The 57,671-nt window shown below is 41.7% G+C and carries 45 protein-coding genes and 2 pseudogenes (1 of these 47 running past the window's edge); 35 read left to right on the top strand and 12 right to left on the bottom strand.

From position 1 onward, the window contains the following. The 4 genes from PR675_RS15050 to uhpT form a co-directional block, all read left to right on the top strand. Positions 1-314: the final stretch of a hypothetical protein gene (locus PR675_RS15050; RefSeq protein ID WP_060561527.1), read on the top strand. The gene continues 1,822 nt to the left of window position 1, outside the view; only the last 314 of its 2,136 coding nucleotides appear in the window; its start codon lies off the left edge, out of view; its stop codon occupies positions 312-314. After that, positions 311-565 carry an acyl carrier protein gene (locus PR675_RS15045; RefSeq protein ID WP_004926263.1) on the top strand — a complete coding sequence of 85 codons (255 nt, stop codon included), beginning with the start codon at positions 311-313 and terminating at the stop codon, positions 563-565. Before PR675_RS15050 ends, PR675_RS15045 begins: the two co-directional genes overlap by 4 nt. 595 nt (positions 566-1,160) lie before the next feature. Then, positions 1,161-1,949: an inositol monophosphatase family protein gene (locus tag PR675_RS15040; protein WP_060561528.1), complete on the top strand. Its 789-nt coding sequence runs from the start codon at positions 1,161-1,163 to the stop codon at positions 1,947-1,949. Positions 1,950-1,978: 29 nt separating this feature from the next. After that, entirely contained in the window at positions 1,979-3,379 is a 1,401-nt protein-coding gene (gene uhpT, locus PR675_RS15035; RefSeq protein ID WP_004926266.1) for a hexose-6-phosphate:phosphate antiporter, read from the top strand. Between the two features lie 40 nt (positions 3,380-3,419). Here uhpT and PR675_RS15030 read toward each other — a convergent pair whose 3' ends face one another. Beyond that, on the bottom strand, positions 3,420-4,136 hold the full coding sequence (locus PR675_RS15030; RefSeq protein WP_004926269.1) for a FadR/GntR family transcriptional regulator: 717 nt from the start codon (positions 4,134-4,136) through the stop codon (positions 3,420-3,422). Positions 4,137-4,352: 216 nt separating this feature from the next. On the opposite strand from PR675_RS15030, the gene PR675_RS15025 reads away from it, so the two are divergent. Both PR675_RS15025 and uxuA read left to right on the top strand, forming a co-directional pair. Beyond that, positions 4,353-5,663: an MFS transporter gene (locus PR675_RS15025; protein WP_060561529.1), complete on the top strand. Its 1,311-nt coding sequence runs from the start codon at positions 4,353-4,355 to the stop codon at positions 5,661-5,663. A gap of 43 nt (positions 5,664-5,706) precedes the next feature. Beyond that, complete coding sequence (uxuA, locus tag PR675_RS15020) at positions 5,707-6,897, top strand: mannonate dehydratase (protein ID WP_060561530.1); 1,191 nt, start codon at positions 5,707-5,709, stop codon at positions 6,895-6,897. A 54-nt stretch (positions 6,898-6,951) separates the two neighbouring features. Here uxuA and PR675_RS15015 read toward each other — a convergent pair whose 3' ends face one another. The 8 genes from PR675_RS15015 to PR675_RS14980 form a co-directional block, all read right to left on the bottom strand. Further along, positions 6,952-7,761 (bottom strand): hypothetical protein, encoded by an 810-nt coding sequence (locus PR675_RS15015; protein ID WP_230088974.1) that lies wholly within the window; start codon positions 7,759-7,761, stop codon positions 6,952-6,954. A 304-nt stretch (positions 7,762-8,065) separates the two neighbouring features. Next, entirely contained in the window at positions 8,066-9,442 is a 1,377-nt protein-coding gene (locus PR675_RS15010) for an amidohydrolase family protein (RefSeq protein ID WP_060561532.1), read from the bottom strand. Between the two features lie 58 nt (positions 9,443-9,500). Continuing rightward, positions 9,501-10,451, bottom strand: a complete 951-nt coding sequence (locus tag PR675_RS15005) for a carbamate kinase family protein (protein WP_272582781.1) — start codon at positions 10,449-10,451, stop codon at positions 9,501-9,503. Between the two features lie 71 nt (positions 10,452-10,522). Beyond that, complete coding sequence (locus tag PR675_RS15000; protein WP_060561533.1) at positions 10,523-12,085, bottom strand: hypothetical protein; 1,563 nt, start codon at positions 12,083-12,085, stop codon at positions 10,523-10,525. 120 nt (positions 12,086-12,205) lie between these two features. Then, positions 12,206-13,621: a DUF1116 domain-containing protein gene (locus tag PR675_RS14995; RefSeq protein ID WP_060561534.1), complete on the bottom strand. Its 1,416-nt coding sequence runs from the start codon at positions 13,619-13,621 to the stop codon at positions 12,206-12,208. Next, positions 13,621-15,171, bottom strand: coding sequence for an acyl-CoA synthetase FdrA (gene fdrA / locus PR675_RS14990; protein WP_004926280.1), 1,551 nt, complete (start codon positions 15,169-15,171; stop codon positions 13,621-13,623). Before fdrA ends, PR675_RS14995 begins: the two co-directional genes overlap by 1 nt. Continuing rightward, on the bottom strand, positions 15,161-16,090 hold the full coding sequence (locus PR675_RS14985; RefSeq protein WP_060561535.1) for a DUF2877 domain-containing protein: 930 nt from the start codon (positions 16,088-16,090) through the stop codon (positions 15,161-15,163). The genes fdrA and PR675_RS14985 overlap by 11 nt, the downstream gene beginning before the upstream one ends. 18 nt (positions 16,091-16,108) lie before the next feature. Continuing rightward, positions 16,109-16,705 (bottom strand): ankyrin repeat domain-containing protein, encoded by a 597-nt coding sequence (locus PR675_RS14980; RefSeq protein ID WP_004926285.1) that lies wholly within the window; start codon positions 16,703-16,705, stop codon positions 16,109-16,111. Between the two features lie 768 nt (positions 16,706-17,473). Here PR675_RS14980 and PR675_RS14975 point away from each other — a divergent pair. Then, the gene (locus PR675_RS14975; RefSeq protein WP_004926286.1) at positions 17,474-18,406 is read left to right on the top strand and encodes a LysR substrate-binding domain-containing protein; all 933 of its coding nucleotides are present in this window, start codon (positions 17,474-17,476) and stop codon (positions 18,404-18,406) included. Positions 18,407-18,425: 19 nt separating this feature from the next. On the opposite strand, the gene PR675_RS14970 is transcribed toward PR675_RS14975, so the two are convergent. Together PR675_RS14970 and PR675_RS14965 are read right to left on the bottom strand one after the other, a co-directional pair. After that, positions 18,426-19,304: an alpha/beta hydrolase gene (locus PR675_RS14970; RefSeq protein ID WP_004926374.1), complete on the bottom strand. Its 879-nt coding sequence runs from the start codon at positions 19,302-19,304 to the stop codon at positions 18,426-18,428. 118 nt (positions 19,305-19,422) lie between these two features. After that, entirely contained in the window at positions 19,423-21,468 is a 2,046-nt protein-coding gene (locus PR675_RS14965; RefSeq protein WP_004926288.1) for a TonB-dependent receptor domain-containing protein, read from the bottom strand. A gap of 389 nt (positions 21,469-21,857) precedes the next feature. Between PR675_RS14965 and PR675_RS14960 the strand changes: the two genes are divergently transcribed. Continuing rightward, positions 21,858-23,033 (top strand): MFS transporter, encoded by a 1,176-nt coding sequence (locus tag PR675_RS14960; protein ID WP_036942320.1) that lies wholly within the window; start codon positions 21,858-21,860, stop codon positions 23,031-23,033. Positions 23,034-23,083: 50 nt separating this feature from the next. On the opposite strand, the gene hdeA is transcribed toward PR675_RS14960, so the two are convergent. After that, positions 23,084-23,389, bottom strand: a complete 306-nt coding sequence (gene hdeA / locus PR675_RS14955) for an acid-activated periplasmic chaperone HdeA (RefSeq protein ID WP_004926290.1) — start codon at positions 23,387-23,389, stop codon at positions 23,084-23,086. A gap of 483 nt (positions 23,390-23,872) precedes the next feature. On the opposite strand from hdeA, the gene PR675_RS14950 reads away from it, so the two are divergent. The 27 genes and pseudogenes from PR675_RS14950 to PR675_RS14820 all read left to right on the top strand — a co-directional run. Then, positions 23,873-24,583 carry an ROK family protein gene (locus tag PR675_RS14950; protein ID WP_004926291.1) on the top strand — a complete coding sequence of 237 codons (711 nt, stop codon included), beginning with the start codon at positions 23,873-23,875 and terminating at the stop codon, positions 24,581-24,583. Beyond that, positions 24,580-25,632, top strand: coding sequence for a phosphogluconate dehydrogenase (NAD(+)-dependent, decarboxylating) (gene gnd, locus PR675_RS14945; protein WP_004926293.1), 1,053 nt, complete (start codon positions 24,580-24,582; stop codon positions 25,630-25,632). The genes PR675_RS14950 and gnd overlap by 4 nt, the downstream gene beginning before the upstream one ends. Then, complete coding sequence (gene zwf, locus PR675_RS14940; protein WP_004926295.1) at positions 25,629-27,071, top strand: glucose-6-phosphate dehydrogenase; 1,443 nt, start codon at positions 25,629-25,631, stop codon at positions 27,069-27,071. Before gnd ends, zwf begins: the two co-directional genes overlap by 4 nt. After that, positions 27,068-29,377, top strand: a complete 2,310-nt coding sequence (locus tag PR675_RS14935) for a glycoside hydrolase family 15 protein (protein ID WP_060561536.1) — start codon at positions 27,068-27,070, stop codon at positions 29,375-29,377. Before zwf ends, PR675_RS14935 begins: the two co-directional genes overlap by 4 nt. 1,137 nt (positions 29,378-30,514) lie before the next feature. After that, positions 30,515-31,012, top strand: coding sequence for a type VI secretion system contractile sheath small subunit (gene tssB / locus PR675_RS14930; RefSeq protein WP_004926301.1), 498 nt, complete (start codon positions 30,515-30,517; stop codon positions 31,010-31,012). Between the two features lie 20 nt (positions 31,013-31,032). Then, positions 31,033-32,511: pseudogene (tssC, locus tag PR675_RS14925) on the top strand (type VI secretion system contractile sheath large subunit). A 4-nt stretch (positions 32,512-32,515) separates the two neighbouring features. Then, on the top strand, positions 32,516-32,953 hold the full coding sequence (gene tssE / locus PR675_RS14920) for a type VI secretion system baseplate subunit TssE (protein WP_060561537.1): 438 nt from the start codon (positions 32,516-32,518) through the stop codon (positions 32,951-32,953). Between the two features lies 1 nt (position 32,954). After that, on the top strand, positions 32,955-34,736 hold the full coding sequence (tssF, locus tag PR675_RS14915) for a type VI secretion system baseplate subunit TssF (RefSeq protein ID WP_272582780.1): 1,782 nt from the start codon (positions 32,955-32,957) through the stop codon (positions 34,734-34,736). Then, positions 34,700-35,737 (top strand): type VI secretion system baseplate subunit TssG, encoded by a 1,038-nt coding sequence (gene tssG, locus PR675_RS14910; RefSeq protein WP_040132661.1) that lies wholly within the window; start codon positions 34,700-34,702, stop codon positions 35,735-35,737. The genes tssF and tssG overlap by 37 nt, the downstream gene beginning before the upstream one ends. A gap of 5 nt (positions 35,738-35,742) precedes the next feature. After that, positions 35,743-37,014 (top strand): type VI secretion system-associated FHA domain protein TagH, encoded by a 1,272-nt coding sequence (gene tagH / locus PR675_RS14905; protein WP_004926309.1) that lies wholly within the window; start codon positions 35,743-35,745, stop codon positions 37,012-37,014. Between the two features lies 1 nt (position 37,015). Next, positions 37,016-37,570: a type VI secretion system lipoprotein TssJ gene (gene tssJ / locus PR675_RS14900; RefSeq protein WP_004926310.1), complete on the top strand. Its 555-nt coding sequence runs from the start codon at positions 37,016-37,018 to the stop codon at positions 37,568-37,570. Between the two features lies 1 nt (position 37,571). Further along, positions 37,572-38,930, top strand: coding sequence for a type VI secretion system baseplate subunit TssK (tssK, locus tag PR675_RS14895; protein WP_036942310.1), 1,359 nt, complete (start codon positions 37,572-37,574; stop codon positions 38,928-38,930). Then, the gene (icmH, locus tag PR675_RS14890) at positions 38,923-39,678 is read left to right on the top strand and encodes a type IVB secretion system protein IcmH/DotU (RefSeq protein ID WP_004926314.1); all 756 of its coding nucleotides are present in this window, start codon (positions 38,923-38,925) and stop codon (positions 39,676-39,678) included. The genes tssK and icmH overlap by 8 nt, the downstream gene beginning before the upstream one ends. A gap of 8 nt (positions 39,679-39,686) precedes the next feature. Continuing rightward, a complete protein-coding gene (tssH, locus tag PR675_RS14885) occupies positions 39,687-42,302 on the top strand; it encodes a type VI secretion system ATPase TssH (RefSeq protein WP_272582779.1) in 2,616 nt (871 codons plus the stop codon). Next, positions 42,299-43,096 (top strand): hypothetical protein, encoded by a 798-nt coding sequence (locus tag PR675_RS14880; RefSeq protein ID WP_004926317.1) that lies wholly within the window; start codon positions 42,299-42,301, stop codon positions 43,094-43,096. The genes tssH and PR675_RS14880 overlap by 4 nt, the downstream gene beginning before the upstream one ends. Next, positions 43,093-43,737, top strand: coding sequence for a type VI secretion system-associated protein VasI (vasI, locus tag PR675_RS14875; protein WP_004926319.1), 645 nt, complete (start codon positions 43,093-43,095; stop codon positions 43,735-43,737). The genes PR675_RS14880 and vasI overlap by 4 nt, the downstream gene beginning before the upstream one ends. Before the next feature lie 5 nt (positions 43,738-43,742). Then, the gene (tssA, locus tag PR675_RS14870; protein WP_004926321.1) at positions 43,743-45,206 is read left to right on the top strand and encodes a type VI secretion system protein TssA; all 1,464 of its coding nucleotides are present in this window, start codon (positions 43,743-43,745) and stop codon (positions 45,204-45,206) included. Continuing rightward, positions 45,203-48,751, top strand: coding sequence for a type VI secretion system membrane subunit TssM (gene tssM / locus PR675_RS14865; protein ID WP_004926323.1), 3,549 nt, complete (start codon positions 45,203-45,205; stop codon positions 48,749-48,751). The genes tssA and tssM overlap by 4 nt, the downstream gene beginning before the upstream one ends. Before the next feature lie 40 nt (positions 48,752-48,791). Beyond that, the gene (locus PR675_RS14860) at positions 48,792-50,123 is read left to right on the top strand and encodes a VasL domain-containing protein (protein ID WP_014657057.1); all 1,332 of its coding nucleotides are present in this window, start codon (positions 48,792-48,794) and stop codon (positions 50,121-50,123) included. Between the two features lie 12 nt (positions 50,124-50,135). After that, positions 50,136-50,615 carry an Hcp family type VI secretion system effector gene (locus PR675_RS14855; protein WP_004926326.1) on the top strand — a complete coding sequence of 160 codons (480 nt, stop codon included), beginning with the start codon at positions 50,136-50,138 and terminating at the stop codon, positions 50,613-50,615. Positions 50,616-50,634: 19 nt separating this feature from the next. Next, entirely contained in the window at positions 50,635-52,371 is a 1,737-nt protein-coding gene (locus PR675_RS14850) for a type VI secretion system baseplate subunit TssF (RefSeq protein WP_004926329.1), read from the top strand. A gap of 48 nt (positions 52,372-52,419) precedes the next feature. Next, positions 52,420-54,714, top strand: coding sequence for a type VI secretion system Vgr family protein (locus PR675_RS14845; RefSeq protein ID WP_318558462.1), 2,295 nt, complete (start codon positions 52,420-52,422; stop codon positions 54,712-54,714). Between the two features lie 266 nt (positions 54,715-54,980). Further along, entirely contained in the window at positions 54,981-55,355 is a 375-nt protein-coding gene (locus tag PR675_RS14840) for a hypothetical protein (protein ID WP_239686485.1), read from the top strand. Next, positions 55,352-56,278, top strand: a complete 927-nt coding sequence (locus tag PR675_RS14835) for a hypothetical protein (protein ID WP_060561539.1) — start codon at positions 55,352-55,354, stop codon at positions 56,276-56,278. The genes PR675_RS14840 and PR675_RS14835 overlap by 4 nt, the downstream gene beginning before the upstream one ends. Next, entirely contained in the window at positions 56,271-56,540 is a 270-nt protein-coding gene (locus tag PR675_RS14830) for a PAAR domain-containing protein (protein WP_040132670.1), read from the top strand. The genes PR675_RS14835 and PR675_RS14830 overlap by 8 nt, the downstream gene beginning before the upstream one ends. 86 nt (positions 56,541-56,626) lie before the next feature. Further along, complete coding sequence (locus PR675_RS14825; RefSeq protein ID WP_272582778.1) at positions 56,627-57,538, top strand: hypothetical protein; 912 nt, start codon at positions 56,627-56,629, stop codon at positions 57,536-57,538. Next, positions 57,531-57,671: pseudogene (locus PR675_RS14820) on the top strand (PAAR domain-containing protein); the annotation flags it as partial. The gene PR675_RS14825 and the pseudogene PR675_RS14820, both read left to right, overlap by 8 nt.

The raw sequence follows: 57,671 nt of genomic DNA, 5'->3' as shown, positions 1-57,671 counted from the left end.
AAGCAAGTTTTCCGTTGAGCAGCCATGCAAGTGGGATTTATCACGCTAAGGTGGCACAGGTTGTGGAAGAGCAGCCAACGGCAACAGTCGTTATTGAAAAAGAGAGTGCTGAACCGGTTGGAGCACAGCCTATTCATTATACTGAAACCACGGAGAAAAAAGCAGATAGCGATGTGACGAAGAAAAAATATCGTTGGCAGGTGAATACGGATAATCGGGTATATACGACGTCAGGTGGGCAGGCTAGAGATTTGTCACAGAAAAAACGTTATATCGGCGATGATCAGCGATTTAAATTAGGAAATGGGTCATGAGTACAGATAATTTAATTCATCAAACATGGCTGACGGAGCAAATAAAAGCGATCCGTGCCTATTCAGGGATCCATAAACCCATTACGATGGATTCGACCTTAATTTTAGATTTACATATTGATTCATTGGAAATGCTTGAGCTAATCACCGCCATTGAAGATTACACTGGCCAACGATTAAACGATAATATCTGGGTAAAATGGCATCGATTACAGGATATTGTTGATTACCTTTCTCAAACGAAGACCTGAAATTATTTTTACATCATGACCTGATAACAAGGATGTTCAGGTCATATCCGTGGTAATCGTACTTGTTCTATATACAACATCTTTAACAGTAATTCTGTTTACTGCTTAATGTTAAATTCACATAATATTAGACCATCTGTTTATTCTATTAATACAAACGTCTTTGTGTTTATATTGAAAAATAGCCATCGACGAGTATTTTCTCAAAACAACATATCACAAAATAAATCTGATTTAGCCAGTTAAAGATAATCTCATGGCAAATCCAAAAACCAGTGGTACTTAGGCGAGCCATTAACAAAAGGCTCGTTAGCGTTATCGCTTAAAATCGGTATTGAGTCATCATAAAAAGATTTGTTTTTGGGTTAATTATGAAAAATTTGTTTTAAAAAAACAAAAAATAGAAAACGAAAAATAATGGGGTTAATTTGATAATTTTATTTATGTTCTTTTTACAACAATAAGTTATTAACAATAAAATATATTTTATAAAATAAAAATTACATTAAATCATCATCTCATGAAATCGATCACAGAATGTACGATTCGTTAAATATATATTTCGAAACATTAATTTCATTATCTGGAGATGGGGATGAATGCGATTTCAGCGAGATATACATTTATTCAACAAGTCGTTATTGAAGCCGGCAAATTAGCCGTATCTTACTATCATGACCGAAACCAATTAAATATTGAAAAGAAAAAAGAGGATGGGCAGGATTTAGTCACTATTGCGGATAAAAATACGGAACAATTTATTCGTGAGAAAATTCATCAGCAATACCCCCTCGATGCTCTATTTGGTGAAGAAGGGGGTTATACACAAGGCGCATCGCAATATACTTGGGTTGTTGATCCTATTGATGGCACAAGTGCATTTATTTTTGGATTGCCTTCTTGGTGTATTTCGATAGCCCTCTTGGATGAACAACAAAATACACAAATTGCGGTTGTGTATGATCCCGTACAGGAGGAGTTGTTTCATGCAATGGCGGGTCATGGCGCTTATTTAAACCAATCATCTATCCAAGTTAATGCTGTTCAATCCCTGAATGAAGGTTTATTTGGTGTTGGTATTTCAACGCGTCTATCGCCTGAATACATTATTCCTTTTCTCGATAAATTGCTCCACGCAAAAGGAATGTTTATACGCAATGGCTCTGCCGCATTAATGTTGGCTTATGTGGCGGCTGGGAAATTAATTGGTTATTACGAACCTCATTTAAATTCATGGGATTGCCTTGCGGGCTTATTGTTAATTCAAGAAGCTGGCGGTGTCATGAATAACTATAAAGAAAAGGACGATTTCTTGTTAAAAGGGAATTATGTGTTGGCATCTAGCCCTGGGGTATATCAGCAACTCGCCTCATTTAGAGATTAAAATAATAAAATTAGTAAAAGGTCAATAATATGAGTTCTAAATTTTCGTTTTTTGATATTAAAAGGCTACCGGCAGGAAAAATACCCCTCTCTGTACAACGTGATTTATGGTTAAGAAAGTTTATGGAGCCATTCATCGTGATGTGTTTGGCTTATACAGGGATCTATTTTCTTCGCTATAATTTCAAAGCAGCAACCCCATTTATTATTGAACAAACCAGTTTTACATTAAGTGATTTAGGCACAGTTGGCTTTGGGTTCTCTATTACATACAGTCTAGGCCGTGTATTACTCTCGTATTATATTGACGGTAAAAATACCAAGAAAATACTCAGTTTCTTATTAATGCTCTCGTGTGCCTCTTCATTTGCTATCGGGATGTTTTTACTTTCGTCAGGGCATTCTCTCGGGATCTTTATTTTCTTATGGGCGCTAACGGGTCTATTTCAAGCGCCGGGCGGCCCTTGCTCTAATTCAACCATAAACCGTTGGACGCCAAGAAAAAATCGAGGCCGTTTTATCTCTTGGTGGAATGCGTCACATAATATCGGGGCAATTTTAGCAGGGCCGATTGCATTATTTGGTATGGAATATGCCTTTAATGGCAATGTGGCAGGGATGTTTATTTTCCCAATTCTTTTCGCTGGGGTTATTGCTACATTTGGGATGTTCTTCGGTAAAGATGATCCGTCTGAGTTAGGGTGGAATACGCCAGAAGAGATTTTTGATGAACCAATCTCCAAAGATGATACCGCCGCGGAGAGTATGTCAAAATCTGAAATTTTTGTGAAATATGTGCTGAAAAATCCGGCGGTTTGGTTTTTATGTTTTGCCAATCTTTGTGTTTATACCATCCGTATTGGTGTTGATAACTGGAGTGTGGCATATGTCAAAATGGCGCTTGATTGGGATGATATTTCCGCGATAGGTACGATTACGGCATTAGAATTAGGTGGATTTCTAGGATCACTCACTTGGGGTTATGTGTCCGATAAAATGGGCGGTCGCCGCGCATTACTCGGTATGTTATGTATGATTTCAGTGATTTTCCCATTAATCGCTTATCAAAATATGTCCAGCGTATGGGGCATTTATATTGCATTGTTCTTTGAAGGATTCTTTATTTTTGGCCCTGTGATCTTAATCGGCATCTCTATCATTGGCTTTGCACCAAAATGTGCAACCGCGGTAGTGAACTCCATTCCAGGCTTCTTTGGTTATCTGTTTGGCGATGGAATGGCAAAAGTGTTAGTGTCTCGTATCGCTGATCCAACAGGGAAAGGTATCTCAGTGGGGGGCTTCACGTTTCATGGTTGGTCAGATACTTTCTATCTGTTATTTGCCGCAACCGCTGTAGGTATTGTGATGCTAGCGGTAGTCGCCTTCTATGAGGAGCGTAAAATTCGCCGTGACCGTAGTATCGGCCATTAAGTGATGTGTTTTCTACCCCATATACCTATGGGGTAGAGCATCATTCAATATTGAAGAAGCACTCATAGACATGTTGTAAATGGTTATGCATGCATTTGGCGGCTTCTTTAGGGTTTCTATCCAAAATTGCATTCACAATTAATTGATGGTCTTCATTCATGGTTTTGGGTAAATCAATATCCGCATAGTGTGACTCCATGCGAATAAAGCGTGTTGATTGTCGCATATCCCATAAGTGTTCCATCATGCTGTGTAATACTTCGTTGCCTGTCATTTCACTGATTAACAAATGGAAGCGTTTATCCTCGCGCAAAAAGTTTTCATCATTATCTTTTTGTTTGATGAGATCTTTCATAATCTCTTGTAATTCAGCACATTGTTCATCAGTTGCATTGCGGGCAGCAAGTTCTGCAATCATGGTTTCGAAAGATTGCCTCGCCTTCAATAAATCGCGTAAGCTAAATTCTGTTTCATCTTTTTCTGTTGCTGTACTGACCGCCTCTTTTTTGGGCTCAAACTGCGGTAACGGATTTGCCACATAGACCCCATTACCAACCCGAATTTCAATCCAACCCGTCATTTCCAGTGCAATAAAAGCTTCTCGGATGGATGATCGGCTGACTTCCATCTGTTTTGCCAGTTCTCGTTCAGAAGGCAACGGCTCTCCTGCGTTGAAATCGCCACGTTTTATACACTCAATAATAAGGTTTGAGATCTGGCGGTATAATCGTTCAACTTTCAGTGGGGCTAATGCCATGTTAATTCCTCGGTATGCTCATCCATATCGGCACATATCATACGCTTTAATCCTGATTGACTGCTAATCTGAATCACAAAAAAACAGATCTGTGAGCCATATCAAGTTAATTTTTTCTCAATTCAATAACTATAATACCGGCCTGACCACCTGACAATCAAGCCACTAGTCATTCAGGTCACATGACAACTATAATTACTTTTTGAGGATGTAACTATGCAGAGTTCAGCATCTGACATAACACCCGATAATATTGCAAAAACCGCCAGGATTAAGAAAATTCAACAGATCTCGTTACTGCTGCTGTTTCTAGCTGGGATCATTAACTTTCTTGACCGAGGCTCTCTTTCGGTCGCTAACGAAGCTATCCGAGCTGATTTAGGGCTTTCAGCAACTCAATTTGGTGTTTTGTTATCCGCTTTTTCATTATCTTACGGTATCTCACAGCTTCCTTCTGGTTTACTACTCGATAGGTTTGGCCCACGTATTGTGTTAGGAGCAGGATTAATTTTCTGGTCAACGATGCAAGGTATGGCAGGGTTGATCCAAAACTTCTGGCAATTTATTGCGCTGCGTATCGGCCTTGGGGTCGGCGAAGCTCCCTTTATGCCAAGTGGCGTTAAAGTGGTGAATGATTGGTTTAATGCCAAAGAGCGCGGCATTCCTATGGGGATATTCAACTCCTCGACCACAATTGGGCAGGCGTTTGCGCCACCTATCCTTGTGGCTCTCATGTTAGCGTTTGGCTGGCGAATGATGTTTATCATCATTGGTGTGGCTGGAATTTTAATCGGGGTGTGTTGGTATGCTTACTACCGTAACCGTGAATCATTAAAGCTCTCTGAAGAGGATTTGAAATATCTCAACTCAGGTCGTGAGGAGCAGCCAAAACAGAAAGTGACATTGAAAGAGTGGGGTGCTCTGTTTAAGAAACGTACAGTTTGGGGCATGATTTTGGGCTTCAGTGGCGTGAACTATACCGGCTGGTTATACCTTGCATGGTTACCAGGCTATTTACAGGCCGAACGTGGGTTGAGCTTGGCCAATACGGGGTGGGTCGCTGCTATTCCATTTTTATTCGGTTCGCTAGGGATGCTGGTCAATGGCATGGTGGCAGACCGACTGGCGAAAAAAGGTTATTCATTGATGAATAGCCGGAAAATCCTTATCTGCTTAGGGCTGATTTGCTCAGCGGCTTGCACTTTATTGGTCGTGCAATCGACATCTACCGCGATGGCAGTCGCTTTTATTAGCTTGGCGCTATTCTTTGTGCATTTTGCGGGCACTTCTTGCTGGGGACTCGTGCAAGTGGTGACACCAAGCAAAATGGTCGCTTCCGTAAGCAGTATTCAGAACTTTGGTAGCTTTGTTTTCGCATCATTCGCACCGATTGTTACAGGTTGGGTATTAGATACAACCGGTTCATTTAACTGGGCGCTCATTGTTTGCTCAATGGTGACCTTCGCGGGTGCATTAGCTTACTTCTTCATCGTTAAAACTCCGATTGAAGAAACTGTTACACAGTAATTTTTAGGGCACTTGTCTGTGCCCACATATTGAGGTGAGTAATATGGAACAAACATGGCGCTGGTATGGTCCTAACGACCCTGTTTCTTTGAGTGATATTCGCCAAGCAGGGGCGACAGGGGTGGTAACGGCTTTGCACCACATCCCAAATGGGCAAGTATGGACTATCGAAGAGATAGAAAAACACAAGGCGGAAATCGAAGCTAAAGGCCTTGTCTGGTCAGTGGTAGAAAGTATTCCTGTTCATGAAGAGATCAAAACACATCGTGGTGATTATGAACAGCATATCGCTAATTACCAGCAATCGATTCGTAACCTCGCTGCATGCGGTATTGATACGGTGTGTTACAACTTTATGCCCGTACTGGATTGGACACGAACTGATTTGGAATACGAATTACCTGATGGTTCGAAGGCATTACGTTTTGATCAAATAGCATTTGCCGCTTTCGAACTGTATTTGTTACAGCGCGAGGGGGCTGAGCAAGATTACACGGCTGAAGAGCTTATTCAAGCCAAAGCTTATTATGAAGCAATGAGCCAAGCCGATAAGGATAAATTGGTTGGTAATATTATTGCGGGCCTGCCGGGAGCAGAAGAAGGCTATACCCTTGAACAATTCAAAGCACATTTACAAACTTATGCAGGCATTGATAAGGCTAAGTTGCGTGAGAATATGGCCTATTTTTTACGAGCCATTATCCCCGTAGCAGAAGAGGTTGGCGTGAAAATGGCCGTTCATCCTGACGATCCACCGCGGCCTATTTTAGGTTTACCGCGGATTGTTTCAACGATTGAAGATATGCAATGGCTAAAAGAGACGGTGGATAGCCTTCACAACGGTTTCACTATGTGTACAGGCTCTTACGGCGTGAGAAGCGATAATGATTTAGTCAAAATGATTGAGCAATTTGGTGATCGTATTCATTTTACACACTTGCGCTCGACGTGCCGTGAAGATAATCCAAAAACGTTCCATGAAGCAGCGCATTTAGGGGGCGATGTGGATATGTTTGCCGTGGTTAAAGCAATTTTGGCGGAAGAAGATCGTCGCCAAAAAGTCGGTAATATGCGCCGCATACCAATGCGTCCTGATCATGGGCATCAAATGTTGGATGATCTGCAAAAGAAAACAAATCCAGGTTATTCTGCGATTGGGCGTTTAAAAGGATTAGCGGAAGTTCGTGGTGTTGAATTGGCGATTAAACGAGTCTTTTTCCCTGATTTAAAATAATTCTGAGTACTAAGTGAGTTGGGTCTATCTAGGCCCAACTGGGTAATAAAGAGATTAAATTAGCCCTTCTTCCTGTAATGCGAGATGAAAGTGTTGCACTTCTTCCGGAGTGGCTTGAATTCTTTTTAATGATAAATCCAATATATAAGGAATGTTTTTTTGCGGTTCACAAACGGCTAAAGCATATTTTTTGCCATTTTCTTCGAAGACTATAGGGGATGTTTTTTTATTGCCTGAATAGCCAGTCGATATTTTTTTACCATCTAAATTGAATTTATAAGAAACCATCAATAGGCGGTTAGAATTAACAACTTTGGCAGGAACAGCGATAAGTTTTAGTGGCATTTTGCCGCTAGATAATAATACTTTTCTGATCTTATTGTTCGCTATGTAGCGGTAAATAATAAATACAAGGCTAAAAATTAATAATGCGATGATAATAATTGTAGTTACAAAGCGGAGCATCACATTTTCGACAGCCACATCAACCGTTAAGCGTGATAGATCATTGGCATCGGCGATTGGTTGCACGGCAACATTTCGTGAAGTTCCTAGGAAACCAAAGCTATGTGAAACAGTGTGGCCGCGGTATGTCACCTTAACATTACAATGGGTAATAACCATCAAACTTGATCTACAAGAGCCATTTATATTGGCATTAACAGGAACCGCATTTTGACCAATTTTATAGTCATACGCGATACCAGGTAATTGAAAAGCAACAAAAACGGTTAAACCGATAAGAACGAGAACAAGAAAAATTAAGCGTATTATGCCACCATCCCCTTTTAGTGGGGTTAACTGTAATTCTCTTGTAGGAAATGCTTTTATTAATTTTTCAGGTAATTGAATATTATCTTGCATAGTAGTAGTGCTCATTGGAAATTAGAGGTATGAATTATAATAATTAAAAAAAACCTGATAATAGGATTACTACCAAAATAGTATTTTTTTGAGTACAAAAGGGATTGCAGATAGGATGAAATAATTTAGTGACTAGATAAACAAGGGGATTCAATATCTGGTATCAGTTACACTACACATATTTATCGTAGCCGAAAGATAAATAAAAAATAGATTTAAAATAGGGTTAACATAATACAAGAATAAAAAGAGAGCCGCATATACGAAACTCTCTTTTTAAGAGTAAAGATGATAGCATCTTAAATTAGCTTATTTGTTTTTTAATCGCGCCTGACGCTAAGCTCCCTTTGTGGAAACTGGCTTGCCTTGGCGAAATTCGGGCGACCGCCTCTGCGGAGCAGGATGCATCGACGAGTACAAAGCTGGCATCATCCCCAACTAATGGCCACACTTGTTTACCTTTGTCATCTAATGGCAACTTATTACCGGTGGCAATTGCCAGTGAACGTGATAGGGATAGTTCATCGGGGCGGGTATAGAGCTGGGCATATAAATTCGCTTTTTCTAACATATCACCGAGGCCAAATGGCGACCAATGATCAACCACGCTATCGGTTCCAGACATCACAAAGACACCGTTTTCATTGAGTGTTTTTAGTGGCATATGTAAGGTGCCAATAGGCACTGTGGTGGCGATAGTTATGTGTTGTTCGGCGAGTCGTTGTGCGGTTTCTTGTGCCTGCTCAGGTGTCAGTGTTGCAAGAGCAAAAGCATGGCTAATAGTCACTTTACCACGAAGAGTGCGGTTTTTATCGACGGTATCAATCATATAGTCGATAGCTGCGCGACCAGCTGGGCTTGTTTCATGCAAATGAATATCGACCCCTTTATTATAATCTAGCGCTATCTGGAACATGGTATCGAGCGATTTTTCCATTGCGCCATCAACGTTCGTGGGATCAAGTCCACCCACATAGTGCGCCCCTGCCTGCATTGCCTCTCGCATTAATGGCTCTGCTTTGGATAACAATAACCCATGTTGAGGAAAGGCAACAATTTCACAAGTTAGGTCTTGCTGGTGCTGATCAAGAACTTGAGTGAGCGCTTCAAGGTTCTTAAGACCGGAAACGGGTTCAATATTACAATGACTGCGGGCTATCGTTGATCCTTTGGATTGGATCAGCTTGATAAGCGCATGTGCGCGCTCTTGAGTATACGGCTGTAATTCCGGCAACAACTTTTGTTCAAGCGCTATCATATCAAGGATAGTTTTACCTTCTCGTGATTCGGGAGCTTGCCAAGGTCCACCATAAAAGGTTTTATCCAAGTGAATGTGCATATCACGAAAAGCGGGTAGCATGAGTTTACCATCTGCACTATAGGCTGCTAATTGCTTATCAATATGCTGTTTATTCGCGAGAAGTGCTGCAATTTTTCCATTTTTAATTTCAAGGGTGTGTAGGGCCGTTTTGGTGCCAATCACGCTCGCATCACGGTAACGAAAGCCTGTTTCCAGTAACACATCATCAAGATAGTAGTGATCATCTTTAATGGTGGTCGTGCTATTTAATGAGGTGGGGCCATTATCTGCGGCAGCAATACCGGATATCGCTCCAAATAGCGTGCAGGTGGCTGCCAGTTTTGCACTCGTTGAAAGAAACTCTCTTCTGTTGGATGGCATAAAAACTCCTTAATGAGAGGGTTGCAAGTTACTCGGCGTAACCTGCAATCGTGTGGGGCTAACCTTGAACAATGTGCGTGCCAGTTTCACCGCGTAAGGCTTGTGGCAATCTCTCAGGCGTTGTAATGATCACGCGTTTGCCACCATTGGCGAGAAATGACAGGCTGGCTTCAATTTTGGGTAACATACTTCCCGCTGGAAAATGCCCTTCACGCATATATTGCAGCATCTCTGTTGTTGTCGCCTCCCCAAGCGCTTGTTGCTCAGGTTTGCCAAAGTGAATACACACTTTCTCTACGCCAGTGGTGATAATCAAAATATCGGCTTTTAACTCTTTTGCTAGCAATGTGGTTGATAAATCTTTATCAATGACGGCGTCGACACTCTGGAAACCGCCATTCGTATTTTTAATAACAGGGATCCCCCCGCCACCAGCCGCAATAACAACATAGTTATTTTCACTGAGCGTCCGAATAGCCGCTGATTCGATAACACTCTTAGGCGCCGGTGAGGCGACGACACGGCGGTAACCTCGGCCAGAATCTTCAACAAAATGCCAGTCGGGATTGGCTTTTTTTAACTTCTCAGCTTGTTCTAGGCTGAAAAATGCGCCGATAGGCTTGGTCGGTGAGTGGAAATTAGGATCATTTTTATCGACTTCAACTTGAGTCACAATGGTCACCGCTTGGCGGTGATGGCGTTTTGCCAAGGCGTTTGTCAGGGCTTGCTGGATCAAATAGCCAATACCACCTTGTGTATCGGCGACACAGTTTGCTAATGGTGTGAGTGGTAGCCCTTCAACGGTGTGAGCGATTTCGGCACGGCGTAAATCTAATCCCACTTGAGGGCCATTACCGTGAGTCAGAACAATATTGTAATTACCCTCAAGCATATCACAGACATGGGAAGCGACCTCTTGTACCGCTTTTTCTTGAGCTTCAATCGATTGGCCGTTGTTATCTTTGATAATACTGTTGCCCCCGGTGGCAACAACCACGAGTTCTTTCATTGTTATTGTATCCTGATACAGAGTCTATAAGTCGATGTGCTCAGCACATCGACGATCGGAGGTTAATGGCATTACACTGATTTGCTGATTTTCTCAGCGGTTTCAGGTTGTTGCGCTTCTATTGATTTCCCTTTATCTAAGAAGTATTTCATCACAAATAAGCCCGACATCATGAGGTAAGCGTATACAAACATCAAGGCGGGTCCTTGTGCTATCCCTACCATCGGTGAGTGGATAATACCGAAGAATACCAGTAGCGCGCCTACGGCGGCTGTTATAGCCCCACGTAGTGGCTGATTGAGAATGGCAAAGATAGCGATACAGCCCCATAACATACTGGCTAATGGCGCACCATTCCCGAGATGGACTAAACCTTGGTAGTAAACACCTTTACTGAGTAAGACATCTGTGCCGATTTGTGCCGCAGAAGTTCCCGCCGCCCCCATCATGCTGTTCATCATGGTCAGTGCCCAGTTGGCAATCCAAGGGAACAGACAGATAAAGATGACAGGCACTTCCACTTTCGGTGTCTCTCGCACCACTTGGTTAGCAGTGACAACACCAATAAACACTAGGATAGGCACAATAGCCGTCATCGGAATTATGGCTAACATAAAAGCGCCTAGACCGAACAACGGTACGATGAACATGGTAATACCAGAGGCGAGTGTATAGCCGATACTGGCTCCCATAGCTTTCCAACCTGCATGACCCACATAGACAGTGACAGGGAATGGGTTACCCATAAAACAGCCTACAGTAGAGGATAATCCATTAGCTAACATTACCTTACGGGTATTGTATTCATCGCCAGCGGCATGGGCGCTTTCAATATTTTCAAGGTCGAAAATATAGTTTGCTAAGCCTAATGGTACGGCTGAAGCCAAGTAGGGTAAGGCATGTGGTAACCCCTGTAAGAAGCTATCAATATGAATATCGGGCGGGTTAAAGCCAAATGAGGCAACGGAGGCTTTAATGGCTTCAGGACTTTGTAAGCCAGAGACCCACGCCAGCACAGTTCCTGCAATAAGCAGTAATAACCCCGTTGGAATACGCGCAAAGATAGGTTTTTTACCAAACCAGTTGATAAAAATGAGCAGTAATACGATAAATGAAACGGTAGGCGCTTCAAAAGCCTGTAACATCGGGTTCATTGCCAGTAATAGCAAACCTAACCCAGAGAGACAGGAGAGCAATACGGTGCGAGGGATCATTTTACGGATAGTTTCGCCGAGGAATGAGCCACCGACAAGGATCATCGATTCTACAAAACACCAAACCAGTGCGATTTGAATCGCAAACTCGGCATTTTGAGTCGTTTGGTAAACAGGCATGATGACCAAAAAGGTCACGGTAAAGATAGAGGGAGCGCTTGGGCCGGAAGGCAGTGCGGTGACATCATCGCGCCCAGTCTGTTTGGCGAGTTGCTGACCAAAATAGGCATAGCTGATACTCGCTAGCAATACGGCAAAACCAAATGCAGGTGCAATACGTCCATAAACAAGATCTTTAGGGATGCCGACGACAAAGATCAGTAATCCCATCATAGTGAGCAGGTTGGTTAAGTTATTGGTCATCAGCCCGAAGTAGGCCGCCCAGTCACCACGTTTCCACTTTAGTTTCGTTACACTCATGGAATGTATCCTTCAAAGAAGAGACTGCGGGGGCAGTCATGATTAAAAACCCTATTGCTCAGGTGAATCACAGCGTATTATTATTAATTGCCCAACCGAAGTTGGGCTTATTATCGGCGATTAGGCGTATTTTTCGGCGTAAGCCAACATAGCTTTTTCAAAGCAGTCGAACGGGGGATGCACAATACCAGCCCCGATCATACCGATACCTGCGTCTTTGTGGGCGATGGCCGTATTGATGACCGGAAGGATACCGCTGGCGGCAACCTTGGTAATATCAATGGCTGTGGGGATCCCCATAAAACCTAACAGCGGGATCGTGACGTTAGGGTTTTCACCTAATGTGATCTCTCGCATTTGACGTGAGAAATCGATGGCCTCTTCAACGGTTCCTCCGACCAAAGCGACAATGGCAGGAGCGGTTGCCATGGCGAATCCGCCAATGCCATAAGTCTCGGTAATGGCGGAATCACCGATATCGAGGCCTGAATCTTCGGGTTTATAGCCAGCAAACATCGGGCCGATAACTTGCTGTGAAGGGCCTGTAAACCATTGACCCGGTAGCCCACTGATACGTAATCCAAATTCATAACCATTACGCGCCATGGTGGTAACGACGGTGCTGTATTCGATACCATGAGCCGCATCCATCGCCGCTTTACACATCGCCATCCATGTAGGGCCAGAGAAGTAATCGCTGCTTGCGACAAAATCAAAAACGTCTTTTTGTTGAGCAACTGAGAAATCCGTTTGGATGATATAAGGGGTCAGTGCTTGGATAAGCAGCGTGGTGCCTGCGTTATTACGGTTATGGCACTCATCCCCCATATGCAGTGCTTGAGCCAACATCAGACGCAAGTCGATTTCGCCGGCCAGCTTCATAGCATCACGTAGCATTGGGCCTAAAACATCACGCATCCAGTTCAAGCGGTCAATCACACTTTGGTCGTTGGCTCCCATGCGTAAAATTTTTGCCATTTGCTCACTGAGGTTGGTAAATGCGCGGTTACCATAGGTTTTGTTTTCGACAATGTGCATAAACATTGAGGCAGAGGTCACACCCGCCATAGAGCCAACACAGTCGTGTTCATGACAAGGGGAAAAAATAATCTCGCCAGAAGCGGCTACGCGTTCGGCATCTGCTAAATCTTTTGCTAGCCCTTCAAATACCAGTGCGCCAGTCACTGCGCCTTTCATTGCGCCACACATGTTTTTCCATTCAACAGGCGGTCCAGCATGTAAAATGGTGTTTTTAGTCATCCCCGGTACGACGTTAATGGCTTGATCATAGCCAACAAGTACAGGTTGTGACTGAATAATGCGTTCTAAGGCCTGCGCATTGGCAGCGGCAATTTTCTCTTGTAATGCGCTATTACTTTCAATTTTATCTAATGCGTTGATCACGGCAATATTGCCTTGCCCAGGTGGCGTCCAATCTAAGTGCGTGACGGGAACATGCTGCTTTTTAAGGTCATCACTGAACATTTCGACGCCCACGTTAATCACATTTAATGGCTGTTTAAATAATGAAGTCATTACGCATTCTCCCCTTTCCAGACAAATTCGCGGGCTAACAAACCGGTGTTGGTGCTACTACTTGCCCAAATCACACCTGCATCGGTGAGCATTTTCACTTGGGCATCCATGGATGGAGTGTCTTGGTCAGTACCGAGAACATAACCAAGGATTTCCAGCTCTCGACCCTCTTGTTTGGCAATCTCTTTTGCTGCTTTGATGGCATCGATCATCACGCCAACAGGATCTTCATGGGAGCCGTATCCCAGCACAAAATCCATAACGATAACGCCGACTTCTGGGTCACGAGCCTCTTGCAGTAGTCGTTCGATACGGTTGGTCGGATCAATCATTGGATGGGGTTTACCATTGGTGAAGTCATCATCACCAAAATCTAAGAAGGTGTGTGCGATGCTCTGGTTAAGATCGCTTAAGCGATATTCAGGGTTTGGCTGGATATTACTGTAGACATCATCATATTTTTCCAAAGCGGCAAACATCGCTTCATCACATAAGGTGCCACCACAAAATAGACCGCGAATGTATTTTTGCTTTGGTGATAGTTTGGCCCTGACTTCTTCAATGAGAGGCCAATTGAGTGAGTGTAAATTCAGTTGTTCTTTTTTGATACCGGTGAGTAAAACCGCTTTCAATGCTGCCTCTTTGGTGCTTTTAGCAAAGCTTAAGCCAGGCTTATCGTCGGGGATAGGCTGATTACCGAGGAAACAGACCACCACAGGTTTATGGCATTTTTCGGCTTGTGCTAAAACTTTTTTAGCGACGGTGGCGGCTGGTGGCTTAGAAATTAACACAATGACGTGAGTCTCTTCATCAGCATCAAGCATTTTTAGGGCATCAATCATCATGATCCCGCCGATCTTTTCACTCAGATCGCGTCCTCCCGTTCCGATCAGTTGTGAAACGCCCGCGCCAAACTCATGAATACGTACACTCAGTTCTTGGCTGCCTGTACCGGAGGCGCCAACAATACCGATATTGCCGCGACGAACGTTATTCCCAAAACATAAAGCCGCGCCATTGATTATTGCGGTTCCACAGTCTGGCCCCATCATCAATAATCCTTTACGGCTAGCAAGCTGTTTTAAGGCTAGCTCATCATCAATAGAGACATTATCAGAGAACAGCATGACATTAAGGTCATTTTCAAGAGCAATACGGGCTTCACGAGCAGCAAACTGACCATTAACCGAAATGACCGCTAAGTTGCTTTCTGGAATATGGCTATGTGCCGAATGGAGAGTGGCATATTTGGCTTCGTGTTGTGACCCACCTTGGTTTTTCTTATTAAATAGCGCTTCAATGGCAACAAGCGTCGCCTCATTCGCTTCATCGCTGGCGCCTTTAATGACAATCATTAAATCGCCATTTTTTGCCGCTTCTAATTCTGGTGTTAATAACCCTAAATTTTTCAGCACGCCTTTATTCATCTCTGTTGCCATTGCCACAAATGCCTGCTCAACATTGTCGAGTTGATTGGCTTTAGTGGAGATAGACATCAGTGATACGGAATCAAAATACGTATTCTTTTTGATGACAACTTTAGTCGACATACTTTTCTCCAAAGTAGAGGGTCAGGTACAGTGCATCACGAATGCCTAATAACATGTCGCTGCCTGAGCTTGACCCGATATCTAAAATCTTTTGCAACTGCGAATAAGGCTTGGCGTCATTTGTATTTGCAGTCGCTAATATGTGTAGTAGTTGCAGCAAATTTTCTCGATAGTGACGGTTTACTGCTTTTTCTAAGGTAATGGCACTGACTTTAGTGGTTGCCTCTTTAGCATGGCGAATACCCTGTTCAAAAAACGGATGCAGACATTGAGCTGGATGATGTTTAAGTAATAAAAACGCCATTAATCCAACCAAATAATCATCCCCAGATGGGGTCAAACCAATACCTAGGCCAATAAACTGCCTAACCATTTCAGGCAATTTTTGATGGTCTTTTTTCTTTAATAAATTAATCAGTTCAATGCGTAATGAATTTAATTTTTTTGCTGCGGTTAAATAAAATAAATTATCTCCATGATAATGAAATAAAGAGTGTCCTTCTCTGTTTAGCAAAACATCGATTACGCTTATTTGTGTATTTAAAAAGGATAAATAGGTTTTTTTATTGATGTTTTCTGGGATAAAACACACATTATTGGGCTGCCATGGATGGCAAAAGCAAAACGATATAAAATAATATTTACCCAAATACAGTGTTTTATTACAGAAATAAATATATTCCCCTTCTTTTAAATTTAATTTAGATAAGTCATTATTCAATAATCGACAACTGTTAGGGGCATTATCTAATTCAGCACTGAGTAAAGTAAAAAGCGTATTATTAATAGAGATATTAATTGCTTTACGAAAAACTTGCTCTATTTGTCCTGAAAATGTAGGCTGATCGAATAAATTTAAAAATGTCGCATCAGCCGAAAGCCCAAACAGTTGTTGCCTTTGAGTCTTGGTCTTGTTCACAAGCCTCCTTGTGATGCACTATGCGCCCGCTGCGATTAGTAATTCAGCAATTTCGTGATAGCCTTTTTCGCGTGCTAGTTCTAAGGGTGTTTTACCGTATTTATCCGTCATATGTGGGTTGGCGCCGTGGTCGAGTAACAGCTTGACGATCTGTTGCTGCTTTTCGCCGCCATCATTTAATACGATGGCTTCAAGCAGTGGCGTCCAACCGACAAAGTTGGTGTGATTCACATTGATATCTGTTTTTTCGAGTAATTCACGGACGATTTCAACATGGCCTTTTTCGCTGGCGGGGGTGATCCCTACACCACCAAAGCGAGTTAATAAATCAAGATTGGGCTTAGCGGGAAGGACGATACGTAATAGGGTTAAGTCATTATTCAAGCAACTTAACAAAAAGGGGTTGAAGCAAGTTTGGTCTTGCTTATTAATATCCGCACCGGCATTAATGAGGAAAGTGACGCATTCGTAATGTTTATTTAAACTCGCATTTACGATAGCTGTCCGGCCTTGGCGGTTGGTAGTATTGATGTCCACTCCTTTGTCGAGGCAGTGCTTCAATAACGCTAGGTTGCCTTGTTCTGCTGCGGATAAAAACTCTTGCTCTAATGTCATGGTTTTCCCCTTATTTGGTTATCTGCATTTCATTGACGACAACCAAAATAGATAAAGACAATTTTAAATGTAATACCCAATCCGCATTATGTACGAGAAGAATGGGTATTTTTATGATGGATTAAGCATAGCAAGCTGTTGAAATAAATAGAATCCATTTAAAATTCATTCATCAATAGCAGCCTTGATTATTGAATTAAAATCAACAATTTCGTTTTTTTGTGCGCGAAAGCATAATTTTTCATCAATTTCTAAGCTTTTTTGCGTAATAAATGACCGAAATAATCCAATTTCACTGGTCAATCAGATAGGAAATAAAGGATTTAGTCAGTTTTGTGATAAGCATCAAACTAAAGGTTTTGCAACTGTTAAAAATGTGAATTAATTGATCGAGATCAGCGAGATTGTTAAGGGGATGCTCTAGTATTTATTTCAATGTTATTAATTATTTTGATTATAAATTAATGGGCTTTCTTTGCAGTTAATTCATCTAAAAAAGACAGCTCTGATAAATGGCTCAGTATGATAAAAGATTTCTTTTAAACGTAATAAAATGGTTGATAAACAACCAATATCTATAGGTTATTAAATATAATTCACATATATTCTTCTTACTTTAAGCGACAGGGTTGTTGGCGGTATTCACGGATCTGAGTCTCGCAGTGATCGATGTTGCTAGTGACCCCGCTATGTTCTGCCTTTCTGTAGCTCGAATTATTTTGATTATAAATTTTTTAATTTCTTTCTATCCAATTTCGGGTCACCAGTATGAATTCAATATTTACCGAAGAAAATTTACTGACATATACAACGGCTGCAAAATATGCCAGTTTTAGTAAGGCGGCAGAAGAGTTGGGGATCACCACGTCTGCGGTTAGTTACACCATTAAACGTATCGAAACTTATTTAGACGTGGTGCTATTTATTCGTGATACACGGAATATTGAATTAACAGAAGCGGGTTACTACTTTTACCGCAAAGCCACGGATTTATTAAATAACTTTCATCTGATCAAAAAGAGTATTTACTCTATTGAGCAGGGGATTGAAGCTCGGGTGCGTATTTGTATTAATCAGTTGCTATATACGCCTTATCACACTGCAAAATTGCTGCAAATCCTTAAAAAACAATTTCCGACTTGCCAAATAACAGTGACCACTGAGGTGTATAACGGGGTATGGGATGCCATCATCAATAATCTCTCTGATATTGCGATTGGTGCACCAGGTACTTTGATGGATGGCGGAGGCATTGATTATACGGAGATCGGGGCAATTCATTGGCAATTTGCCATTTCAGCAACGCATCCATTAGCGTTGATGCCTGAGCCTATCGCCGAAAGCCAGTTGCGCTTATATCCTAATATCATGGTAGAAGATACAGCACATACCATTAATAAGCGGGTTGGTTGGCTATTGCATGGGCAAGAAGCGATACAAGTTCCTGACTTCAATACCAAATGCCAATGTCAGATTTTAGGTGAGGGGATTGGTTTTTTGCCGGATTATATGGTGAAAGAGCATGTTAAGAATGGCCTGTTGGTCATAAAACAGATCCAAAACCCACGGCAAGACTCGCACATGTTATTAGCAACTCAGCATTCTGCGACGGGCCTCGTGACACAGTGGATCCGTAGGGAATTCACCGCAAATGGGATTCTAACGAAACTCTATAGTGATTTGTTAAAACCCATTAATTAGCCCGTCACATTTTACGTGTTTATTGAACGGTAACATCCAGAGCTTTATTGATAGCGTCAGGGATCACGCTGCCATGGCTTTGATTGGGGTAAAGTGTAAATTCACAATGGCGTCCATGGTCGCTGAGCATGGTGCATAATTGGCGTGAGGTTATCCAACTTGAGCGTGATTGATAATGCTTAATCTGCTCCTCGCTGAGACGCGATAAATCAGGCTTTTCTTCTAACTCTCCTAAGGTGATAAATAAAGGTGACGCATTTTGTTGTTGCGTTAACTGAGCTTTATCTATCATTGTGCCTTTTCCCCACCATAAAGAAGGGCTAGCAGAAACAAAAGATTGAAATGCCGTAGGATGCTTTTGATAAGCCATCAACGTAAATAGCCCACCAAATGAATGCCCAAATAGGGTCTGTTTTTGTTTATCAATAGCAAATTGCTGCTCCACCCAAGGGCGAATTTGGCTTGTCAGAAATTGAGATAGTTCCTCTGATCCACCACCTTGTGCGAAATCATCACCAGCAACGCGGGGCGTATAATCGTAGGTACGCAATTGCTTAGGAAAGGCTTCATGGATTGGATAACCGACCCCAATAATAATAGGCAGTTTATCTTTGGGGAGTTTTTGGATGGCGCGATTGACGACAAGCGGGAATATCCCATTGCCATCAAGCATATACAGCACAGGTCTTGGTGACTGCATCCCATGAGGCACAGCACTAAAAATTCGATAGGTACGGCTTCCCTTTGAGCTATGGGGATTTTCCATATCATGATGCTGAACATCATAAAATTGGCTGACTTGCTTATCCAATGCCGGAGGGGTTTGCGATGGGCGAGCATAGGCGGTCGTCAAAGCCATTGAAAAGAGTAAACTGGAGATAATAAGTTTATTTATCATTTGGTTATTCTGTTTTTTAGTTGTTGACGGTGTCTATGGGGAGGCCTAGCGTCAGCATAGGCAAACAGCGAATATTGGCCGATGACGCCAAATATTCGCTGCCGATGGCTAAGATAACTTAGAAGCTAACATTGACGTTAGCCCAATAGCGGCGTCCGTCTTCAACATCCCAGTTGCCGCCTTTGGTATCAATTTTGGGGCCTTTTTCATTCGCAATATTCAATACTGCCAAATTGAGTTTGGTATTTTTCAGTAGCTGATACGTCATCCCAACATCCATGGTGGTGTAGCCGCTACGGTAGCGTGGTGCGGTATAACCGTTACGCTGAGCGGCCCACACCTGTTTGCCTTCATAATGGGCGCGGGTATAGAGGTTCAAGTCTTCGCTATATTGCCAGTCGAGTTTAGCGTTAGCGGTGTGTTTCGGCGTCTTATCTAGAGGGTAACCTTTCAATGACATGTTATTACTCAACTTTTCATCATCGCTTCGACGTTCAGAATCGACATATGTGTAGTTCATGCTCAGTTTCCAATCTTCTGCAAGAGGGATACCTGTTGCGACTTCAACACCCTTAATATTCGCTTTACCCACGTTATCAAAGGTATAGAGTTTTAGGCCTGTGATAGGGTCTGGCTCACCCGTATAATAGCTGGTGAGTTTATTTTTAAAATCAGTATTAAATAGCGTCAGGCTCGCATTAAAGCCTGATTCGTGGTCATAGGCGATACTGATTTCTTCACTTAGGCTTTTTTCTGGTTTCAGATCACGGTTACCATAGATAATGCCTTCACCCTTTTCGGTTGACGTACCATAGCTTGGGCTGACTTCACGTAAAGTTGGGGCGCGGAAGGCTTGTGATACACCACCTTTGATGGTGATTTCATCGGTTAAGTAATAGATGGCATAACCACGAGGATTCCAGTGGTTACCATAAAATTCGTGGTGATCTAAACGCAAACCACCAGTCAGTATCAAATTATCTGTTGCTGTAAATTCATCTTCTAAGAAGAAAGCATATTGTTCAGCGCGGAGTGTTGTGTCTTCAGTGGTCTTTTTCCCTGTTGCAGAAGTATCTTTTAACCTAGCGTGTTGGAATTGACCACCTACTGTCAGAATATTATCGGGTAAGAACGCTACAACTTTACCATCAACGACAGTATTGGTAATTTCGGGTACGCGTGCCTCATAAACAAAGTGGTAATCGCCAGCGCTGTCTTTAACTTCTGATTTGGTATTTCGTTTCGTTTGCTCTTGGTACACACTCAATTCGGTGTTGAACAGATCCCAATCCCCTTTATAGGTAAGAGCGAAATGGTTTCTATCATTGTGTATCTCAGTTTTGGTATTTTTCTGTTTTGATTCGCCACGCATCGTATATTCAGCGAACGATTTACCCGGCGTTGAGGTGCGCTCTTGCGTTGTTCTACCCGCTTCAAGTAAAAAGGTTTGATTTTCGAGTGGGGTAAAAGTCAGTTTTGCTGTCAGGCTACGATTATCGCGTTTGTTATGGCCCTCAGTAATTTTATCTTCTTGGCGGTAATCGCCACCACCATACAGTTGTAGCCCTAATTTATCGTTGATCAATGGACCGGAGAGGTAGAAATTACCATCAGTAGAATCACCACTATCACGGTTTTCTTGTAAAATACCACCCAATGCTACATTGCCATGCCATTCATTGGTCACCTTTTTCGTGATGATATTGATAACCCCACCCATTGCATCTGAACCATACAAGGAAGACATGGGGCCGCGGATCACTTCGATACGTTCAATCGCTTCAACGGGAGGCATAAAGCCCGCTTCAAATCCACCACTACCATTTGGGCGAGATTCACGGCTATTTTGGCGGCGACCATCGACCAATATTAAGGTGTATTCGCCAGGTAGGCCGCGAATATTAATATCTTGTTTATTGGCACTACCAACAATACTCACGCCTTCGACATCTTTTACGGCATCAGCTAAGTCGCGAACGGGTTTATTTTGTAGCTGCTCTTTAGAGATAACCGTAATACTCGCGGGGGCATCGCGTAACTGTTGTGAATATCCCGATGCAGTCACAATCATTTTGTCTGGATCTTCTTGGGCGAAGGCAGGAAGAGATGAAATGGCAGCGATAACAGCCGCTGCGAGTTGTGTGTAGTGGCGTTGAATAGACATGGTGACCCTTAAAACAAAATACAAATGTAAATGAGAGTAATAATCATATTGAATACAAATAGTATCACCGAAATAGATGAAAAATAAATAAGTGATTTGCTAATTAAATGATAAAAATGAGCGGTTAACAGGGATGAAGTAAAATGATCAACAAGCTGCAACTTCTACGCTATTTAGACGTTACAATTGAGAAATAGAATATAGCCATAAAATAAATCTGGTTAAGGCGGGTTATATTAGAAAAATAATATTTATCAAATAGTTCATTAATAAAGTGTCAACTTGATTACAAAATAGAAATTTCAAAATTAACTTAATTGACATTGTTAATTCGCTCACCTAATGTCAGCAAATAAAAGCTATTCTGTGAATATGGGCATCCTCCAATTATGTCAGTATCAGCATCACACTCATCAATGCCATTATTTCGAATCTCTGCTGCCATGTTTTTTTCGTATATGACCGTTGGATTGCCATTAACGGTAATACCCCTATTTGTCCATCAAGAATTAGGCTTTAGCGATGTATGGGTCGGGGTGGTCGTTGGTATTCAGTTTCTGGCGACGGTGTTGACTCGAGGCTATGCAGGCCGCTTAGCTGACCAAAAAGGCGCTAAAAGAACCACGTTGCAAGGGATGTGTGCCTGTGGAATATCAGGGGGCTTCTGTTTGCTCGCGGTATTATTACCTCTCGCACCTTTGTACCAAATTCTATTATTGATGGTAGGACGTTTGGTTCTTGGTTTAGGGGAAAGCCAGCTGTTAACAGGTAATTTGACATGGGGTATGCGGCTGGTTGGGGCGACACAAGCGGGCAAAGTCATGTCATGGAATGGTATGGCGATTTATGGGTCGCTAGCGGTTGGCGCGCCGCTCGGGCTTGTTATCTACCAACATTACGGTTTTGTCGCGGTGAGTGCGATGGTTATGTTGTTGCCCTGCATCTCTTTGCTGATTAATGGCACGGTACCTGCGGTGGCGCCTTTACATGGCAAATGGCTTCCTTTCTGGTCAGTGATCCGCAAAATTTGGAAAATGGGTATCATATTGGCGCTAAAAGGTATTGGTTTTGCGGCAATTGGTACTTTTATTTCCCTGTATTTTGTTTCTGAACAGTGGGGAAACGCTGGACTTGCCCTCAGTGCTTTCGGCTGTACTTTTGTATTAGTGCGGGTGCTTTGGGGCGGGCTGCCAGATAAAATGAATGGTTATCGCGTCGCAGTAGTCTCTCTTGCCGTAGAGTTTGTAGGGTTGCTCATATTATGGGCGGCGCCAGTGTATGGGGTTGCACTCTTAGGTGCAGCCTTGACGGGGGCGGGGTGTTCATTAGTTTACCCTGCCGTGGGAACGGAAGTGGTTAAAACTGTGGCGCCTCAAATGCGTGGAACCGCATTAGGTGGTTATTCCGCTTTCCAAGATATCGCCTATGGTATTACTGGGCCGTTAGCGGGTATGGCGGTGGTTTATTTGGGATATCGAGGGATCTATTTTATTGCGGCACTCTGTGTACTATTTGCGTTGATAATGACGCTATCGGCAATTCGTCATACTCAAAAAGTGACGTGAGTATCTCGATAAGTTGCGTAGCCATAAGCTACGCAACGATATTAGTTGGCTTATTTTTTAGCGTTTTTTACTTGTTCAACAAAGTTAGCCTTCGTGTCTTTTTTACAGGCATCAATCACAACCGGTGTGAGTGTTTGGATACCATCAACATCTAAAACTGCATCTTCAACTTTATCTTTTTTAGTTAATAGCTCACCAAAGCCGACAGCCGTTGGGTAAAAATTATCATCGATAGCTAAAAACTCTTCACACGTCCACTCTGCTAAAGGCTTAGTATCGTTTTTTTTATCTTCAGCCATTGCTGAAAGGCTCGTTAATGAAGCTGCAATAATGCCGACAATAAAATATTTTTTCATAATTTCACCTTAATATTTAACGATCATTGGATGAGTTTTTCATAAAAGGTTCTAATATGGATATAGAAAAATATCCCTATTTCTTAATCATCATAGATGATGAAAAATAAAAAACAAAGAGCGCAAATCGATAGTATTTATATGATTATTTAAATACCATCGGTATTGATTCAATATTGTAAAATAAAACGCAAACTCATCATTTAATGACAATAAAAATTAAATACCAATTAAGTTTTATTTAATTAAAGGCGTTTTTACTTTTATTAAAACTATTTATAGGTATACTTTTTTTATCAACAAAAAATAAAATTCAACCTTGTTATCGATTATTGACTAATACCTATTTCGTTGCAGTTATTTCAACACCAGAAGGAAGAAAGTTGTTCGCTTAGGTCGCGTTATCATTTATCGACTTAAGCTCGGGGGTTTCCTGTAATACAACACCCATTGCCAACGTTGGCAAAGCGGAGAAAACTTTCTATGTCTTTAACGAGTAAAACATCTTGTGTCATTACAATTTCGGATGTTCCCACAACAAAGCGAATTTTAGTCATTGATGTTGGTGGTACTCATGTCAAGCTATATACCGCCCCCAACACCCCTGCCATTGAATTCGTTTCTGGGCACACCATGACACCAGAACAATTTATTCATGATGTGAATCAATGCGTTGATACCTCTCTGTTCGATGGCGTCAGTATTGGCTTTCCATCTCCTATCTCTGGAAATCGCATCCTTAAGGAACCCGTTAATTTAGCCAGTGGTTGGGTCAACTTTGATTTAGCCGATGCGTTCCCTTGCCCTATTCGCCTAATTAATGATGCCGCAATGCAAGCCGTCGGTAGCTATGAAGGTGGCAGTATGTTGTTTTTAGGGCTTGGAACTGGATTGGGAAGCGCATTGATTGTTAATCAGCAGCTACAGCCAATGGAAGTCGCGCACCTGCCATACCTTGAACACGACTATGAATACTATGTCAGTGAACATTATCGTGAATCCGAAGGTGATGCCGTGTGGCGGCAGAGTGTACTGACGGTAGTAGACCTCTTTTATCAAGCATTTATGCCGGACTACATTGTTATCGGTGGCGGGAATGTGCATCAGTTTACGACGTTACCGGAACATGTACGGCGTGGAGATAATGACAAAGCTTTTCTTGGTGGAATCAGAATTTGGGGAAATAACTTATGAATCAATCATCTAACAATCAACTTCAACTCGGTTTTATAGGGCTTGGCAGAATGGGTGCAGCAATGGTTCGTCGCATCCAACAAGCAGGCATCTCGTGCGTTGTTTATGACCAAAATTCGGCTATCCGCCAGCAGCTACCTGACAGTGTTATCTTCAACCATTCATTGGAAGAATTAGTGAAGAACATGAAAGCACCACGGCATATTTGGTTAATGTTGCCCGCAGCGGTCGTAGATACCGTGATTGCCCAGCTCAAACCCTTATTGGAGAAGGGTGACACGCTGATCGATGGCGGTAACTCCCACTTTACAGAAGATATTCGCCGCGCCAATGCACTGAAAGCCGATGGAATTAACTATATGGATGTGGGGGTCAGCGGTGGCGTATGGGGTGAAGAGCGTGGTTATTGTCAGATGATTGGCGGTCCAAAAGAGCATTATCAATATTTAGAACCTGTTTTTCGTGCATTAGCACCCGGAGTCGATGCAGCGCCACGTACGGAAGGTAACCATGGTGAACCTTCACCAGCAGAGCAAGGATATCTGCACTGTGGGCCAAGTGGAGCAGGCCATTTTGTGAAGATGGTCCATAATGGCATCGAATACGGCTTAATGGCGGCTTATGCGGAAGGGCTGAATATTCTAAAACATGCGGATCAAGGGTTGCACCCAGTGGCAGCAGATGCAGAAACCGCACCACTTGAACATCCAGAGTATTATCAATATCAATTGCCTGTTGGTGAGATCAGTGAATTATGGCGTCGTGGGAGTGTGGTGGGATCGTGGTTACTCGACCTGATCGCACAAGAGATGCATCAATCCCCTGATCTGGAAAATTATGCAGGTCGTGTTTCAGATTCTGGGGAAGGCCGCTGGACCTCGACGGCGGCGATCGACCTCGGCGTGCCGGCACCAGTATTAACGAGTGCACTTTACTCACGTTTCACCTCTCGTGGCAATGACCTGTTTGCAGACCGAGTTCAGTCTGCCATGCGCCATGCTTTTGGTGGCCATAAAGAAAAAACTGAGGATCAAGGAGGGGCGAAATGAGTCGTTTCTCTTTGGTGATCTTGGGGGCAAGCGGCGATTTAACTAAACGTCTATTGATGCCTTCTCTATTTCGTTTACATCGATTAGGACTGATCCCTGATTTGAACATTATCGGGTATTCGATTGATAAATGGGATCATGACTCGTTTTTGCAACATATCCATGATGCATTGGCGGAGTTTATTACTGATTTTAATGAAACAGAATGGAAAGCGTTTAGCGAACATTTGGATTTCGTCAGTGGCTCATTAGAAGCGAATGATTTGAAGGCGTTGGAAAGTAAACTAACGCCATCTGCACTCTTTTATTTAGCCTTACCACCGACTTTATTTGGGCAAGCGGCGCAGGCGATAGGCGAAGCGGGGCTATCTAAAGAAAGTGGTGATAATTGGCGACGTATTTTAATTGAAAAACCGTTTGGTACTGATCTTGAATCGGCAGAGGTATTGCGCGGGCAAGTACATGCTTATTGGGATGAATCACAAGTTTACCGTATTGATCATTTCTTAGGAAAAGAGGCAACACAAAACTTGATGATTTTCCGTTTTGCTAACCGCGTCCTCGCCCCGGTTTGGAATGCTGAGCATATTGAGCAGGTGCAAATTACTTATGCAGAAACATTAGGTGTAGAAAACCGAGCTGTCTATTACGACCACTCTGGTGCGATGCGTGACATGCTGCAAAACCATCTTATGCAATTGCTGACATTAACGGCAATTGAGCCATTAGGGCGCTGGGATGGTGAGATTCTACGTGATCATAAAGTGGAAGTGTTGAAATCCATTCGACCAACAGATGATATGGATGCCAATGACTGGGCCGTTCGTGGGCAGTATTGTGCAGGGCAAGTGAATGGCGAAACTGCGACGGATTACTGCAACGAGCCAGGTATCCCTGTCGATACCAACACAGAAACGTTTGCCGCATTGCGAATAGAGATAGATAACTGGCGCTGGAAAGGTGTGCCTTTCTATTTACGAAGTGGTAAACGGTTAGCCAATAATTACGCTGAAATCGCTGTGCAATTTAAAGCTCCGGCCGGTGCATTACCGGGGGATATTCAGGTCGATAATAATTGGCTCGTCTTTAGATTATCCCCAACGATGGGGATGGATATGCATATGACGGCGAAGTTGCCAGGGATGAATTTAAATACGCATGGCATCGTGCTCAGCGCGCCTTATACCTTACCGGGGCAGTATGAAGTTTCGGCTTACGAGCAACTTTTAATTGATGCACTGCATGGTGAGCGTGCGCATTTCCTCCGCTTTGATGAAGTCGAATGGGCATGGCGGGTCATCGACCCTGCGCTAAAAGCGTGGCAGAAGGGAATGCCTGACCTGTATAAGGCGGGAACGGAAGGGCCAGATACGCAATCTCGGATCATGCGCCCCGGTCATCAATGGCGTTCACTGTTTGAACAGGAGGGTCGCGAATGATAGCACAGCAAGCCCCGGGCGCCCCGGGAAGCACTGCGACGTGGACAAGTAGTGCAAAAGACATGGTGGGAACGGCAATCGGTCAAGGACGAGTATGGTTTACCGTAGGTTATGGCATCTTAAATGAGGTGTATTGGCCTTCTTGCAGTACACCACAAATTCGTGATTTAGGTTTTATTATTGCTGGGGATGACTTTTGGTCAGAGGTAAAGCGTGTCCACCAATACAGTATCACTACGCCGTCATCCTCCTTACCACTGCCAAAAATCGTGCATCAACATGAGCGTTATCGCCTTGAATTAGAGATTATCACTGATCCTGCGCGCGATGTCTTGCTGATCCATTATCATCTTGAAGGTGAAGGGCTGCGATTATATCCGCTATTAGCACCACATCTCGGCGGCGATGGTGACAATAATTATGGTTCGGTGACGCCTCAAGGGCTAGCGGCTAAGAAGAACGGGCAATATCTGATCTTGTCTGCTGAAAATGGCTTTGCAAGAGGCAGTGTGGGGTATGTTGGTAGCTCAGATGGTTGGCAGGATTTTAGTCAAAACGGTGGTATGAGTTGGGAATACCAGCAGGCTGGGCCAGGTAATATCGCGATGATAGGCGAGTTAAATCATAACTCAGGCGTATTGGCGTTAGCATTTTCTGCCAGTGCGCAAGGTGCTGCAACCTTAGCTAATAGCGCCCTAGCAGAGGGCTACCAAGAAGCAAGGCGCCAGTATGCTTATTTGTGGGCGGCATGGAATGAAACGGTGAATTTCCCTGGGTTAGATAAGCTGCCTAAAACGTTATCGGATGCTGTTCGCACTTCGGTTGTGGTCTTGAAAACCCATGAAGGTAGAACATTCCCCGGCTCGCTGGTGGCAAGTTTAAGTACGCCATGGGGAGATACTCATAAGGATCCGGGAGGATATCACCTTGTTTGGCCTCGTGACTCCGTTGAAGTCGGTTTTGCCATGTTGGCGTGTGGTTTGATCACTGAGGTTCGAGCTTTACTGGCTTACTTGATTGCTATTCAACAGCCAGATGGTCATTGGATGCAAAACAATTTCACCGATGGTCGGCCTTATTGGCAGGGGATCCAATTAGATGAAGTGGCATTGCCTGTTTTATTTGCAGCGAAATTGCATGAACAGGGCTTACTGGGGGAAATGCAAGGTGCGGCAATCCGCATGGCGCGCAAAGCGTTAGCCTTTATTGCGCAATATGGCCCAGCCAGCCCACAAGACCGCTGGGAGGAGAATTCAGGGATCAACCCATTTACGCTGTCGGTTTCGATAGCAGCATTGGTGGCTGGCGCCAAAGCGGGCTTCCTTGAGGATGGAGATAAGCAGTATGCGCTTGACTTAGCGGATGATTGGAATGAGCGGCTAGAATCATGGGTGTATGTGGCTAACACGGAGTTAGATAAAGAGCTTGGTATCTCAGGGCATTACATCCGCTTGAATCCAAATTGCCATTCTGCACGTTTTGGTGAGGTGATGTTGCGCAACCGGAACAATGAAACCATCAATACGCGTGCGTTATTAGGGATGGAATATCTCTATCTTGTTCGCTTAGGTTTACGTAAGGCATCAGATAAGCGGATTGAAGAGACGACTAAACTTGTTGATGAGCAACTGTGTGTCAATTTACCCGCGGGGCCATATTATTATCGTTATAACGAGGATGGATATGGCGAGCATGAGGATGGGCGTGCTTTTGATGGTAGTGGTGTAGGTCGTCTTTGGCCGTTGCTCAGTGGGGAGAGAGGGCACTATGCCGCCGCCCGTAAAGAGGATATTAAGCCTTATTTAAATGCCATTTTGGCTTCAGCAAGTACAGGTGGTATGTTGCCGGAGCAAATTTGGGATAAGGAGAGTATACCTGAGAGGGGGCTATTAACGGGTAGGCCAAGCGGTAGTGCGATGCCACTGATTTGGGCTCATGCGGAGCTTATCAAGTTAATCTATGTGCAAAAGACGGGTGTGCCTATTGAGCAACTAAAATCGGTGAGTGAGCGTTATGGCAATAAACCTCCAGCACCACGCGCACGTCATTGGCGTGATAATTTATCTTGTGGTGCGATACCCGCCAATCGCCAGTTATGGATTGAAGCACAAGAGCCATTTGTTTTGCATTATGGTTATGACAATTGGCAGGATATCAAGGAGCAGAGTAGCCAACCTCTCGGTTTAGGGTTATATGGTGTTGCGTTAGATGTCAGCGCATTGGCAGGAAAAACACTACAATTTACGCGTAGGTTTGATGCTAAGGGCTGGGAAGGACGTGACTGGCAAGTTGAGATAGAGGTGTAGTACTCCATTAATTAAACTAAATATCAATCGAGCACTTTATGGTGCTCGTTTTTTTTGAATATAAAATCGTACTGCACCTAAAATATAGGTCAGCGTTACCTTCTCAAAGGGCAAATTAAAAAACTATTGTTTATAGGTAATAGTGACTAATTCATGGAATAATTATATATATAAATTATTTATTTTAGGTTTTAATAGGCTGTTAATAAGAACGACAAGAAAATTATCTAATCAACGCTATTTATACTTATAAACACCTCACTCTTGACTAAGCCTAGTCACTTATCACGTTATAAAATTTAGCTGTTGAGATTATACTCTAACTGCGGTTAATTATTTTTTTTATTATTTTGGTTAAATATTTTGTTAACCTTATAAAAAATTTTGTTTTATATTGTAGAAATTAATCAAATCAACTATAAACAGGGTTAACTATTTATCGCTGTTTATTTCTGAGATTAGTCTTATTTATTATTAATAATATGGTTCTTAATTGGATTTTTCTTATTTTTAATTTTTTTATCGTTTTGTTTAAAATAAGTTTAATCTAGATTATTATTTTGTTTTTATGAGCAAATTATATTTACTCAGCATATTTGAATGTTGAGAATAAGTTAATGCTGGATATCGCTATTTTTATTTTTTTATTATTAAATACGTACCTCAACATTAATTGCTTGTTAAATAATGATTTTTTCCTTGTTAACTCGTAAAAAGTTATAATGTTTTACTATTATATAGTCATTAACCAATGTTCTAAAAAAAATTAATTTTTTATTAAATTACGCCTGTTTTATCTTTTTTTAACGTTAAGGAGAGTTAGTTAATTAATTGACTTTTATGCTTTTTTTTCTGCTCTGTAACATATGATTGCAAAAAACATTTTCCTTAAGGTGAGTTTTGCTATTGACCATAAACAAAATTTATATATTATATCCCGATAAAAGCCAAAATAATCAGTATAAATAATTATACACCTATATTTTTGACCACCGGGACAAGTTAACTCTCTTAATGGGTATTCTGTACTCGTTAGGACTTCTATGCTCTGAATTTATTATTCATTATAATTTTGAGCAATTTTTAATCATGTAAGCAGGTTTAAGATTTTAAGCTAATAAGGGAGCTTAACTTATAATGAGTAAAAAAGATCTCGGTAGTGTTGCACCAAAAGAAAGGATTAATATCAAATATACACCTAATGATGGTGGAGCTAAATCTGAAATAGAATTGCCGCTTAATATGCTAATCGTGGGAGACATGATTGGTCGAACGGAGGAAACTCCGATTGAAGAGCGTAAAGCTATTTCCATTAACCAGAATAACTTTAATTCAGTCATGGAAAGTGCTGGAATAAGCTTAAATATCAATGTGGAAAATACACTTGATGAGAAAAGTGATTCTGATCTTAATGTGAATTTAGATATTAAATCCCTTCAAGATTTTTCTCCCGACAATGTTGCTCGCCAAGTTCCAGAATTGAAAAAATTACTTGAACTTAGAGAGGCATTAGTCGCTTTGAAAGGTCCTCTTGGCAATATTCCTGCTTTTAGAAAACGTCTGCAAGAGCTTCTAGATAATGAAGAGACTCGCGAACAGTTGCTGAAAGAACTTGATATTGCTAGCCAAAAATAATGTTTATAGAGGATTATTTCATGTCATTAAATAGCGAAACGCAGGAACAACAAGTTTCCTCATCCAATGTTTCATTGTTAGATGAGATTATGGCTCAATCTCGTATGTCTCCTGAGTCAGAAGCTTATGGTATTGCCAAACAAGGTGTTGCTGCATTTATTAGCAATCTTTTTGCTAGCCAAAATGAAGAAGAGCAAATCAATAAGCTATTGATTGATAAAATGCTTGTTGAGTTAGATAACAAGCTGAGTACACAAGTTGACCAAATTCTTCATGCACCAAAGTTCCAAGAGCTTGAGTCTTCATGGCGTTCACTGAAACTGTTAGTTGACCGCACCGATTTTAGAGAAAACATCAAAATTAATATTCTTCATGCAACGAAAGAAGAGTTATTGGAAGATTTTGAATTCTCTCCTTAAATCGTACAATCAGGCTTCTATCAGCATGTTTACTCATCCGGTTATGGCCAGTTTGGTGGTGAGCCAGTAGCTGCTGTAGTCGGTAACTATGCTTTCAATAACACCACACCTGATTTGAAATTAATGCAGTATGTGAGTGCTGTAGGCGCTATGGCGCATGCACCATTCCTTTCTTCCGTTTCACCTAATTTCTTTGGTATTAACAGCTATGCAGAATTACCTGCGATCAAAGATATTAAGTCTGTCTTTGAAGGCCCTGCACATACTAAGTGGCGTTCATTGCGTGAAGCAGAAGATTCCCGTTATCTTGGTTTAACAGCACCTCGCTTCTTGCTGCGTCTGCCATATTCACCAACAGAAAACCCGGTTAAGTTGTTTAACTATACTGAAAATGTTAAGCAGGATCATGACCATTACCTTTGGGGAAATACGGCATTTTTATTAGCAAGCTGTATCAATGACAGTTTTGCTAAGTACCGCTGGTGCCCAAATATTATTGGCCCACAAAGTGGTGGTACAGTTAGCGATCTTCCTGTACACGTGTTTGAAGCAATGGGCGAATTACAAGCTAAAATTCCAACTGAGGTTTTAGTTACTGATCGCCGTGAATTTGAATTGGCAGAAGAAGGCTTTATTACATTGACGATGCGTAAAGGCAGCGACAATGCCGCGTTTTTCTCTGCGAACTCAGTTCAGAAACCTAAAACTTTCCCAAATACTCATGAAGGTAAAATTGCCGAAACCAATTATAAATTGGGAACTCAGCTTCCTTACATGTTCATTATCAACCGCTTAGCACACTACATTAAAGTGCTACAGCGTGAACAAATCGGTTCATGGAAAGAACGTCAAGATTTGGAACGTGAACTGAACATTTGGTTGAAGCAATACATTGCTGATCAGGAAAACCCACCGGCTGATGTACGTAGCAAACGTCCATTACGTTCAGCACAGATCCAAGTTCTCGATGTCGAAGGGGATCCAGGTTGGTATCAAGTTGCGATTCAAGTCCGCCCTCATTTCAAATACATGGGTGCTAACTTTGAATTGTCACTTGTTGGTCGCCTAGACAAAGAGTAAGGCAATGGCTGCTAACTATAACTGGGATTCTTCAGAGACTGCCAGCTTATTTGAACGCATCCAAGGGAAGAGCTCCGGCTCTTCCCATCATGCTCGAATGGATGCCTTAGTGAGATCAATTAAGAACAATTTAAATCAAATCCTAAACAGTCGACCAGATGCTTGTCAAAGTTCGGCTAGCCTAGGAGTACCTGATTTAAATGATGCAACACAAGCAGCAACAGATTTTAGGCGGAGCCTAGAACATTCTATTACAACCTGCATTCAAGACTTCGAACCTCGGATCAGTAATGTCCGAGTGACATTTATCGAAAATGATGCAGATTCCTTGTTGCTCCAGTTCAGCATCACCGCTTTTATCGATCTCGACAGCCAGCGGCAGCTCATTGAATTTAATATGCAGCTCGATAACAACCGGCGATATCAGTTGAAACAATTCTAATATGTCTTCAAACCCGTATTTTGCGAATGAACAAGAGTACTTAAAAGAGCTTGCCAGTCATATAGCGATAGAAAAGCCTCATCTTGTTGATTTATTATCCAATAAGATTCAGGATCCTGATGGTGCACGCTTGATGGATGGGTTAGCCTATCTTTCAGGAAATCTTCGTGAACAGCTTGATAGGCAATTCTCTGAATTAACGAGCAGCCTAGTCAATATGCTGTGGCCTGCTTATGCTCGTCCTTTTCCCAGCATGACTATTGTTGAGTATCAAACAGATGCTCAGACACTCAGCTATGCAAGCAAAATAGCCGCGGGCCAACCTTTTGTAGCTAAGCCCTTGTATGTTCAAGGCGAAACCCCAAATGCAGATAGCCTGCACCAATGCCGATTTAGCCAATGCAGAGACCTTTGGTTATTACCTGCAAAAATTTCACATGTACGCCAACGAACCAAGTCCATTGAGATTGACTTCAAACTCGATAAACCCCGCGTATTAGCAGAAATTGGCTTAGATAAGTTGCGTATCCATTTGAATGGTGCAACCTATACGACACATCAATTATTTTATTTGTTGAGCCATCGCATTAAGCAAGTGACGCTTGTCACCGAACATCATCGGTTGCCTTTAGATAATTTTGCAGCATTGCCAGTGGGTTTCAAAAAAGAAGATGCTTTATTGCCGTACCCAAAAAATAGCTACGATGGGTATCGTATCTTGCAAGAGTACTTCTGTTTTCCTGAAGCCTTTATGTTTATGGATATTAAAGGCCTTGAAGACCTACCTTTAGCACTGAATACAGATTCCTTCACATTAGAGATTGTGTTTGAAACGGAGAGCCCTGACGCGGTGGTGATCCGAGATGACAGCATCAAACTGAATTGTGTACCTATTGCCAATTTGTTCACTATTGACAGTGAAGCTATTGACCTTACAGGTAAAAATGATGACTACATCTTGAGCGCCAGTTACCGAACACCACTTTGTTATGACATTTTTTCGATTAACCAAGTACAAGGGTTAAGGTATCCACAAAATGCCTCTCCTTATGCCGTCAATTACACCGCATTTGAAAGCTTTCATCACCAAAGCCATAACCTGAAAGATAAAAATCATGGCTATTACAGGCTAAAAATCAATCAGATGAGAGAGGCGCTAGGCTATCGGCATACGCTCTCCTTTGTGCGTGACAATGAAACGAAACTACAAAACTGTGAAGAAACCGTTTCTGTGTCATTAAATTGCACAAATAGGAATGTTGCTTCAAGGCTTTCAACCCATTCGATTTCACTTGATAAAGCCTATCGACCGGAAGGTGCTTTATCTGCCACAAACTTGTTTAAGCCAACAGCGCCATTATACCCATTGTTGGGTCAAACATTGTATTGGTCTGAATTAACGAATCTTTCGTTAAATTATCAATCACTTTTGAATCTAACCTCGTTGAAGCAGATTCTTCAACTCTATGATTTACCGTCTGTTTTTAATCGTCAAACAGCAAGGCAATCTCAGCAGTGCTTAGATTCTCTCATTAGCTTAAACACAGAGCATATTGAGCATCTTTATCGTGGGTTACCAGTAAGAGGATTAAAAACGACATTAACGGTTCGTCAAAGTGCTTTTTTAAGTGAGGGTAGCTTGTACTTGTTTTGTACAGTTATTGCTCAATTTTTTGCTTTGTATACCAGCGTGAATATGTTTCATGAGCTGGAAGTAATCAATATTGATAATAAGGAAACCTACCGGTGGCCAGCACAAATCAATCAGCAAATACTGAAGTGATAGCGCGCTGGCTAGATGAAGCTGGCAATTCTGTTACTGAATATAGTTTTTATCAACTTGTTGAACTACTTAATAAGTTACAAGGTAAAAGCACAACCACGCAGGAAACAACGGATGAAATAATTCGTTTTAAGTCCTGTGCAAATATTGCTTTTCCTACGAGAGATGTCATCTCGGTCAAAAAGAATCAAAACGGGCAGTTTGAGCTTGAAGTCTCCTTCTTGGGGTTACACGGTAGTCAGTCTCCGTTACCGAGCTATTATCTGGATGATTTTGCTTGGGAAGATGCCCAACAACAACCTAGCGTGACAGATTATTTGAACCTTTTTAATCACCGTTTAGTCACGCTTTTACATCGTATTTGGCGTAAATACCGTTACTACATTTGCTTTGAAAATGAGGGAGTTGATTCATTTTCTCGCTATATGTTTTCGTTGGTTGGCTTAGGGAATGAAGTCAACAGAGAAAGAGTTCATATCAATCACAGTAAGATGTTGGCCTACGCTGGGCTTTTAGCGAGTCCAAGCCGTTCTCCCGATGTTATCAGTAGTTTAATTGCCCACTGTTTCGATCTCGAACACGTTGAAGTTATCGGTTGGGAAACTCGTAAAGTACCTATTCCTGAAAATCAACAAAATCGGTTAGGTGTGATTTCTCATCAGGCTGGGAAGAAATCGCAGCCCCGTATGTTATTGGGCGATAACTTTAGTTTGGGCGGGCATATCTATGATTGTAATGGCAAATGTACCGTCGAAATCAGTGAATTATCACTCGAGCGTTATATGTCCTTTCTGCCTAATGGAGCTAATTTTTTACCTCTTGTCGCTTTTGTCTCTTACATCTTCCATGAGCAGTTGGCATGGGACTTACGGCTCAATATTGCTGAAAAACAAGCTGAAGGGATCCGTTTAGGCCAGAAACAACACAATCAATTAGGGTGGCAAAGCTTTTTAGGTAAACCTGAGAAACAACCTAATGTCACCATTACTGTACTGGAATAAATCGCATGGATAAGTATTTACCGACAATTTCATTTCGCCTGATTAATAGTGAATTACTCGAAAGCGGTTATGTTTCGAGTATGACATTTTCACAAGATGGCGGGCAAATAGGCAGTAGCGCACAGTGCCAGTGGCAGATTCAAGATAACCAAAATTCCGTGGCACCAGTGCAATGCACTATTCTTTGGAAGGATAAGCACTTTTGCATTAAGACCAATACAGAATCAGTTTATGTCAATAATGCGATTGTACCTCTTCATCTTGATGCGGTACGGCTTGCTCATGGTGACCAGATCAAAATTGGTCAGCTTAAATTGTCTGTTAATGTGAATCTTACTGGACAACCAGCAGAAGACTTAATGGCTGTCACCCCTCAATCACTGGTTTCTAGCGATAGTAATCCATTAGATTCTCTATTTAATACCACACCGACTCAATCTTATGAGCAAGAGGAGTATGAGCTTGCTCCGACCGTTCAAGGGTCCCTAACGTATGATCCGCTTCAAGCCTTAGAAAATGAGAGTCTTAGCTTAATTTCTCAGAAAAATAAGCAAGCTTCAGACCCATTATTAATGAATGAAGCACACTTAACGCACTCAGTCACCTCCCCATTTTCAGATAATCAAGGGAATACCATGGTTCAGGAATTTATGGATTTACCAAAAATCACACCAACACTTGATGACACTATCACAGACATTGAGCATGTGGCTGTAAACCCTTTAATGCAAGGGCTTGGTATTCATTTAAATTTACAAACTTCACAACAAGCGAACGATTTTCTAGTGGAGCTAGGGAAGACTATTCGCTCCGCCATCGAAGGTTTATTGGCATTACAGCAACAGCAAGAAAGCCTGCAAGATAAGCAACTTAGACCAATTGAAGATAACCCATTGCGTTTAAACAGCAGTTATGAAGAAACAATGAAGTTGATGTTTACGGACGAACGTAGTCCCGTTCATTTATCAGCCCCTTCAGCGGTAGCAGAAAGTTTGCATAACATTCAGTTGCATTATCGAGCAAACCAAGAAGCTATTTCGACGGCACTTGCAACGATGTTGGCTGCTTTCTCTCCTGAACACCTTTTAAATCGTTTCGCGCACTATCGCCGTGCTTCAGATAACTCTTCGACAAACGATGCTTGGGCATGGGAAATGTACACCAACTACTATAAAGAGCTGTCATCTTCTCGCCAGCAAGGTTTTGAAAAGCTGTTCTATGAAGTCTATACCCATGCCTATGACAGAGCCTTAAGAAAAGGGCTTGAGGAAGCATAATATGCGTGCGAAAACCTTACTAGGATACCTATTTTTACTCTTTTCAATGATGGCGCTTAGTGGATGTACTAAGCCATTGGAAGCTGTATCCAAAATAGGTCAAGTCATATTAGACCCTTCGATTCCTATCGGGCCGCCACAAGATAGGCCATCAACGATATCGTTGACTATCTTGGCTGAGCCCAACATCAACCCAAATCAGGATGGTGAAGCAACGCCACTGAATCTACAGATTGTCTACATGAATGAAGATTCATTGTTTGCTGCGCTCGATTTTGATCAGATTGAAGAGAAAGATGGGGATCTCGAAAAGGTACTGAAAAAAAACTATATCGACCATCAGGACTACACCATTTTACCTGGGCAATACAAGCCGCTACCTGACATTGAGCTATATCCAGACAATCGTTATATCGGGGTCATTGGTTACTACTCAGACCCTGATAACGCGGAATGGAAAAAAATTGTTAAGGCACGTGGAAAAGGACGCCATTACTTCCTCCTAGCTCATATCAGAGGAAATGAAATCGAATTTAGACAAGAGGAAGATGACTAATATGTCGACAAAAAATAGAGTGATTTGGCGTGAAGGTTTATTTATTAAGCCTCAGCATTTTCAGCAGCAACAGCGTCATCAAGACTATATTACTGAAAGCATACTGAAGAGCTATATTTCTCATTTTTGGGGGCTCAGTTCGTTAATTCTGAGTGATGAATTGTATAGCTTAGGTCGTATTGGTATCAAGGAAGCTTCAGGTGTGATGCCTGACGGCACAATCTTTTCTATGCCTCATCAAGATATTCTTCCTCAACCTATTGATATTAAAAATATTAGTGATGGTGATAACAATATCGTTTACCTTGCATTTCCCTTAGTGAATAGCACGGTCAATGAAGTGTCGACTGAACATAGTGGTAACCGCTTGTTATCACGTTATAGCGACAGTATGGAAGATGTTCGCGACCTGCATACGGAAGGTGGGGATGTCAGTACGATCAATGTGGCCAAATTAAGACCGATCCTGAAGCAAGGCTCCAAAGAGATGGATGCTTATGTCACTTTGCCTATTTGTAAAATTAGGGAACGTGGTGCTGATGGCAGCTTAACACTTGAGAATGACTTTATTCCGACATGTTTGAATGTGCGTATCTCACCAATGCTAAATGAGTTCCTGAATGAAATTCATGGTGCTTTATATGAGCGTGGTAAACAAATTGCGTTACGTATTGGCTCCCCAGGGCAACAAGGTGTCGCGGATGTAGCAGAATTTATGATGTTGCAGGTATTAAATCGTACCTATCCATTGTATTCGCATTATGCGCAAGAGCCGGTTATTCATCCGGAAAAACTGTTTAGAGATTTGCTCGAATTGTGTGGTGAATTACAAACGTTCACTAATACCTCTCGTTTACCTGATTCTGTGGCTAAATATAAACATTTCAATTTATCTGAAAGCTATATCCCACTCATCAAAGATATTAGGGAAGCACTGAGTGTGGTGTTAACACCTCGCGCAATTCCAATTCCATTAGATACGCAAGAACACGGTATTCGTGTTGCGACGATCCATGATAAGCAGTTACTGCAAAAAGCAGAATTTATTATTGCGGTCAAAGCGAATATGCCACAAGAACAGTTACGTCAACTGTTCCCACAACAATCGAAGATCTCTTCAGTGAGCAATATTCGTAAAGTGGTCAGCGTGCAGATCCCAGGTGTGAAATTGATTCCATTATCAACGGCACCACGTCAATTACCTTATCACTCTGGTTATAACTACTTCGAATTAGATAGAAGTGGCGATGTTTGGCAGGAAATTAAGCAGCACTCCAATATGGCATTCCACGTTTCTGGCAATTTCCCTGAGCTTGATATTCAACTTTGGGCGGTAAGAGGCGGAATAGACAATGACTAATGCAGCTTTCCTTAATGACTATGCCGAACAGGGCAACTTGCAAAAAAATTATCAGTTGCCTTTGCGGGGGAATAGCATCAATCCAATGATTGATGCTGCGACGCCATTGCTTGGGATGGTTCTCAGAATGAAAGCGATGTCAGAAACCCCTCTTTCGGAAAAGTTATATCAGCAGGTGGTGACCGATATCACCTCAATAGAGCAACAACTACAAACCCAAGGTTATGAACCTGGGGCTATTGTTTCATTTCGCTATGTTCTATGCACCTTTATTGATGAAACAGCATTGGGATTAGGTTGGAACCAAGACAACGGCTGGGTTAAACAGTCGTTATTAGTACACTTCCATAATGAATCTTGGGGTGGTGAAAAGGTTTTTGTATTAATTGAGCGGTTACTCGGTGAGCCTAAACGCTATCTCGATTTGCTGGAATTTATCTATTTGTGTTTGTGCCTTGGCTATCGTGGTCGCTACAAAGTGACAACAGGGCATAGTGATGAATTTAACCATTTACTCAGACGGTTACAGAAACAGATTCAGCAACTTAGAGGCGAAGCAAAACCCGTTATCCTTTTTGATGAAGGGGGTAATAAACACCATCGCTACCGTTTAGGCCGGCGCTTTGGTGTTCGCTACGTTATTCTTGGCGCCGTTATCTTAGCGGCAATTATTTACAGCATTTATTCATCCCGACTGAATCATCAAACACTCAGTATCGTGGAACAGCTTAATACTTTACTCGGCTAGGATGCACTATGATTCAAATTGATCTTTCGACACTCGTTAACCGTCTTCACCCTATCGCGAAGCATGCGTTAGAAAGTGCTGCGGCTTATTGTGTGAGCCATCAGCAGCCTGAAATTACGGTATCGCAATTTTTGCAACAACTGGTCGAAACACCATTGACGGATATTCGCTTAATTAGCCATAAAGCGGATCTGGATTTAGTCGCACTTGTTGAATTGTTAGAAGTACAAATTCCGCCACATCATGCGATTACTCAAAGCTATCCGAGTTTTTCTCCGTTATTGATTGAATGGATGAAAGACAGTTGGTTATTAGCCTCGACAGAATATAACCACAGTGAATTACGCTCTGGTACTCTGTTTTTAACCCTTTTGCAGATGCCATTACGTTATCTGTCAAAACCGGTTGCTGATTTATTATCACAAGTAAATCGTGAACAACTGCGACTGAATTTTGATAGTTGGACTGCGGGTTCGGCTGAAGCACCACTGACTGAAGCAGAAAAACAATCTGGAGAGAGTCGTCCTGCGGACTCTTTACTGGCGAAGTTCACGCAAAATATGACTCAGCAAGCGCGTGATAACCAATTAGACCCTGTTTTATGCCGTGATCATGAAATTGATTTAATGATCGATATCTTGTGTCGTCGTCGTAAAAACAACCCCGTGGTTGTGGGAGAGCCGGGGGTAGGTAAAAGCGCCCTAATCGAAGGATTGGCATTGCGTATTATTGCAGGTGAAATCCCTGAAAAATTACGTGGGTGTGAATTACTTACTTTAGACCTTGGTGCTTTACAAGCGGGTGCTGCGGTCAAAGGTGAATTTGAAAAACGCTTCAAAGGCATTATGCAGGAAGTGAGTCAATCACCTCATCCTATCATTTTGTTTATTGATGAAGCACATACCTTAATTGGTGCGGGTAACCAACAAGGTGGATTGGATGTCTCCAACCTATTAAAACCCGCCTTGGCTCGCGGTGAATTACGTACTATCGCGGCGACAACATGGAGTGAATACAAAAAGTATTTCGAAAAAGATGCTGCCCTTGCGCGCCGTTTCCAACTTGTTCAAGTTAAAGAGCCAACGGCGGCAGAAGCCGTCATCATCATGCGTGGCCTACGCTCTATTTATGAAAAAGCGCATAAGGTCTTTATTGATGATGAAGCATTGCGTGCGAGTGCTGAGTTAAGTGAGCGCTACCTATCAGGTCGCCAACTCCCAGATAAAGCGATTGATGTACTTGATACGGCGGGGGCTCGTGCGGCTATCAACTTATCTTCACCGCCGAAAAAGCTCTCGTTGCTGAAAACGGAACTTCATCAGATTGGTATGGAAACGGATGTGCTACAACGTGAACAACAATTGGGGCTTAATGACCATAGTTCGCGTCTGAGTGCACTAGCTGAACAGGCTGAAACTATCAATGCTCAGGTTGAGGAGCTACAAACCGCGTGGGAAACCCAGCAAGAGATTGTTTCTCAAATTATTGCATTAAGAGCGCAGCTACTGGACAGCGACCAAAGTGAAGAGCTTCCAACTAACGACAGTTTGGTATTAAAAGAGCAGCTTAAACAATTAAATGAGCAATTGAATGAGCTACATGAACAGCATTTATTAGTCTCGCCACATGTCGATAAAAAACAAATTGCTGCCGTTATTGCTGAATGGACGGGGGTACCTTTAAATCGTTTATCGCAAGATGCTCTATCAGTGGTAACGGAGTTACCCGTTTATTTAGAACAAACAATCAAAGGGCAATCATTAGCGATTGAGTGCTTACATAAGCATTTGTTAACTGCTCGCGCTGACTTACGACGCCCAGGTCGACCGTTAGGTGCATTTTTATTGGCGGGGCCAAGTGGTGTCGGTAAAACAGAAACGGTTATTCAAATAGCACAACTGATGTTTGGTGGAACGCAATATTTAACGACAATCAATATGTCAGAGTTCCAAGAGAAACATACAGTTTCACGGCTGATCGGTTCACCTCCAGGTTATGTTGGTTATGGTGAAGGCGGCGTACTGACAGAAGCGATCCGCCAAAAGCCTTATTCTGTTGTTTTATTGGATGAAGTTGAAAAAGCCCATCCTGATGTTCTGAATCTATTTTATCAAGCCTTTGATAAAGGTGAATTAGCCGATGGGGAAGGGCGAATTATTGACTGCAAAAATGTCACTTTCTTCCTAACGTCTAATCTAGGCGACCAAATCATTACTGCCTATGCAGATAAGCCTGATGAGTTGCAAGATGCGCTTTATCCGGAATTAACCGCATTTTTCAAACCTGCACTGCTGGCACGTATGGAAGTGGTTCCTTATTTACCATTATCTCAAGAGATCCTTCAGCAAATTGTCGGTGGCAAGTTAGCTCGTCTGACTTCGTTACTTGAACAGCGTTTTGGTGCGGAAGTTGTGGTCGATGACAGTGTACCTACAGAGATCTTACGTCGTGCTTCTCGTGCGGAGAATGGTGCGCGGATATTAGAATCCATCATCGATGGCGCACTGTTACCACCGTTATCGCTACTGCTACTACAGCACAGCGCAAAAAATGAAGACATTAATCACATTCAATTATCAACACAGAACGATGAGTTCGTTGCGACGGTGAATGCTGAACTATGAAATCACGACTGAAAAATGCCTTAGCCTTACTTGAATGCACTAATTTGGATGTGTTAGCGAGCCAATTTTTAACGTTTAGCTTTACACGCAGTCCATTTAGCGCACTGATTGTGTCATTAATCAACCGACCTGAAAATTGCTTACAGAGTTGGAGTATTAAGCAATCAAATGAAGTAGAACAAGGGCATTTGGATGTCGAGATCAGCGATGCTGACCACCCTTTGATTCAGTTGATATCAAGGGGTGAAAGTGTCCTATGGGAGAACCTGAATCAAGGAATTCACATCAATGATAATAGGTTTCGCCAATTTGTGGCTGAATTACCAATAGGTACAGGGCTGTATAGCCTCCCATTAACAGATTTACGTCATAAAATTTGCGGAGCTATTATTTTGTTTGGGAAATCACTCAATACGGAGAGTTATGAGCAAGGAATTTTCCCTATTTATTGTGCGTTATTTCACCATCAGTTGAAAAGTCTCCTCGAATTATCTTTGACTCAGCAGAAGATTTCTCACCTGCAATACCTTAATTCACTACAACAAGATCGTGAACGGCAACTACAGGCAGCTGTGAATATGTTAACGACATCAGCTCCACCTGTTGCGAGTCACCATTTCTCTGATTTTAGAGAGATTGATGACTTAACCGTGGCAACTGAACGTTACGAAGAACAAATTTTAAAAGACCGACAACAACAGGTTAATGGTGATTTAGATACGATGGCAACGAGTCTGAATTTATCGAAACGGTCCCTAATATACAAATTGAAAAAATACGGGTGCATGAGATGAATATTTCACCGCTTACATTGTGGTTGATGACCTCTTTATTCGTCGTCACCACTGCCTCAGCGGAAAAAACAAATCCGCAAGCACTGGCTCAGGCGCTTTCAGAGTGCCGCCTTGAGTCGTCTCAACTGATCCGTCTTGCATGCTATGACCAAATCATGGCCGACTCACCTGCACAGACACCTTTTGACCCGAGTCAAATGGGTAAAGCATGGCGCCAGGCAATGGAGCATGAAATGCAACGAGAAGATAATAGCGCGGGGTTTTTAGTCACCCTTCCTGAAACAGGAAATTACCCAGTTATTATGACTATCCCTGCGATTGGTTTTGCGCCGCCTCGCCCAGTCATGATGATCAGTTGTATCGACAATATTACACGATTGCAGGTTGCCCTCCCTCGCCAACAGGAGGCGGGAAGTGTGATGTTAACGACAGACAAAACGCAATTCACTGCCGATTGGTTTCTTCGTGAAAACGGTTATGTATTGGAGTCGAGTCGTGGCATTCCCGGCATTGATGAAATTAAACGTTTATTAAACGGTGAAACACTGACGTTGAAATTAGCAAACAATGACCGGCTAACTTTCAATATTTCAGGTATTTCAACTGATATCAAACCGCTAAGAACGGCCTGTCACTGGTAAGCATCATGACGATTAATACACAATTAAAATGGAAAGAGCAGCTATTAGCTCCCCTTGAAGAAAGCCAGCAAGCAGCACCGATTGCCGATGATAACCCTGATTGGGAATACATTGACGGCGAAATGATTAAGTTTGGCTCACTTAGCCATGCTCAATTAAATATTGAGGAGATCCAGCGCAAGGCATTACAACTGTTTGCTAATGAAACGAAAGACTTCCGTTTATTAGTGCACTTATTGCGTACCTTACAACATGCAGGAGAGGCTGATGAGCTAGCTTTAGCCGCTGAATTATTGGCGGAGTTTGTTCGTCATTATTGGGAAAATAGCTATCCGCAAAATATAAAGCTTAAACAACGGCTTGCAGGGCAAATCCTTAAACGATTTGAAACTGTACAAGACAGTTTTTGCCGTCAAGCCGATATTAACTTGCGCGACAATATTCTTGGCTCCTTTGCCTTTTTGGCTAAATCTTGGCATGAAAAATGCCCAAATTTATCCGCTGAAGTCGATACATTAAGCCGTGGTTACAGCCGTATTGAACAAAGTGAACCTGTCATCGTTGTGGCAACGGAAGAGCCAACAACAGATAAAAAGGGAACAGTAGAAAATACTCAACAAGCACAGACTCCGGTGGCAGCAACAAAAGTACCTACAGTTGAGGTGAACCAAACGGATGAGCGTCAGTGGAAACAGACATTGCTTAAAGTGGCTGAGGCGTTATGTGAGCAAACGCCTTCGGATGCGGTAGGTTATTGCTTACGGCGCTATGCTATTTGGCACTCCATTCATGCGTTACCGATGGCAAATAATGATGGAAAAACGCCATTAGCTCCTGTTTCTCCTGACCGAGTGATTGATTACAAAAACCAAATGGCGCAACCATCAATGGCGTTGTTGAATAACATTGAACAAAGCTTAACGTTATCGCCTTATTGGCTGGAAGGCCATATGTTAGCTGCTCAAGTTGCAACAAAGTTAGGCTATCCGCTGGTGGGTGTTGCGATTGCTCAGGCGTTGCAACAGTTTTTAAACCGATTACCTGATTTAGCCAAACTGAGTTTTTCTGACATGACACCTTTCTTGCCTGAAGAGGTTCAGTCTTGGCTTTCAGCTTCTCAAAAATCAACGAGTCACGACGCCTCGACGAGTTCTCACAGTTTACAAGCTGAACAACAAGAAATTTTACATTGCTATGAACAGCATGGCTTAAGTGAAGCGTTAAAAATGGTCGAAAATTTTATCGCTTCTACGAACGAGCCGAGAGCACGTTTTTATAGCCAATTGTTATCTGCCCAGTTATTTGAACAAGCGGGGATGCAGCATATGGCTGAGAACCTGTATCAGCAACTGCATACCGCAGCATTACATTACTCGTTATCGGACTGGGAACCCGATTTGCTCAATCGTTTAGCACAGAAGGTGCAAGACAAGCAGGAAATGACTTTTGATAGGAATTCACAACAATGAAATTATCTTTTCTATCCATACCAAAAATAACGGGTTCTCTTAAGAAGCTGTTTTTTGGCGATAAGCCCAAAATTAAATCATTCTTACTGCTGTGTTTGGCACTGCTCCCAGCGATTTTGATTATTTGGATTTGGTGGTGGGGACCCGATTTTAACTACAAGGGCAGTTATCCCCTTAAAGAGCTGAGCGCGCGTTGGTTAGCGACGATTATTATTCTTCTCATCATTGTGAGTTGGATTGGGATCGCGACATGGAAACGTGTAAAACGCCTTGAAAGCCTTAAATTAGACGTGGAATTAGCGGTTGTTGATCCTGTTCGTCACGATATTGAGTTTCAAAATCGTTATCTCGATTATTGGAAATCGCAATTTGTTCGTCACCTCAACGGACATACTCAATCCGTATATTTACGTCCTTGGTATTTCGTATTGGGGGCCGATGAGAGTGGTAAGCATACATTACTAAAAAATAGCCTTAATACTTTAGATATTGCACCAACAGAAAATGTTGTTAGTGACCAGAAACTCCCTCTGCATATTCAATGTCTACTCGCGGATAATGCCGTCCTTTTTGTGCCAGATGGGAAATTATTGACCCAGCCAGTGAGTGAGGGGGATAAGCCCCAGCTATATCATCGTTTATGGAATGAACTTTTACACTGGTTAAGCAAAAACCGTTCAAGACAACCAATGAATGGCATTGTTTTAACCGTGGATACTTTGTCATTACTGACAAATTCGAAGGAAAAAAATAGCCAGCTCATTGCTGACCTACATATGCGTATTGAAGAAGTCCGTATGACATTCAATAGTCAATTACCACTCTATATTGTGTTGACTAAACTGGACTTGTTACGTGGTTTTGATGCGATGTTCCAATCCCTTGATGCTCAACAGCGTAATCAGGTATTAGGGGTATCTTTTAGCTCAAAAGAAAATGTTAATTGGGAAAAACAGCTCAATCACTTTTGGAGCCAATGGGTTAGCCAAATGAACAGTGCTTTACCTGAAATGATGTTAAATCGTTCAGAAGGAAGCCAAAGAAGCGACTTATTTAGTTTTGTTCGCCAAATTGAAGGGTTACAAAGCAGTGTAGCAAAATTAATCTCTGCATTGGTCGCTAACAATGAACAGAAAAATATCCGTTTAAGAGGGGTTTATCTCACCTCTGCGACTCAAGTTGGTCAGATTGACGACGTCTTTAGCCAAACGGCGTCAGTTCAATACCATTTACCAACAGCACCACTAACAACTTGGCCTATTTCAGATACACATCCCTATTTTACGCACAACTTATTCAGTGATGTGCTGTTTAGCGAGCCAAACTTAGCAGCGGAAAACCATTATTGGCTGAAAAAACATCGTACCAGACTTTTAGTTGCTTCAACTGTCAGCATTGTTGGTTTGATATTGGCTTGGAATGGCTGGAGCCATTACTACAACAAAAACTATCGTGCGGGCGAGAATGTGCTTAATGAAGTTAAAGCATTTAAAGCGATTGAATCAACGACAACTAAAGATACTGACGGTAGCAAACAACTTCCTGTTTTGAACCCACTTAGAGAAGCAACATTAGCTTACGGAAACCATCGTGATAAAAATGGCATTCTGTCTGAAATGGGGTTATATCAGGGGCAAAAAGTTGGACCACAAGTTGAAAATGTCTACTTGCAATTGTTAACGGAACGCTTTTTACCCGCCATTATGGCAGGGTTACTTATTGAGCTGGATAATGCTGAAAAAGGCAGTGAAGAGAAGCTCGAAATCTTACGTGTTATGCGCATGCTTGAAGATAAAAGTGGGCGTAATAACGGGTTGGTTGAAGACTATATGGCAAACTACTGGAGCCAGCTATTTACAGGGCAACGAGATATCCAAGCTCAGCTTCGCGGCCATTTACATTATGCGTTAGAGCACACTGACTGGAAAGCTGAGCGTAATCAAGGTTCAGCGATTGCCAATAAAGTCTTTGGGCCATTTGCCAAACCAATCAGTGACGCTCAAAAAGAGCTGAGCACGCTGTCGCTATACCAACGTGTTTATCAAACATTGAGGCTGAAAGCGAATCAAACACTGTCATCACCATTAAACCTCCGTCATCAAATAGGCCCTGGTTTTAACTCAGTGTTTACTGTGAACGATGAAGATAAGCTCGAAATCCCTCAGTTTCTCACCCGTTCTGGGCTGATTAACTACTTTATTAGGCAAAATGATGAATTGGTCGATCTGACATTACTTGATGCTTGGGTGCTAAATTTATCAAGCAATACACAGTATAGCGAGAGTGACCGTAAAGAGATCCAACGTCAAATTAGCGAACAATATCTGAATGACTATACTGCGCAATGGCGTGGGGCGATGAGTAATTTAGAGATTCGTGAATTTGACACAATTCAAGATGAAATCAATGCATTAGAACAGATAATCAGTGGTGAGCAGCCGTTAAGACGTGCATTACAGGTACTGAGAGATAACACTTCTTTACCTACCATTGATAGTTCGCTGTCTTCACAAGAGCAGCAAAAATTGATGGCAGAGCCGAAATACAGGTTGCTTAGCAGGTTGGATAGAGAGTTTTCACCCGAAACTGAGATTTTAGTGAGTAACAATGGTGAAAACCTACAAAATCTCAATCAGAAGCTAAATGAATTGCATCGTTATTTATTAAGTATTCAAAACTCACCAGTACCAGGTAAAGCTGCACTAAAAGCGGTGTCTATGCGTTTGAATGATAATAACCGTGATGTCATTTTTGAGCTATCACAAATGGCGAAAACATTACCAGAACCATTAAATCGTTGGGTAGGAGACCTCTCGGACCAAGCATGGAATGTGGTACAAAAAGAAGCTATTCGTTATATGGAAGTCGAGTGGAATGAAAACGTTGTCAAACAGTACAACGCGTACATCGCTGGACGTTATCCATTTAATCCGAAATCTAAACAAGATGTGCCATTAAGCGAATTTGAACGTTTCTTCAAACCAAATGGCACCATCGATAGTTTCTATCAACAGAATCTACGTTTATTTGTTGAAAATAACTTGATTGAAAATATGGAAGGCCAATCGCTGATTCGCCCTGATGTATTGGAGCAAATTGAGATTGCTAACCGCATTCGAGACACCTTCTTTACTGCTCAAGGTAATCTTGAAACACAATTTGCGGTAGAACCGTTGTCACTGTCAGGTAATAAACGTCGCAGTATCTTGAACCTTGATGGGCAGATTATTGACTACTCTCATGGGCGCAGTAACACCGTACATATGGTGTGGCCAAACTCAATGCGTTCAAACATTGAAAGTAAGCTGACATTAGTGCCTCTTTCTGGTGATAAATCCCCTCGTTCGCTCAGCTTTAGCGGACCTTGGGCGCAATTACGCCTTATCGATAGCGGCAGGTTAATGAATGTGAAACCAAACTCTTTTGAAGTTCGCTTCACAATTGATGGCGGAGATATGACTTATCGCGTGCAAATTGATGAATCTAACAACCCGTTCTTCGGAGGATTATTTACCCGATTCCGTTTACCTGAAACGCTTTATTAATATGATTTTTCAGTATTAATACGAGGGAATAGAACAATAAATGAGTACGCAATCAGAAAACTTGGTGATTAAAGTAGGAGGGTCTCCCTTGGAGACCCCAGAATTTATCGCGCTAAAAACCGAGTTCAATAAACTTAACCATCCAGCCCGCCCTGAAGTGAGCTGGACTTTAATTGAGTCATTGTGTTTAACGCTATTTAAAACCCATGGCATTGATTTACAAAGTGGAATTTATTACACCATCGCGCGTTTACAATTACATGGTTTAAACGGTTTTACCGAGGGATGTGAACTATTAGCAAGTGTTGTTGTGACACAATGGGATCATTTGTGGCCAGAACAGCCCCATCATCGTGCTGATATTTTGAATTGGTTTAATAGCCGTGCTGGTTCAGCATTGCGGCAAATCAGTTTTAAAACCAGTGATCTACGGTTAATCTATCGTTCCGAGCGTGCGCTACAGCTCATTATCGATAAGCTTGCCCAAACAACGTGGACAAAAGTACCGAAATTAGAAAACCTTTTGTGGTTTTTCCAAAACTCAGCGAAAAACCTCGAACAGCGCGAAAATGCATTAAATCAAAATAAAGGTCAAACGGTAAAGCTGCCGCCTTTAGTTTATATCCAGCAGCCGAAAACGGAGCAAGAGCCACCAGCACAATCAATCGTGATTGAAACAGCGGCTCAAAAACGGCCTTCTTCACCTATGCCTACTCAGGAAAAAATGAGTGCGACAAAAGGGTTTTTTTTAGGGTTATTATCAAGCGCAGTCATCTTTTCTGGTATCGGCTATGCGTTGTATTACTCGACCCAGCAAGAAGTTATTGCAATGGCTTCTGTTCCTGAAGGCGCGGCGGCTCAATGGCTATATAAACCTGAGCTTACAACCTACGCGGATAACTTAGGGTTATTAGAGAAGCAGTCACCTATTTTTACCTTAAAGCTCGCTGATTCATTAGTGGATGTAGCCAAAAAACGGTGGCCTAACAATGCGGATCAAGCTTATGTCAGCCGTAACTGGCAAAACTTGATAACAACTCGGTTAGAAAATGCGCCAATTAGCGATAGTTGGTCAGAAACAGCGACATTATTACAGCAGCTATCAGACAAAATTGTGATGCAAGAGCGCAATCGCGGGAGTTTTACTCTCTCTTATTTGAAAACTGCTATCTATGATATTCAAAAGCAGCATAACAAGAGTACACCTGTTGAAGAAAGACTACGTGAATTCTCTTTACAAATTGAAAATGACCAGCCTATCTCACCAACATTAATTAGTAATATCGATTCACAAATTAATGGCTTATTAGCACGTTACTATGATTTGCAAAAACAGGCAGAAGAACGCGGTTTAAAACCAAACTCATATTAAAAGGATATTATCATGGCGAATATGATCTATTTGACATTAAAAGGCAGCAAACAAGGTGCAATTTCTCAAGGATGTGGAAGTTTAGACTCGATCGGTAATAAGTATCAAAACGGTCATGAAGATGAAATTTTTGTCCTACGATTAGGAAATGGCTTTAGTCGTACTCAAAATATTAATTTTCAACCTGTTACATTAATTAAGTTGTTAGATAAATCATCTCCATTGTTGGCAAATGCAATTGCCAATAATGAAACACTTGAGATGACATTTAATTTTTATCGGACTTCACAAACAGGCTCTCAAGAAAAGTATTACACCATTACTCTGAGAGAAGCGTCCATTATTAATTTAGAGTCAGACTATCCTCATTCATCGAATAATAATGAGCAATTACCAGAGGAAACACTAACTGTGAAATATAAAGATATTATATTTCAGCATGTTATGGCTGGGACTTCAGGCTACTGTAGCTGGCAAGAAAATACAATTTAATGGATGCTGAGCCTAAAAGATGAGTGAAATAAAGTATCTACAAGAAAAGCAATATTTACAAAAACTCGCTGACGATTATGCGAGAGAGAAGCCGCATTTGGCTCACGTATTAGATCCACAAGATCCTCATACGGGTTATTTACTTGAAGGGTTTGCTTTTCTTTCGGCACGCCTACAAGAAAAAATTGATGACGCTTTTCCTGAAATTACCTTACCTTTACTACAACGTTTAGGCTCACAAGCGATTAAGGGGCTACCTTCAACAACAATTATTCAGGTTGACCAAGATGGGGTCATTGATTATCCATATTATCTTTCAGAAAATAATTTGATTCTAGGTCCTAAAGGTGCCAGTTTTAGTCTTTGTTATGGAGTGACCCTACAACCTTATTCTATTGTTGAGCGAAAAATTACTCATCAGCCTAATCGGAGTTGTATCTCATTACGAGTAAAATACCGAGGCATAATAAAAGAATATGATACAGCATCGCTAAACCTCTTTTTGAGTAAACAAAAAGCTATTGCAGATACTTTGATGCTCGGGTTTAGCCAATATTTTGATTATATAGAGCTGAATCATGATGGAAAAAGCTATCGTGGGAACAGCCTTGATTTTTATTTTGAGCCGAAGATAGGTAAAAAATTTCAAATTTTCCAGCAAACAGATAATCAATTATCAGCCCCTCAACAGCTACTGGAAGGGTTTTATTTACCACATGTTCATCATTTTATCGATATTAATGTACCGTTGATCACTAAGCAGCTTAATTGGCAAGATGATGATACGTTTGTGATCAATATCTATTTCAATAAGCAGCTTTCGATTACTCAGGCACAGTGTGAAGAGAGTTTTTATTTAAACTGTGTACCTGCAATTGATAAAGAAAAGCAAAATGAGCTGAAAATAGATTTTAAATATAATCAATCGTCGTATTTATTACCTATACCTGATAATCACTATTTGGCGCATTTATCAGATATTCAGTTGTCATTAGAGCCTCACGAAAAGGTTCGTGGCTTATATTGTGATTTTTATCCGATGACGGATTTTACTGCGGCATCACGTCTGCTGCCCCAATATCAACAAGCGTTGTTTTATGCACTCACTATTGATAACGATATTCGAGGAAGGACACTATATTATTTAAATTTTTATGATAATAAAGGTACACCGATGGTAGTGCCTCCTAGTTTACGTTTTTCATGTAATTATGTGAGTTTTGAACAATATCAAGAAAGCCGCATAGGGGTCTTAAACAGCCATAGTGAGAAGGTGCCAGAAGGAGTAAAAACAGCAAATATCACCGAGTTATCAAACTGTTATCCACCGATTGTGAATGATAAATATTATTGGCAATTACTATCACACTATAGTGCTAATGCTTTTATGTTGATGTCTCTTGATACTATCAAGCAGATGTTGACGGAATATATTTTATATCGTGAAAACGATAGACAAGTTACACGCAAACTTGAACGGTTATTATCAGGTTGTATTGCGCTTAAAACGAATTTATATGATCACATTTTAAAAGGAAAACCATATCGCTGCTTATCCCTTGTGGTGACATTAGACATTCAAAAATTTGAAAATGAAGGTGAGGCATTTATGTTTGTCACTCACCTATATCATTTTTTCCCTTTTTGTTTATCTGAAAATATGTTGTTGGAAATGTCAGTGAATTTCAATGATGCTGATTTACCGACATGGTATTTATCACCCTCACCATTACAAGGATATAAATCACTGTTATAAAAAACCATGGCGCAACAATTGAGTGCGCCATTTTGCAAGGTTAAGTCTATGTCTTCAAATATCTCGAGAAAAAATGTATCTGATGCTGAAAAAGCGGGTCAACATTGGCAATCTCTATTAAACAGGCCAGAGCCACAGCGCCTTAAATCGGCTTCTGACGCCAGCGGATCTCAGCCCTCTCAATCTAAGAAAATAGATATTTACGATGCAATTGCTAATCGTAAGCTGTATTCCGGACTCGTATTTACCTGCCAAATTGGTGATCTTCCTGTAGAGACCTTTCAGGTCACCCAATTTGATTTGCACGAAGGGTTATCCGAGTTATTTACGCTGAACATTCAAGCCGTCAGCTCACAATCAGAGATTGATTTTCAAGATGTATTGGGGATGGCTTCCTCCATCACCATCATGCGTGAAGGTATTGTTACCCGTTGTGTACAAGGGATTTTAGCTAGCGCCGAGCAAGGCAATACCGATGGCGTGAAAACGTGGTATCAGTTTGTTATCCGCCCTGAAATGTGGATCATGACGCTTAAGCAAGATAGTCGTATTTTCCAAGACACTACCGTTCCCAACATACTAGAAACCTTGCTGAATGAATCCCATGTTAAACACGATAAATTATTTTATCACCCTGAAGAGCATTTGCAGCGCTCTTATATCACGCAAAAACGTGAAACCCTGTATGAGTTTTGGTGTCGCCTCGCTGCCGAAGAAGGGATTAACTACTGGTTCGAGGAAGGCCCACAATTATTCTATAGCGATCGCCACTTGGGTATGAAAGCGGGGATCCATTTAACTTATAATCCCCAATCAGAAACCGATATTACCGACAGCACGGTCACCGCATGGCGTTATGCAGAACGCTTATGTAGTGATATTCGTATTGATAAAGATTACAATCAGTTACGTCCTTCTTACCCATTGAGCCATCAGGTAACGGGTGAAGTACATCAACAACACGAAGTATTTGAAAGTTATGGGCGCTTCCAAGAAGATGCTGAAGGTCAGTCGTTTAATCAAATCCGCTACGAACAATCGCAAAATAACCGCCAAACAGGCACTGCTAATACCAATTGTATTGAATTAGCACCTGGACGAATATTCAGCTTATCTAATCATCCCAGTAGCCGTATGAATGACAGCTGGCAAGTGATTACGGCACACCATCACGGGGTACAGCCCCTCGCTGACAACAGTGGCGGTGAAGGTACGCAATTGAGTAATACCATCACCTTTATTCCAAGTACCCAAGAATGGCGTCCACCGTACCGCTACAAACCCACCGCCGATGGTGATGAGTTAGCGACGGTCGTGGGTCCTCCGGGTGAAGAGATTTACACCAACTCCCAAGGGGCGGTCACGGTCTATTTTCATTGGGATAGGCGTGGTAAGCCCGATCACAGTGCCTCTTGTTGGGTCAGAGTCGCCCATGGCTGGAACGGGGATGGTTTTGGCTTTATGTCAATTCCGAGGATCGGGCAAGAAGTGATTGTCTCCTATTTAGACGGTGACATTGATAGGCCAATTATCACAGGGTGTACTTATAATGGGCGGAATAACCCACCATTAGATTTGCCTAAGCATAAAACCCGTACTACGTTTCGTTCAAAAACCCATAAAGGCGAAGGATTTAATGAGTTACGCTTTGAGGATAGTAACGGTCGCGAAGAAATTTATCTACATGCGCAGCGCGATAACAATATTCACATTAATCGCAATAAAACCCAATATGTGGGTCATGATGACTCCCACACAGTCGCCAATGACCGCAAACATGAAGTGTGTCATGACGAATTTATTCATATCGTTAATGAACAAACGGTGAAGGTAGGCGTTAACCAATTCGAGCAAATTGGAAAAGATCGTATCACACGTATTGATAACAGTTGGAAAGAGGTAATACACGCCAGTCACTTCCAAGAAGTAGGTGAAAACAAACAGTGCGATATACAAAATGATTACAAGTTAACTGCTGCAGGCGGTATCCATACGCACACCAAGGTACACACACTGCAAGCCAGTGAAACGGTGATTATTAAAGGCCAAGCAGGCTCGATTCAACTGGATGCGCAAGGGGTGACCATTACGGGCTCGGCAAAAATTGCAGAAGCAGCAGGGACATTGGCGTTTTCGGTGGGGCTGGCAGCATACGGTGCCACGGAAGGCGTGGTGGCGACCGCCATTGCAGCATTTGCGTGGGAGTTGATTATTATCGGTGTGATAGTATTCGGCATTGGTATGGCGATTTACACTTACTTTAAAACAGATTCGTTTGAAGAGTTATTGAAGCAGTGTTTTTGGGGAAATGGGGATAAGTATTTTGCGGGGGAAATGAAATAGTTGGTAATTCTGATACATTTAGACCTTTATCAAAAAGGCAACAATTAGAAAAATATACTAAATTTTTCGAAAATTATATAAATTATTATCAGATTGAATTACAAGAATTTGCAAATATTTTCTTTACTTCCCAATTACAAATTAACGCAATTCCAAAATCAAAGGCGGGATTAGGGCAAAGTCATTACGGGGCTGCACATTATGTCATCCAATATCAGTTTACGCTGGGCAATTTTCAATGCGGTATTTCGGATGTTGAATATCAATTGGTTGAAAAGAAAGCTTTGTTTACTTATCCCGCGGGAACACCTGTGACCTCTTTACCCAAACAAGGGGGTACGGTAGTCAAACATCGTGGGATTGACTATTTGGCTTCACAGCAAACAAAATTTAATGCGGCGTTTGAGGCAGCTTTGCAAGATGCGTTAGCCTGTACGGCACTGCGTGATGGAGAGCTTGTACTGAGCTTTGAAGTCGAAGCGGGTATTTTTGTAGGTGATCCTCTGGGGCAATCTATCCCATCCATTTATTGGTATTACTTGGTGGATCGTCTTAAAGGTGAAATTGCGCCATTGCGTTACCGAAACGGTGATCCTAATGATAAACTTTATGGCTGTATTGATGAGGAAGGCACAGAATGACGAGTTTATATACGGCAACAAAGCACCCGGAGCAATTAGAAACCACGCTATTGATTGAAGAAAGTCATCACTACGATGATCCGTTGGAGCCTCAAAAACTGGTATTTTTAGATGCGGTCAATAAACAGCGTTGTGTGATTAACTCCCCACAGCGGAATAGCCAGCTCACTAATACAACACCTTTTTTTATCGTGTTACTCTTTATGGCTTTTTACACTGCATCTATTTTTTTTAAGGTGCATGTTGAAAATAAAACATCAATTGAAATGATGGCTAAACATGTAGAAAAAAAGTATGGTAATGAAAAAAAACAAAGTGAGTTATCAGCAAAGTTAATTGAATTATATAAACCTTATTTTGGAAAAGAAAAAATAAGTTTATGGGAGTATATAAAAGCTTACAATTCAGGTAACTTTGTTATAAATGGCCAATATGGTAAATATTTAGTTATCGGCTGGCTAATTTTTTTCCCGGGTTTTTTATGGTTATTGGGCTATCTCTCTTTCTTCACACCTCCGGTGTATCTCATTGCGGATAGGCAACGAGGAATACTGTATAGCTATGGGATGGGGAAAGTACGTTTAACACGCTATGAAGATGCACAATTCGGCTATGCAGGTAAAATGTTGGCGATTAAACTGTATGGCATTGATGAAAAAACAGGGCAATTGAAAACCATACTTTACAAGCCAAATGTTTCCCATTACTCCAGTTTCCTGACCAGTACCGACAGTGAAAACCATCGTTTTATCACGTTTCTCAATGCTTATATGCAAGAGGGGCGAGATGCCGTTTCGTCTGTCGATTACCAAGCCCGCAAACCCTTTTTGTTTTTTGGTAAAAACCCACTTCCTACTGATTTTGAGCAACAGGTCGAACAGATTTTAGCAAAGCTTGATCAGGAGAAAAAACGCAATGCGTAGTCTTGTGAACGGCAGAAAAATTATCTTAAAAAATGATACGACGAATACCGGAGGCACGGTGTTGACGGCCTCTTCTCTCGCCAAACAAACCCAAGGAATTGCCTGTGTGGGCGACTCTGTTTATTGCCCTTCGTGTAAAAAAACAGGCGCTATCGTTGAAGGCGATAGCTTAATAAAAATTAATGGTATCCCTGTCGCCTTAGAAGGCCACAAAGTGGCTTGTGGCTGTTCTGGTGGATGTGTGCTTGTCGCGGTAGGATGAACATTTTCTCGTCTTATTAGTACGTATATTAAAGCCTGTTCGCCTTATTAAAATTAGGATGGTGATATTGCTAGAGAGGCTCCATAATGTTCAAATTTTTTATGGGAACCATGTTCCCGAGTAAATTAAAAACGCAAAAAATCGCATCTTATCAAGAGGACTATAATGCTAAAGGTTCATTAGAAAACAGTCCATATCTGTTAAAAATAAACTCGGAACAATGCCAAATAAAATCGACCAATTTTAATTATAGAAAGGTAGTCTCAATACCGTTATTTTTGGTTGTACTTGCTGTTTTCATATTCATGATTAATTCTTTTTTTGAAAACCATTATTCAAATTATAAGTCATTTATATCAGTTATTTATGGATATAAAGATATTTATGAAAATTCAGTAAATCCACCTGAGGCAGTAGAGTTATACCGTCCTTTTTTTGATAAAACCCCCAATTTATTTGATTACTTAATATCTTATTACTCGGGAAATTTTTATGCAGGAACTGAGTATTCAATATATCTGACGATATTATTCGCATTCGCTTTTGGTTATGCCCTCTATATTACAGGGAAATCCGTCTTTATTGGGCCTTACCCAATATTGGTATTGGATAGAAAGCGTAATCTTTTATACACATGGGAAAATAAAAAAGTCTATGTAGCCCGTTATGAAGATGCTGGATATGCAGCTCCAAGTAATAATTTATTTATCAAGTTATTTACATTTAATTCAGACAAAAATCGATTAGAAACGATTCTATTTCAACCGAATGCATCGGTTCACAGTAGTTTGTTTCTCAGTGAAGAATATGAAAATAATGCGTTTGTTAGCTTTATTAATGCCTATATGCAAAAAGGAAGAGATGTAATCACTGATCATGATTTTGAAAGTGAGCCATTGAAGTTTTATTTTGGTCGCTATGAGTCCCCTGTTGATGTTGATGCACAAATCGCGAAAACCCTTAATCAACTTGACAAGGAAAAGCCCATTGATGCGTAGCACAGTTAACGGTCGTAAAATTATTTTAAAAAGTGATACCACCAACACAGGTGGCATGGTGCTGACCGGTTCATCCCTTGCCAAACAAATCCAAGGAGTCGCCTGTGTGAGTGAATCAGTTTATTGCCCTTTA

This window comes from Providencia sp. PROV261, from assembly GCF_028477945.1.
Classification (GTDB): domain Bacteria; phylum Pseudomonadota; class Gammaproteobacteria; order Enterobacterales; family Enterobacteriaceae; genus Providencia; species Providencia stuartii.
The sequence above is the reverse complement of the archived record's forward strand: the minus strand, read 5'-3'. Positions and strand labels throughout refer to the sequence as shown.

What these genes read in the sequence shown, in the direction of transcription:
- fdrA (WP_004926280.1), bottom strand. Translation starts at nt 15,171, where the DNA reads ATGTCGACTAAAGTTGTCATCAAAAAGAATACGTATTTTGATTCCGTA.
- PR675_RS15015 (WP_230088974.1), bottom strand. Translation starts at nt 7,761, where the DNA reads ATGCAAGATAATATTCAATTACCTGAAAAATTAATAAAAGCATTTCCT.
- tssH (WP_272582779.1), top strand. Translation starts at nt 39,687, where the DNA reads ATGATTCAAATTGATCTTTCGACACTCGTTAACCGTCTTCACCCTATC.
- PR675_RS14970 (WP_004926374.1), bottom strand. Translation starts at nt 19,304, where the DNA reads ATGATAAATAAACTTATTATCTCCAGTTTACTCTTTTCAATGGCTTTG.
- PR675_RS14950 (WP_004926291.1), top strand. Translation starts at nt 23,873, where the DNA reads ATGTCTTTAACGAGTAAAACATCTTGTGTCATTACAATTTCGGATGTT.
- PR675_RS15010 (WP_060561532.1), bottom strand. Translation starts at nt 9,442, where the DNA reads ATGCCATCCAACAGAAGAGAGTTTCTTTCAACGAGTGCAAAACTGGCA.
- tssA (WP_004926321.1), top strand. Translation starts at nt 43,743, where the DNA reads ATGACGATTAATACACAATTAAAATGGAAAGAGCAGCTATTAGCTCCC.
- hdeA (WP_004926290.1), bottom strand. Translation starts at nt 23,389, where the DNA reads ATGAAAAAATATTTTATTGTCGGCATTATTGCAGCTTCATTAACGAGC.
- tssJ (WP_004926310.1), top strand. Translation starts at nt 37,016, where the DNA reads ATGCGTGCGAAAACCTTACTAGGATACCTATTTTTACTCTTTTCAATG.
- PR675_RS15040 (WP_060561528.1), top strand. Translation starts at nt 1,161, where the DNA reads ATGAATGCGATTTCAGCGAGATATACATTTATTCAACAAGTCGTTATT.
- PR675_RS15000 (WP_060561533.1), bottom strand. Translation starts at nt 12,085, where the DNA reads ATGAGTGTAACGAAACTAAAGTGGAAACGTGGTGACTGGGCGGCCTAC.
- PR675_RS14965 (WP_004926288.1), bottom strand. Translation starts at nt 21,468, where the DNA reads ATGTCTATTCAACGCCACTACACACAACTCGCAGCGGCTGTTATCGCT.
- tssM (WP_004926323.1), top strand. Translation starts at nt 45,203, where the DNA reads ATGAAATTATCTTTTCTATCCATACCAAAAATAACGGGTTCTCTTAAG.
- uhpT (WP_004926266.1), top strand. Translation starts at nt 1,979, where the DNA reads ATGAGTTCTAAATTTTCGTTTTTTGATATTAAAAGGCTACCGGCAGGA.
- PR675_RS14935 (WP_060561536.1), top strand. Translation starts at nt 27,068, where the DNA reads ATGATAGCACAGCAAGCCCCGGGCGCCCCGGGAAGCACTGCGACGTGG.
- PR675_RS14855 (WP_004926326.1), top strand. Translation starts at nt 50,136, where the DNA reads ATGGCGAATATGATCTATTTGACATTAAAAGGCAGCAAACAAGGTGCA.
- PR675_RS14850 (WP_004926329.1), top strand. Translation starts at nt 50,635, where the DNA reads ATGAGTGAAATAAAGTATCTACAAGAAAAGCAATATTTACAAAAACTC.
- tssK (WP_036942310.1), top strand. Translation starts at nt 37,572, where the DNA reads ATGTCGACAAAAAATAGAGTGATTTGGCGTGAAGGTTTATTTATTAAG.
- PR675_RS14860 (WP_014657057.1), top strand. Translation starts at nt 48,792, where the DNA reads ATGAGTACGCAATCAGAAAACTTGGTGATTAAAGTAGGAGGGTCTCCC.
- uxuA (WP_060561530.1), top strand. Translation starts at nt 5,707, where the DNA reads ATGGAACAAACATGGCGCTGGTATGGTCCTAACGACCCTGTTTCTTTG.
- tagH (WP_004926309.1), top strand. Translation starts at nt 35,743, where the DNA reads ATGGATAAGTATTTACCGACAATTTCATTTCGCCTGATTAATAGTGAA.
- PR675_RS14980 (WP_004926285.1), bottom strand. Translation starts at nt 16,705, where the DNA reads ATGACATTAGAGCAAGAGTTTTTATCCGCAGCAGAACAAGGCAACCTA.
- PR675_RS14835 (WP_060561539.1), top strand. Translation starts at nt 55,352, where the DNA reads ATGACGAGTTTATATACGGCAACAAAGCACCCGGAGCAATTAGAAACC.
- zwf (WP_004926295.1), top strand. Translation starts at nt 25,629, where the DNA reads ATGAGTCGTTTCTCTTTGGTGATCTTGGGGGCAAGCGGCGATTTAACT.
- PR675_RS14975 (WP_004926286.1), top strand. Translation starts at nt 17,474, where the DNA reads ATGAATTCAATATTTACCGAAGAAAATTTACTGACATATACAACGGCT.
- tssF (WP_272582780.1), top strand. Translation starts at nt 32,955, where the DNA reads ATGTCTTCAAACCCGTATTTTGCGAATGAACAAGAGTACTTAAAAGAG.
- PR675_RS15025 (WP_060561529.1), top strand. Translation starts at nt 4,353, where the DNA reads ATGCAGAGTTCAGCATCTGACATAACACCCGATAATATTGCAAAAACC.
- tssE (WP_060561537.1), top strand. Translation starts at nt 32,516, where the DNA reads ATGGCTGCTAACTATAACTGGGATTCTTCAGAGACTGCCAGCTTATTT.
- PR675_RS15005 (WP_272582781.1), bottom strand. Translation starts at nt 10,451, where the DNA reads ATGAAAGAACTCGTGGTTGTTGCCACCGGGGGCAACAGTATTATCAAA.
- tssB (WP_004926301.1), top strand. Translation starts at nt 30,515, where the DNA reads ATGAGTAAAAAAGATCTCGGTAGTGTTGCACCAAAAGAAAGGATTAAT.
- PR675_RS14960 (WP_036942320.1), top strand. Translation starts at nt 21,858, where the DNA reads ATGTCAGTATCAGCATCACACTCATCAATGCCATTATTTCGAATCTCT.
- PR675_RS14995 (WP_060561534.1), bottom strand. Translation starts at nt 13,621, where the DNA reads ATGACTTCATTATTTAAACAGCCATTAAATGTGATTAACGTGGGCGTC.
- PR675_RS15045 (WP_004926263.1), top strand. Translation starts at nt 311, where the DNA reads ATGAGTACAGATAATTTAATTCATCAAACATGGCTGACGGAGCAAATA.
- PR675_RS14825 (WP_272582778.1), top strand. Translation starts at nt 56,627, where the DNA reads ATGTTCAAATTTTTTATGGGAACCATGTTCCCGAGTAAATTAAAAACG.
- vasI (WP_004926319.1), top strand. Translation starts at nt 43,093, where the DNA reads ATGAATATTTCACCGCTTACATTGTGGTTGATGACCTCTTTATTCGTC.
- icmH (WP_004926314.1), top strand. Translation starts at nt 38,923, where the DNA reads ATGACTAATGCAGCTTTCCTTAATGACTATGCCGAACAGGGCAACTTG.
- PR675_RS14880 (WP_004926317.1), top strand. Translation starts at nt 42,299, where the DNA reads ATGAAATCACGACTGAAAAATGCCTTAGCCTTACTTGAATGCACTAAT.
- PR675_RS14830 (WP_040132670.1), top strand. Translation starts at nt 56,271, where the DNA reads ATGCGTAGTCTTGTGAACGGCAGAAAAATTATCTTAAAAAATGATACG.
- gnd (WP_004926293.1), top strand. Translation starts at nt 24,580, where the DNA reads ATGAATCAATCATCTAACAATCAACTTCAACTCGGTTTTATAGGGCTT.
- PR675_RS14845 (WP_318558462.1), top strand. Translation starts at nt 52,420, where the DNA reads ATGTCTTCAAATATCTCGAGAAAAAATGTATCTGATGCTGAAAAAGCG.
- PR675_RS15030 (WP_004926269.1), bottom strand. Translation starts at nt 4,136, where the DNA reads ATGGCATTAGCCCCACTGAAAGTTGAACGATTATACCGCCAGATCTCA.